The sequence below is a fragment of the Streptomyces sp. AK02-01A genome (assembly GCF_033795305.1).
In the GTDB taxonomy this organism is placed as follows: Bacteria; Actinomycetota; Actinomycetes; order Streptomycetales; family Streptomycetaceae; genus Streptomyces.
The window spans coordinates 1-49,423 of the sequence record NZ_JARBAE010000049.1; the positions used below are offsets into that span (position 1 = coordinate 1).

Genomic DNA, 49,423 nt, shown 5'->3' on the forward strand with positions numbered 1-49,423 from the left:
GACTCGTAGTCGTGCGCCACAAATCACGCTTTACGTCCCGGACACCACCCCTGCACGACCCCCTTCACCCGCCCGCCACCACCAACGCCCCGCCCAACCCCGACTCAGCCGGAGGCGGTCGTGACCGGCAGGACCCACCGGCGGGAGGGGGACGGGGGCACAGGAGGATGGTGACCGGACGTAAAGCGTGATTTGTGGCGCGTAGTCCCGGGTGACTTGGCGGCCGCCCGCACGCGCCGTAAATCATGCAGTCCGGACACCACCTCCGGCGCCCCCGGCACCCGCACCACGAACAACAAACCCGCCGGGACAACGCACCGCCGGAGGCCCCCCGCCCGCACCACCAACCCCCGCCGGACGGCGACCCGTCAGCCCATGAACTTTTTGAACTCGTCCGGCAGCTCGAAGTTCTTGTCCTGCTGCCCGGCCGGCAGCCCGAACGCGTTGCCCGACTGCGCCGCCTCCTCGCGTCGAGCCGCCGCCGCCTGCTCGTCCGCCTTGCGCTTCATCGGGTTGCCCGAGCGCTGCTTGCCCTTCGCCTGCTTCTGCTTCTTCTTCGCGCGGCCGGGGCCTCCGCCCATGCCGGGTACGCCCGGCATTCCCGGCATCCCGCCGCCCTGCGCCATCTTGGACATCATCTTGCGGGCCTCGAAGAAGCGCTCCACGAGGTTCTTCACCGCGCTGACCTCGACACCGGAGCCACGCGCGATACGGGCCCGGCGAGACCCGTTGATGATCGTCGGCTCGTGGCGCTCGCCCGGCGTCATCGACTTGATGATCGCGGCGGTACGGTCCACGTCCCGCTCGTCGATGTTGTTGATCTGGTCCTTGATCTGTCCCATGCCGGGCAGCATGCCGAGCAGCTTGGAGATGGAGCCCATCTTCCTGACCTGCTCCATCTGGGCCAGGAAGTCGTCGAGCGTGAAGTCCTTGCCCTTGCTGCTCGCCAGCTTGGAGGCCATCTTCTCGGCCTCGGCCTGGCTGAACGTCTTCTCCGCCTGCTCGATGAGGGTGAGCAGATCACCCATGTCGAGGATGCGGGACGCCATCCGGTCCGGGTGGAACGCGTCGAACTCGTCCAGCTTCTCGCCGTTCGAGGCGAACATGATCTGCTTGCCGGTGACATGCGCGATGGAGAGGGCCGCGCCACCGCGGGCGTCGCCGTCGAGCTTGGAGAGCACCACGCCGTCGAAGCCGACGCCGTCGCGGAAGGCCTCCGCGGTGTTGACCGCGTCCTGACCGATCATCGCGTCGACGACGAAGAGGACCTCGTCGGGGTTGACCGCGTCGCGGATGTCCGCGGCCTGCTTCATCAGTTCCTGGTCGATGCCGAGGCGGCCCGCGGTGTCGACGACGACCACGTCGTACTGCCGGGCGCGGGCGTACTCGACGGAGTCCTTGGCCACCTTGACCGGGTCGCCCACGCCGTTGCCCGGCTCGGGCGCGTACACGGCGACGCCGGCCCGGTCGGCGACGACGGAGAGCTGGGTGACGGCGTTGGGACGCTGGAGGTCACAGGCGACGAGCAGCGGCGAGTGGCCCTGGCCCTTGAGCCAGAGACCGAGCTTTCCGGCCAGGGTCGTCTTGCCGGCGCCCTGGAGACCCGCGAGCATGATCACGGTCGGCGGCTGCTTGGCGAAGCGCAGCCGCCGGGTCTCGCCGCCGAGGATGCCGATGAGCTCCTCGTTGACGATCTTGATGACCTGCTGTGCCGGGTTCAGCGCCTGGGAGACCTCGGCGCCGGCCGCGCGCTCCTTGACCTTGGCGATGAAGGCCCGGACGACGGGCAGCGCGACGTCCGCTTCGAGCAGGGCGATACGGATCTCGCGGGCCGTGGCGTCGATGTCCTCCGGGCTGAGGCGCCCTTTGCCCCGGAGGCTCTTGAATGTGGCTGCGAGGCGGTCGGAGAGAGTGTCGAACACGGCGGTCGCGGATCCTCAGGTCGGGGGCGGGCGTGGGGGCTGTCCTGCGCGGTGAAGGGCAGACCGTCCCCCAGGGTATCCGGCCGCGCGCGGTGAGGTCCCCCGTGCGGGTGGCTGGACCGTACGGCGGCCTCACCGCAGCGCGGCCTCCACGGTCCGCGCCAGCTCGGCGGCGACCGGCGCCGACAGTGGCCGTCCACGGTCGGACGTCACATAGAAGGCGTCCACCGCGTTGGCTCCCAGGGTCGACACATGCGCGCTCCGTACCCGTACTCCCGCGTCCTCCAGAGCCCGGCCGATGCGGTGCAGCAGCCCCGGTGCGTCCTGGGCCCGGACCTCGATGACCGTCGCGAGCTGTGAGGCGGTCGGCGCGACGGTGACGCGCGGCGGCGGGGCCTGCACGCCACGGCGGCGCGGATACGCCGCCTCGCGCTCGGCGAGCCTGGACCGGATGTCGAGCGAGCCGTCCAGGGCCCGTACGAGATCGGCGCGCAGCCTGGCGGCCTGCGGCAGTGAGCCGTACTCGGCGGCGACCCGCCAGCTCAGCAGCAGCACCTCGCGGCTCTCGCCGAGCTCGGTGGGCAGCTCCACGGCGCGCAGATCGGCCGCCCGCACGGTGAGCCGGTGCAGGGCGAGGACGCCGGCCGCGGCGGGCAGCACGCCCGGCTGGTCGGGCAGCGCGATGAGCAGTTCCACGCCGACCGGCTCCGGTTCGGCGTCCTCCTGCGGCGGCTCGCTCTGGGCGTGCAGGGCGAGCACGGGTCCGCCGGTGCGCAGCGCCTCGACGGCCAGCCGTTCCTGTTCGGCGCTGGGCGCGGCCGGCTCGGGTTCGGCCGCGGCGTCGCCCGCGAGGACGGCGCCGACCCGGCTGACGAGCTCGTCGACGAGCGAGGCCCGCCAGGACGACCAGGCCGCGGGTCCGGTGGCGAGCGCGTCGGCCTCGGTGAGCGCGTGCAGCAGCTCCAGGGTGCCGATCGAGCCGACCCTGGTGGCGACCGAGCTGACCGTGGCGGGGTCGTCCAGGTCGCGCCGGGTCGCGGTGTCGATGAGCAGCAGATGGTGGCGTACGACCGTGGCGATGACGCCCGTGTCCTCGCGGTCGAAGCCGATCCGGGACGCGACGTCGCGCGCGATGACCTCGCCGGCCACGGAGTGGTCACCCGGCCAGCCCTTGCCGATGTCGTGCAGCAGGGCACAGACCAGCAGCAGGTCGGGACGGCCCACGCGGCGGGTCAGCGAGGACGCCTGGACGGCGGTCTCGACGAGATGGCGGTCGACGGTCCAGGTGTGTACGGGGTTGCGCTGCGGCCGGCAGCGGACCCGCTCCCAGTCGGGCAGCAGCCGGGTGATCAGACCTTCGGCTTCGAGGGCCTCCCAGACCGCGACGGTCGACTCGCCGGCGCCGAGCAGGGTGACGAGTTCTTCGCGGGCCTCGGCCGGCCAGGGCACCGGCAGCGGCTTCGACGCCGCGGCGAGGCGCCGGACGGCGTGCAGTGAGATCGGCAGGCCGGCCTGGGCGGCGGCGGCCGCGGCGCGCAGCGGCAGGACGGAGTCGCGTTCCGGGCGGGCGGTGCGGGCCAGCACGACCTCACCGTCCTGTTCGACGACGCCTTCGGCGAGAGGGCTGCGCTCGGGTGCGGGCTTGCTGCCGAGCATGGCCCGCAGCCGTGGGCGTACGGAGCGGGAGCGCAGGACCCGGTTCACCTCGCGCCAGGTGACGTCGGAGGCGTACGAGACGGTGCGCGCCGCCTCGTACACCTGGCGCAGCAGCGCGTCGGCGTCCAGCAGGCCGAGTTCGGCGGCGACCGGGTCCTGTTCCTGGAGTGCGAGCCGGTCGGTGGCGCGTCCGGTCGTGAGATGCAGGGCGTCCCGCGCGTCGAGCAGCACACGGCGGGCGGCGGTGAGCCCTTCGCGGGGCGCGTCCGCGAGCCAGGAGGCCGCGACGGCGCGCAGCGCGGTGGCGTCGCGCAGTCCGCCTCTGGCCTCCTTGAGGTCGGGCTCCAGCAGGAACTGCAGCTCGCCTTGGCGTTCGGCGCGCTCCCGGCAGAGTTCGTCCAGTTCGGGAAGGCGCTTGGCCGCGGTGTTGCGCCAGTCGGCGAGTACGGCGGTCCGCACCCGGGTGACCAGGCCCAGGTCGCCCGCGATGTGCCGGGCGTCGAGGAGTCCGAGCTGGACCTTGAGGTCGTCGGCCGCGGTCTTCCGTACCTCGGCCGGGGTACGGACGGAGTGGTCGAGGGCGAGGCCGAGGTCCCACACCGGATACCAGACGCGGTCGGCGAGTGCGGAGATCGCCGCCGCTCCCGCGGTGCCGTCGTGCAGAAGCACCAGGTCGAGGTCGCTGCGCGGAGAGAGCTCTCCGCGTCCGTAGCCGCCGACGGCGACAAGGGCCGCGCCGCGCACGCCGGCCTCCTGGGCGGCCGTACTGAACAGCGCGTTCAGCCAGTCGTCGGTCAGCCGGGCCAGGGCGGTACGGCGCGGCGGCCCTGACCGCGCCTTCTCCTGGAGGAGGCGCAGCCGGGCCGCCGCATAGCCGCTGGGTCCCGAGTCTGCCTGTTCGGTTGTCTCTTCGAGGCTCGTCACCCAGTTGTCCCTGTCTCTCAGAGGGCGTCCGGACCGCGCTCGCCGGTCCGCACCCGGACCGCCGTCTCGACCGGCACGCTCCATACCTTCCCGTCACCGATCTTGCCGGTCCGGGCGGCCTTCACCACCGCGTCGATGAGCTGTTCGGCGTCGGCGTCCTCGACCAGTACCTCTATGCGGATCTTCGGTACGAGGTCGACGGTGTACTCCGCACCCCGGTAGACCTCGGTGTGGCCGCGCTGCCGGCCGTATCCGCTGGCCTCCGTGACCGTGAGCCCCTGGACTCCGAAGGCCTGCAGGGCCTCCTTGATCTCGTCCAGCCGGTGGGGCTTCACGACTGCGGTGATGAGCTTCATGCGTCCACCTTCTTGTTCGTCGCCACGGCGGCGAGCGCCTCGTCCTGGTTCGCGGCGGGCACGCTACTACGGCCCGACGGGGAACCTCCCACCGCGCTGTAGTCGTAGGCCGACTCCGCGTGGAAGGCCATGTCCACACCGCTGGTCTCGTCGTCCTCGGAGGCCCGGAAGCCGATGGTGGCGTCGACGATCTTGGCGAGGATCCAGGAAACCACGAACGAGTAGGCCATCACCGAGAACGCACCGACGGCCTGCTTGCCGAGCTGCGAGAGACCACCGACGCCGTCGATCGCGAGGAGACCCACGAGCAGGGTGCCGATCACACCGCCGACGAGGTGGACGCCGACCACGTCGAGCGAGTCGTCGTAGCCGAGCTTGAACTTGAGGCTGACGGCCCAGGAGCAGACCGCACCGGCGACGACACCGATGAGCAGAGCGCCGAACGGGTTGACGGACGCGCCGGACGGCGTGATGGCGACCAGGCCGGCGACGGCGCCGGAGGCGGCGCCCAGTGTGGTGAACGCGCCGTGCCGGATGCGCTCGTAGATGAGCCAGCCGAGCATCGCCGCGCCGGTGGCGATCTGTGTGTTGAAGGCCATGAGGGCGGCGGTGCCGTTGGCGGCGAGCGCGGAGCCGGCGTTGAAGCCGAACCAGCCGAACCACAGGAGACCGGCGCCGAGGACGACGAGCGGCAGGTTGTGCGGCCGCATCGGGTCCTTCTTGAATCCGATGCGCTTACCGACGACCAGGACGGCGGCGAGTGCGCCGATACCGGCGTTGATGTGGACCGCCGTACCACCGGCGAAGTCGATCACTCCCAGCTTGAACAGCCAGCCGTCGGACTGCCAGACCCAGTGTGCGATCGGGAAGTACACGACGCTGACCCAGAGAGTGATGAACAGCGCCCAGGCGCTGAACTTCACGCGGTCGGCGAGCGCACCGCTCATCAGTGCCGGAGTGAGGACGGCGAACATGAGCTGGAAGAGAGCGAAGGCGAAGACGGGAATGCCTTCCTTGCCCCCGGTCAGGGTGTCGGCGGTGATGCCCTGGAAACCGACGTGGTCGAAGTTGCCCAGCAGCCCGGCGCCGAGATCATCGCCGAAGGTGAGCGAGTACCCGTAGAGCACCCACAGCACACTGACGATACCGAGCGAGATAAGGGACATCATGAGCATGTTGAGGGCGCTCTTCACCCGCACCATGCCGCCGTAGAAGAATGCCAGGCCGGGCGTCATCAGCATGACGAGCGCGGCACTGATCAATACGAATGCGGTATCTGCGCCATTCAAAGCCAGCGTCCCCTCGTGGGTCGGAACGGCCCGTGCGGATGCTCAAGCAGGTATGGGCCGACTGTGGTGAGGAGAGTCGCGCAGTGCGGTTTCGGCCAGTGCCGCACGATGTTTCGCGGCCGTGACGAACAAGTCCGGCGTGTTACGGACGGATGAACCGACGGATCGCGGCCGGCTGTCACGGATACCCTCTGCGGGCATCGTAAACCGGCCGCGGCCGTCACCCTGCTTACCTGGCGGCGGGGGAGCCGTGTCGGGCTGTACGGGGTGACTGCCGCGGCCGGAGCTCAGGCGGTACGGGACGGACGGATACGCGGGCCCGGGCAGCGGCCGGCTCATACCGCCTCCGCGGACTCGGACGACTGGGTGGTGAGCAGATCGGTGAGTTCGGCGATCCCGGCCACATCGCCGAAGTCCCTGGCGGCGGTGTCGACGGTCTTGCGGAGCCGGTTGCTGACCCGCTCCGAGCGCACCCGGCCCGCCACCCTCAGGGCTTGCCGGGCCAGGACGGCGGAGTGCTCGGGCTCCCGCTTGAGGAGATGGATGGTGGCCATGCCGATCAGATTCAGCGCGTACGACCGCTGGTGCTCGTCGTCCTTGCCGAACAGGTCGACGGCGCGCCGCATGACGGGTTCGGCCAAGGAGGCGTAAGTGGGACTGCGACCGGCGACATAGGCGAGATCGCGGTAGGAGTGGGCGTTCTCGCCGTTGAGCTCGGCCTCCGTGAAGAAGCGGATCCAGTCGGGTTCCGGCTCTCCGTCCAGTCCGGCGTCGGAGAAGGTGTCCTCGGCCATCCGGACGGCCCGCTTGCACTTGCTCGGCTGGCCCATATTGGCGTACGCGCGCGCCTCCATCGCATACAGCATGGCCTGGGTCCGCGCGGTGGCGCACTCCCGGCTGCCGTACTGCGCGAGGTGAATCAGCTCCAGCGCGTCGTCGGGCCGGCCGAGATGGATCATCTGGCGGCTCATGGAGGACAGAATGTACGAGCCGAGCGGTTTGTCCCCGGCTTCCTTGGCCGCGTGCAGGGCGAGAACGAAGTATTTCTGCGCATTCGGCTGGAGGCCGACGTCGTAGCTCATCCAGCCGGCCAGCTCGGACAGCTCGGCGGCGCACCGGAAGAGCCGCCGGGCGGTGGCCTCGGACTGCGACTCCTGCAGCAGATCGGTCACCTCGTGGAGTTGGCCGACGACCGCCTTGCGGCGCAGCCCGCCACCGCACTGCGCGTCCCACTTCCGGAACATCGCGGTGGTGGATTCCAGCAGTTCCAGCTCCGGCTCGGAGAGGCGGGAGGGACGGTGCGAGGCGACGGGTTTGCCGGGCTCCCGCTGTTCTCCCGGCGGCGCGGGCACCAGCCAGCGCTGCATGGGTTCGACAAGGGCGGGTCCCGCGGCCAGCGCCAGCGAGGATCCGAGGAAGCCGCGCCGCGCCAGCATCAGATCGCTGCGGGAGAACTCGCTGATCAGCGCGACGGTCTGCGGGCCGGCCCAGGGCAGATCGACACCGGAGACCGAGGGTGAGCGGTGCGCCGTGCGCAGCCCGAGTTCCTCGATGCCGACGACGGCGCCGAATCGCTCGGAGAACAGCTCGGAGAGAATGCGCGGAATCGGTTCGCGCGGCTGTTCGCCGTCCAGCCAGCGGCGCACACGCGAGGTGTCCGTACTGATGTGGTGCGCGCCCAACTGGCGCGCGCGGCGATTGACCTGCCGCGCCAGCTCGCCCTTCGACCAGCCACTGCGCATGAACCACGAGTCGAGCTGCCCATTCGTGCGCTTGCCGGTAGCCGTACCGCCTGCGCCGCTGCCGCCCACTGGTAACGCCCCCATCCGCTGAAACCCCTGTCGCGCGAACCGTCATCAGAATGCCGTGGGTTGTCGCCTCTTGTCCGGGGACCGCGCCCCCTTCGAAACAGGGAACCGAGTTGCCCGGGGCATACCCACGAGAGCGCTCTTCTCCGAGGTTCGTGCACTGAAAGTAATCCTACGATCACCCCTACAGCGAGGGTGATTCCACAAACGCCACCATTCGCCACCCCATCGAATGAACTCGCCTGCGATGGGGCGCGATTCACTTGACACGCCGAGGTCAGGAGAGGGTGGAGCAGTGTGCGCCGGAGCGCACGGATCGAGGCGCGTCACCCCCAATGCATCTTCGCGCCGCCCAAACCGCCCCGGTGACGACGGAGCGTCACGGGCACACTGCGAGTCGTAACCACCGGCGAGTTCGACCCGTTGGAGGGGGCATGGGCTTCACGATCGGCGGCATCCGGGAGATCAGGTCCGGCTCACGCCGCCGCGGCCGCACCACGGAGTGCACCGCGGTGGCGGAGTACACAGGACTCTGGGGCTGGGACGTCGTCCCGGGCGCACGGGCCGCGGGCAGACGGTGTTCCTGCGGCGACAAGGGCTGCGCGGCGCCGGGCGCGCACCCGCTGGGCCTCGGCCCCGGGGTCCCGGCGGGCGCCACGCTGGACGATGTGACCAAGGTGTGGTCCGAGGCGCCGGGCGCGGCGGTGCTGCTCCCGGTGGGCCGCACCTTCGACGTCATCGACGTCGCGGAACAGGCGGGCAGCCGCGCCATGGTCCGGCTCGAACGGATGGGACTGCCACTGGGTCCCGTCATGGCGACCCCGGCCGGCCGCGCCCACTTCTTCGTCGCGCCGGGCGCCTCGGCCGAGCTGCCCGAGCTGCTCTACCGGATGGGCTGGGACGACGCCGATCTGGATCTGCACTGCCTGGGCCCCGGGGATCACGTCACGGCCCCGCCCTCGGACCTGGCGGGCCTGGGACCGGTGCGCTGGCTGCGTCCGCCGTCCTTGGACACGGCCGCCGATCCGCCGCAGGCAAGGCTGCTGCTCGGCACCCTGGCGTACATCTGCCACCGCTCCGCGGCGGCTTGAGCCATGTCCGGGCCGGTCCGCGCACGCGGCCGTACGGACGCCCGCCCCCGGTTCGTCCGGGGGCGGGCGGTGGAAACCGGCCAGAGGTGTCCGAGCGGCGAACCGGGAATCCGGCTCAGTCGCCGATCAGCGCGTCGACGAACGCCCCGGGCTCGAACGGCGCCAGGTCGTCCGGGCCCTCACCCAGGCCGACCAGCTTGACCGGCACGCCCAGCTCCCGCTGGACGGCGATCACGATGCCGCCCTTGGCCGTGCCGTCCAGCTTGGTGAGCACGATGCCGGTGACATCCACGACCTCCGCGAACACCCTCGCCTGCACCAGGCCGTTCTGCCCGGTCGTGGCGTCCAGGACCAGCAGCACCTCGTCCAGCGGACCGTGCTTCTCGACGACCCGCTTGACCTTGCCCAGCTCGTCCATCAGACCGGTCTTGGTGTGCAGCCGGCCGGCGGTGTCGATGAGGACGACGTCCGCGCCCTCCGCGATGCCCTCCTTGACCGCGTCGAAGGCGACCGACGCCGGGTCGCCGCCCTCGGGCCCGCGTACCGTACGCGCGCCGACGCGCTGGCCCCACGTCTGGAGCTGGTCGGCGGCGGCGGCGCGGAAGGTGTCCGCCGCGCCCAGCACGACCGAGCGGCCGTCCGCGACCAGCACGCGCGCCAGCTTGCCGGTCGTCGTGGTCTTGCCCGTGCCGTTGACTCCCACGACCATCACGACGGCCGGAGTGTCCAGACCGCTCTCGGTCTTCACCGCGCGGTCGAAGTCGGTGCCCAGGAGGTGCACGAGCTCCTCCCGGAGCAGCGCGCGGAGCTCTTCGGGAGTACGCGTGCCGAGCACCCGCACTCGCTCGCGCAGCCGCTCGACCAGTTCCTGGGTCGGCGCGACGCCGACGTCCGCGGTGAGAAGCGTGTCCTCGATCTCCTCCCAGGTCTCCTCGTCGAGATGCTCCCGCGACAACAGCGTGAGCAGGCCCTTGCCCAGTGAGTTCTGCGAGCGGGCGAGCCGGGCGCGCAGCCGGATCAGCCGGCCGGCGGACGGCTCCGGGATCTCGATGGCCGGCGCGGGCGGCTCGGCCACGACCGGGTCCTCGACGGCGACGGGAGTCCCGATCGCCTCGGAGAGATCGACCTCCTCGATCGTCCGGCGTGGCTCGTCACGTGGCGCTTCCGCCTCGTCGCCCACATGCGGCTCGGCGGGTGGGGCTGTGATGGTCGGCGTACTCGACGGTGCCGAGGACGCCAGCCGCTTCTTCTTGCGGCTGCCGACCACGAGCCCGCTGATCGCGCCGACCGCGACCAGGGCGATAACTACAACAAGGATGACGATTTCCATAACGCTCCCAGTATCAGCCACGGCCGGACCCGGCCCTGGCTTCAGAGGATCGCACAAGGATCCATACAGCGATTTACACCTTTTGACGCAGACGTACGGCACTCGGCTTCTGGGTTCGCCCGTCCCGTCCCGGATGCCCCGTACGACGCCTCCGGACCGGTCGGGACTTCCGGAACGCCCCTACCCCATCTCCTCCAGGGTCTTCCCCTTCGTCTCCTTCACGAACAGGAGCACGAAGGGAAGCGAGAGCACGGCGAAGCACGTGTAGATGATGTACGTGCCCGAGAGATTCCAGTCGGCCAGGCTCGGGAAGCTCGCGGTGATGGCCCAGTTGGCGATCCACTGTGCCGAGGCCGCGACACCGAGCGCCGCCGCGCGGATCCTGTTCGGGAACATCTCGCCGAGGAAGACCCAGACGACGACTCCCCAGGACAGCGCGAAGAAGAGCACGAAGACATGGGCCGCGACAAGGGCGACGACGGCCTCGGTGTCCGGCAGCCTGCCGTGGACGAGCTTCGTGGAGAACGCCCACGCCTCGAAGGCCAGAGCGACCGCCATGCCCGTCGAGCCGACGAGCGCGAGCGGCTTGCGGCCGACCCGGTCCACCAGGGCCATCGCGACAACGGTGCCGATGATGTTGACGATCGACGTCGTGAAGGAGTAGAGGAACGAGCTGGACGGATCGATGCCGACCGACTGCCAGAGCGTCGCCGAGTAGTAGAAGGCGACATTGATGCCGACGAGCTGCTGGAAGAGCGACAGCCCGATACCCACCCACACGATGGGCAGGAAGGTGAACCGGCCGGCCAGCAGATCACGGAAGACCGGTTTGTGCTCGCGGCGCATCGCCAGCTCGATCTCGGCGATCCGCGCGTCCAGATCGGCGTCCCCGCCCTCGACCTCGGCGAGCACCGTCCTGGCCCGGTCCGTCCGGCCGACGGAGATCAGGAAGCGCGGCGACTCGGGAATGGCCAGCGTGAGCAGGCCGAAGAGCAGCGCCGGAACGACCATCACCCCGAGCATCCACTGCCAGGCCTCCAGCCCCAGCAGATGCCCGCGCTGGTCGCCGTCCGCGAGCTGGAGGATGCCGAAGTTCACAAGCTGCGAGACGGCGATACCGATCACGATGGCGGCCTGCTGGAAGGAGCCCAGCCGGCCGCGGTAGGCGGCGGGCGAGACCTCCGCGATGTACGCGGGGCCGATCACCGACGCCATGCCGATCGCGAAGCCGCCGATGATCCGCCAGAACGCGAGGTCGTAGATGTCGACGGGCAGCGCGGAGCCGACCGCGCCGGCGGTGAAGAGGACGGCGGCGATACGCATACAGCGGATACGGCCGATCCGGTCGGCGATCCTGCCCGCGGTGGCGGCGCCGATCGCGCAGCCGATGAGCGCGACGGCGATGACCTGGGCGAGGACGGCGGAGCCGATGTCGTACCGGCTCCGGATGGCCTCGACGGCGCCGTTGATCACCGAGCTGTCGTAACCGAACAGGAAACCGCCCATCGCGGCCGAGGCAGCGATGAAGACGACATGGCCGAGATGGTCCGGATGGGCCGCCCGGCCGCCCGGCGGCGGTACCCGCGCTGTGCCGGTCACATGGACTCCAGGAGGTGGGCGGGCCTTCCAGTGGCGCACAACTCGCCGTCAGCCACCACCCGGAGCCGCCCGCGTCCGGCGCCTTCGAGAACGTTTCGAGAACGTGAGGACGCCCCGGGCCCGCGCGATGTGTCAGCGCAGCCGCTGGCTGATGACCTTGGACACTCCGTCGCCCTGCATGGAGACCCCGTACAGCGCGTCCGCGACCTCCATCGTCCGCTTCTGATGCGTGATCACGATGAGCTGGGAGCTCTCCTGGAGCTCCTGCATGATGCGGATCAGCCGCTGGAGGTTGGTGTCGTCGAGCGCCGCCTCGACCTCGTCCATCACATAGAACGGGCTCGGTCTGGCCTTGAAGATCGACACCAGCATCGCCACCGCCGTCAGCGACCGCTCACCGCCGGACAGCAGGGACAGCCGCTTGACCTTCTTGCCCGGCGGCCTCGCCTCGACCTCCACTCCGGTGGTGAGCATGTTCTCGGGATCCGTGAGGAGCAGCCGTCCCTCGCCTCCCGGGAAGAGCCGCGAGAACACACCCTCGAACTCCCGCGCGGTGTCCCGGAACGCGTCGGCGAAGACCTGTTCCACCCGCTCGTCGACCTCCTTCACCACCAGAAGCAGATCGGCCCGGGTCTTCTTGAGGTCTTCGAGCTGCTCGGAGAGGAACTTGTGCCGTTCCTCCAGCGCCGCGAACTCCTCAAGAGCCAGCGGATTCACCTTTCCGAGCTGCTGATAGGCCCGTTCGGCCGACTTGAGCCGCTTCTCCTGATCGGACCTCACATACGGCTTCGGCTGATTGCGCGGATGCTCCGGGTCCTCCGGCAGTTCCTCGCCCTCCGCCGGCGGCGACGGCGGCACAAGCTGGTCGGGACCGTACTCGGCGATCAGTCCCGCCGGCTCCACTCCCATCTCCTCCAGCGCCTTCGCCTCCAACTGCTCGATCCGCAGCCGCTTCTCGGCGCCGAGGACCTCGCCGCGGTGCACGGAGTCGGTGAGCTTGTCCAGCTCGCTCTTGAGCTCGCGGCCCTGATTGCGCTCGGCGACCAGCTCCCTCTCACGTTCCGCCTTGGCGTCCTCGGCCGCCGCGCGTTCGGCGTCCGCCCTCGTGACCGACACCTCCGTATGTGCCAGGAGCTGCCGTGCGCCCGACGCGACGGCCGCGGCGACCTGGGCCTCGTGGCGCAGCCGTGCGCGCCGCTGCTCCGCGCGCGCTCGCGCCTCACGCTCGGCGCGCGCCCCTCTGTCGAGCGCGTCGGCCCGGCCGGCGAGCCCCTTGACCCGCTCCTCATGGGTACGGACCTGGAGCCGGGCCTCCATCTCGGTCTGGCGGGCATTGGCGCCGTCGGCGGCGAGCCGGTCCCGTACGGAGGTGTCCGGCTCCTCCTCCACCGGCGCCTCCTGTGCGACCAGCAGCCGCTCGGCCAGTTCTTCCACCTCGGCGGCGGCGCTTTCCAGGGCGTCCTGGGCCTTGGCCGCGGCGGCCGCCGTCCGCTCGGCCTCGCCCTCGGCGCCCCTGGCCTGCCCGGCGAGCCTGCCCAGCCGTCCCGACACGGCGGACTTCTCCCGGTCGGCGGCCCGGCGCCGCTCACCCAGCTCCTCCACGAGCGCGGCGGACTCGGCCCGCCGCGCGGTGGCACGGCGCTGCGCCTCGGCCAGCTCTCCGCACCGTACGGCCAGCTCCGCCAGGTCCGCGGCGGCCTCGTCGACGGATGCCCGGACCTCCAGCAGACTCGGCGCGCCCGCCGATCCGCCCTGTGCGAAGTGCGCGCCGAGCACATCGCCCTCGGCGGTCACAGCGGTGAGCGCAGGCCACTCGGCGACGAGTTTCTCGGCGTCCTCCAGCGTGCCGACGACCACCATGTCCCGCACCAGCCGGCGCACGGCCGCCATCAGCTCGACCGGCCCTCGGACAAGATCGATGACCTGGGGCACGGCGCCGTTTGCGACGGCGGTGCGCACCGTGCGGGCCGTGGCGGTCCCGTCGCTGTCGGTACCGGTGCCGGTGCCGGTGTCGGCAGCGACGGGACCGCCACGGCCCTGCCCGGCCGGCCCGGGCCGTGCTTCGTCGGTGGCCTGCCCGGGAAGGGCCGGTGTGCGCGGCCCGGCGTCCGCGTCACCGGCCTGCGCGGGTACGCCACCGGCCGCGACCGGTCCACCGAGCAGCAGTACGGCGCGGCCCGCGTCCTGTGCGCGCAGCAGACGGATGGCTGCCGCCGCCGTCGCCGGGTCGGAGACCGCGAGAGCATCGGCGGCCACGCCCAGGGCCGCGGCCACGGCGGTCTCATGGCCGGGAGTGACGGTGAGGAGTTCGGCCGCCGGGCCGAGGAGACCCGCGAGACGGTCGCGGGCGGCCAGCAGCGCGCCTGTGCCGTCCTTGCGGCGCAGGCCCAGCGCCAGCGCGTCGTGGCGGGCGGTGAGGGCCGCGCGTTCACGTTCCGCCGCGGTGGCGGCCTCCCGCGCCGTGGTCAGCGCCGTCTCGGCGTCGGCGAGCGCGCGCCGGGCCGTCTCATAGCGCTCGGCCAGCTCGTGGTCGTCCGCCTCCAGGCCGTCGACCTCGGCCTTGAGCTGTTCGTACTCCTCCCGCGCGGCGACCGCGCGCTCCGCCGCCTCGTCGCGGGCCGCGGCGAGGCGGCCGATCTCGGCCTGCGCCGAGGCGGCCCGGCTGCGGGCCGCGTTGACCTGGCCGGTCAGCCGGGCCAGACCCTCACGCCGGTCCGCGATGGCGCGCGCCGCGTCCTTCAGCCGGCGCTCCTCGGCGGCCAGCGCCCGCTCCAGCTCGGCGCGGTGCGCGACGGTGTCCTCCAGCGCGTGTTCGGCCGCCTCCAGCGCCGCCTCCAGCTCCGCCTCCTGCTCGCGGATCCGGGCGGCCTCGCGCTCCATGTCCTCGGGATCGCGGCCGTGCCGCTCCTCCGTGGTGGACGCGGTCGCGCTCTTCACCCGCGCCTCGGCCAGTGAGATCGTGCCGCGGACCCGCTCGGCGAGCTGGGACAGCTCGTACCAGTTCCGCTGGGCCCGCTGGAGCCGCGGGGCCAGCCGCCGCACCTCGTCCTCCAGCTCCGCCTCCCGGACCAGCGCCGCCTTGAGCCGGCCCTCCGCGTCCTCCTTGCGGCGCTTGAGCGCGGCCTCGTCGGCGATCTCGGTACGGAGCGCCTCGCGCAGCCTCACCAGATCGTCGGCGAGCAGCCGCAGCCGGGAGTCGCGCAGATCGGCCTGGATGACGGCGGCCCGCCGGGCGACCGCGGCCTGCCGCCCGAGCGGCTTGAGCTGACGGCGCAGCTCGTCGGTCAGGTCCTGGACCCGGGCGAGATTCGCCTGCATGGCGTCCAGTTTCCGCAGCGCTTTCTCTTTCCGCTTGCGGTGCTTCAGTACGCCGGCCGCCTCCTCGATGAAGGCTCTGCGCCCCATCGGATCGGCGTGCAGTACGGAGTCGAGGCGGCCCTGGCCGACGATGACATGCATCTCACGGCCGATACCGGAGTCGGACAGCAGTTCCTGGATATCGAGCAGCCGGCAGGTGTCGCCGTTGAGCTGGTATTCGCTGCCGCCGTTACGGAACATGATCCGCGTAATGGTGACTTCGGCGTAGTCGATGGGCAGCGCACCGTCGGAGTTGTCAATGGTGAGAGAGACCTCGGCGCGGCCGAGCGGCGGCCGCCCGGTCGTCCCGGCGAAGATCACGTCCTCCATTTTTCCGCCGCGCAGCGACTTGGCCCCTTGCTCTCCCATGACCCAGGAGAGCGCGTCCACCACATTGGACTTGCCGGAACCGTTCGGGCCCACGACACAGGTGATACCGGGCTCGAAGCGCAGCGTCGTGGCGGAGGCGAAGGATTTGAACCCGCGCAGGGTCATGGCCTTGAGATGCACGCCGCCGGACTCTACCCGCCGTACATAGGCCGCCGGCGGTTTCACCGCTGAACGCGCAGGGCACATCAGACGTTAAGAAAGGCGGCGCGCCGCCAACTGGACTTCGTACAACGCCGGATGGAAAGAAAGAAGGGACGCCGAAGCGTCCCTTGCATATCTCGCGAGAGTGTTTCTCACCTGGCCCCGACGGGGGCTTTCATCAGGTGAGCGCAGGCTCCCCCTGGGGTACGTCAATGTCGATGCCGTCGAGCAGTGAGTCTCCAGGGTGCTGTGCGACGGCGGCGTTGAGCGCGTCGTTCTCGGACTGGATCCGTACAAGTTCGGATTCGAGGTCCTGGACGCGTCGCTGAAGCCGTCGCATCTCGGCGAGGAGTCGCGGGTCGGAACCGCCGACATAACCGAGAAGCGCCTTTGCCATGATGGATGGTCCTCCACACTGAGTGACCGACCGAATGCGGTGTGGGTCGTGAGGGAAATCGCACCCGCGGAGCTTGGCAGTGCTTGTTCGTCCTGCGGTTCTTACTGCCAAACAGCTAAGGTGCGCGGGGATTCCAGACTCTCACCAAAAAGTTTGACGGTCAACACGATCACAGCCCGTACCGACGGGCAGCCCGGGGGCGCACGGCCGCGGAACGCGCGGCGCCGCCTCTCCCGAGGGGCCCCGGGGCCGTCGAGATCATCGTTAACCGGGCAGCCTGGCACGACTGGCCGTTCTTGGCAACCACCAGGTCACCGCAGACGCACGCGCGCGACTCCGGCTTTCCGGCGGCCTCCGGCGGGCTCCGGGACCGCCGGAGATTCAGCGGATCGCGAAAGTCTCGTAACCGCCTCGCGGGGTGTCCCAGATCTCAGTGACTCCGTCGACGTGTCCGGGAGTGTCGCCGGAGCGCAGCCACTCCAGCAGTCGGTGGCAATTCTCACGTGGTCCTTCCGCGACGACCTGCACCCGTCCGTCGTCGAGATTCAGCGCGAACCCGGTGAGACCGCCGATCTCCAGCGCGTTCGCCCTGGTGAACCAGCGAAAGCCCACTCCTTGCACGCGGCCGCGCACCCAGGCCGTAAGTCGAACATGTTCTTCCATGCACGCAAGCTAACCGGCCAATTGCCCGCAGCTCCGGGCGGCCCCACACGCCATGCCGTACAGTCCGGTCGCAATGAAACTCACTCGTACGAGTGAGATGCATTGCTGTCGAGTGTATGAGGAAGGCACATCAGATGGGACGCCATCGACGCTCCGCCGATGTACTGGCCACTGATGACGCCGTGGACGAGGCACTGGGACGGCACCGGAGCGCCCGCCCGAAGCGACGGGTCGTCGCCCCCCTCCGTACCGGACTGCTCGGGGCCTCCGCGGCGATGGCGGTAGGTGCCGTCGCCGTCGCCTCGGGCCTGCTGCCCGGCGGCGATCTCTACACGGTCGGCGACGGTGGCGCGGACGGCGGGCAGATCCGCGCCGAGGGCGCTCCCGAGCTGGCGCAGCAGGGCGGCTCGTCCGCCGGGCCGACGGACACGGTCCCGGCGTCCGAGAGCCGGTCCGGTGCGCCGACGCGGACGCCCGCGGAGTCGGCCTCACCCACTCCGTCCAAGCCGTCCGCCATTCCCTCCCAGCGGTCGAAGCCCACCGCGGCCCCGGCCCGGCCCTCGCGGACCGCGACTCCGGCCCGCGACACTCCGGCACCGGCGCGGACCACGAAGCAGGCGGTTCAGACGCCCGCCGCGCCGAACACCGCCGAGGCGGCCGTGCTCGCCCTGGTCAACGAGGAGCGGGCGAAGGCGGGCTGTGACCCGCTGCGGTCCGACTCCGGGCTCGACTCGCTGGCCCGGGACTTCAGCGACGAGATGGCGGCGCGCGGCTTCTTCGACCACACCGATCCCGACGGCAGGACGCCGTGGGACCGCGCCGACGCGGCGGGGATACAGGGCCTGGGCGGCGAGAACATAGCGCGCGGGCAGGCCACCGCGCAGGCGGTGATGGACTCCTGGATGAACAGCGAGGGCCATCGCGCGAACATCCTGAACTGCGACTACACCAGGCTCGGCGTCGGCGTGCACACCGGCTCCGGCGGCCCGTGGTGGACCCAGGACTTCGGTTTCTGAGCGTTACCGCACGGCGCGTGGCTTACCGCACGGCGCGTGGCGGCCGCTGACAGCGCGGGCAGAAATAGCTGGAGCGGTTCATCCAGGGCCGCCGCCGCATCGGTGTGCCGCACCGGCGGCACGGCTGGTCCTCACGTCCGTACGCGTCCAGCGACCGGTCGAAATAGCCTGACTCGCCGTTCACATTCACATACAGACTGTCGAAGCTGGTGCCGCCCACGGCGAGGGCGGCGTTCAGCACGTCCCGTACATGACCGAGCAGCTCGACCGAGCGCGGCCGGGTGAGACTCGCGGTGGGCCGCTCGTAGTGGAGTCTGCTGCGCCAGAGCGCCTCGTCCGCGTAGATGTTGCCGACGCCGCTGATGAGGGACTGGTCGAGCAGCGCGCGCTTGACCGTCGTACGCCGCAGCCGCAGCGCGGTGTGGAAGGCGGCGTCGTCGAAGGCCGGGTCCAGCGGGTCGCGGGCGATGTGCGCGATGACGTCCGGCAGCCCGTCGGGAGTGTTCTCGTGGAGCGAGAGGCCGCCGAAGGTGCGCTGGTCGACAAAGCGCAGCTCGGTGCCGCCCGCCTCGCCGGAGGCCGGTGTCTCCGTGTCGGTGAAGCGGATACGGATCCGCAGATGCTTCTCGTCGGGTGCGCTCCCGGGCCGGACGAGAAGCTGTCCGCTCATCCCGAGATGCCCGAGGATCGAGACGTCGGTGTCGGCGAGAGGCAGCCACAGGTACTTGCCGCGCCGCCGGGCCGTTCCGATGGTGTGTCCCTTGAGCTGCGCCGCGAAGTCCGCACCGCCGGCGAGATGCCGCCGTACGGCGCGCGGATGCAGGACCTCGGTCTCCGCGACGGTCCGGCCGCTCACCCAGCGCTCCAGTCCACGCCGGACGACTTCCACCTCGGGCAGCTCGGGCACCGGGACTCCTCAGAACAGCACAGCGGGAACGGGAGACGCCCCTCGCGCCGGACGACGCGAGGGGCGCACCAGGAAGGAGAGCACGGACGGTCAGGCGTTGGCCGTGTCCACCGGAGCCGGCTCCGGTGGAACCGAAGACGCCTCGGCGGATCCTGGAACGCCGGCGGCGGACTTCTCCGTCGCCTCCCGTTCGTCCGCGGCGGTCCGGATGGCCCGCCACGCGGACTCCGCCGCCTGCTGCTCCGCTTCCTTCTTGCTGCGGCCGGTGCCGGTGCCGTACGAGACACCACCGACGCGAGCGGCAGCAGTGAAGGTTTTCTCGTGGTCCGGGCCGGTTTCCGTGACGAGATACTCGGGCACGCCGAGACTCTCCGCCGCGGTGAGTTCCTGGAGGCTGGTTTTCCAGTCCAGGCCGGCGCCGAGGTTGGAGGACTTCTCGATCAGCGGGTCGAAGAGCCGGTGCACCAGCTCGGACGCCGTGTCGAGGCCCTGGTCGAGATAGACAGCGCCGATCACCGCTTCAAGGGTGTCGGCGAGAATGGACGCCTTGTCCCGCCCGCCCGTGCCCTCTTCGCCCCGGCCGAGCCGGACGAAGGAGCCGAGTTCGAGGCCGCGTCCCACTTCCGCGAGCGCACGCGAGTTGACCACCGCGGCCCGCAATTTGGCCAGCTGGCCTTCAGGCAGGTCGGGGTGGGTGCGGTACAGCGTGTCCGTGACCACCAGACCGAGCACCGAATCCCCGAGGAATTCGAGCCGCTCGTTGGTGGGCAGACCGCCGTTCTCGTACGCGTACGAACGATGGGTCAGCGCACGCACCAGAAGGGCGGACTCAAGCTGATAGCCGAGCCGCCCTTCCAGAAGCGTGTGGGACGAGGCTGTACTGACATTGTCTGTCTGCTTCTTAGCGTTGGACAGTTCAGACATCGAGCCTCTCACCAGCCGCTCAGACCTCGAGGACCTGGCGCTTGTTATAGGTGCCGCAGCTCGGGCACGCGATGTGCTGCAGCTTCGGCTCCTGGCAGCGCTCGCACGCAACCAGAGTGGGGACCGCAGCCTTCCACTGCGACCGGCGGTGGCGCGTGTTGCTGCGCGACATCTTCCGCTTCGGAACAGCCACGGCTACTTCTCCTGCTTCTCGTCGACGCCCGCTTCGGCGCCGCCCATGTTGTCCTTCTCGCCGTCCTTGACGGTCTCGGCGAGTCCCTGCAGTGCCGCCCAACGGATGTCGACGGCGTCATGGTGGTGGTCCGGGTTCTCGTCCAGCCTGATCCCGCATTCGGAACACAGGCCGGCACAGGTCTCCCGGCACACCGGCTGCATCGGCAGTGCGAGCACCACCGCATCACGCAGCACGGGTTCGAGGTCGAACAGTCCGTCCTCGATGAAGAGCCTGTCCTCGTCCTCGGCGTCGTCGCCCGGCTCCACACGGATGCGGCCCCGGTCATCGGCGTCGTGGTACGAGAACATCTCCTGGAAGTCCGCTGCCACCTCTTGGCGCAACGGCTCCAGACACCTTACGCACTCCCCCTCGGCCGACGCACGGGCGGTGCCCGTCACGAGCACCCCTTCCATGACCGATTCGAGGCGGAGGTTCAGCTCCACGGGCGCGCCCTCGGGCGCTCCGATGACATCCGCGATCCCGAAATCCCTGGGCGCGGGCACCGAGCGGTTCAGCTTCTGGAGCGCACCCGGCCGCCGCCCCAGCTCGTGTGTGTCGAACACGAGGGGGTTGCGATGGTCAAGGCGCGCGTTCAGGGCTTTTCCCGCTTTCAAATCGTGAGAGGGGCCGCCACCGTCGCGGAAGCGAAGCGGGCAGCCAGGACCGCGGACATACACGCGACCGAAGAGCCAGGGTACTGGACCGGCCGCCGTAGGCCCAATCCGGTGCCGCTCAGCGGCCCTGTTCGTACCGGCGGAGCTGATCGAGGTCGATCATGCTGGTGTCGAAGAGGCTGGTCTCTTCGAGGGCGCTCTGCTGCCCGGCGGCGGGCGGCTGGGCGCCCGGCTGCTGCTGCCAGCCGTAGTTCGGGTCGTATCCCTGGCTCTGGCCCTGGTCGTAGCCCTGCTGCTGGTAGCCGTACGGGTCCTGCTGATAGCCGTACGCGTCCTGCTGCTGGTAGCCGGTGTAGCCGGCCTCCGCGGCGGCGTAGGCGGGGTCCGGATAGCCGGTTCCGGTGTAGCCCGCCTCGGTGTAGCCGGTCTCCTGGTAGCCGGCGGCGCCGCCCTGGTAGGCGGGATCGGCGTAGGGCTGCTGGGCCGGCGGCTGTGGCGGCTGTGCCTGAGGCGGCTGCTGCGGCTGCGCCGGGACCGTGGCACGCGGCCGCTCCCGCGGTGTCTCCGCGAGGTCCGCCAGATAGTCCGCGTCGCTGGTGTGTCCCTGCGGGCCCGCCGCGTCCTGGGCGGCCATATGGGCTCCCAGTTCGTCCGAGGCGGTCCGTCCGTGCAGCTTCTGCCGGCCGCGGCCGACCGCCTCCAGGGTCTTGGAAAGGACGGCCTCGAAGGCACCGAGCTTGGCGTCGACATAGTCGTCGGCGCGCCGGATCAGCGTGTCGGGGTCGGCGCTGTACTCGGGAGCGTCGTCGTCCTCGGCGGAGCCGTACTCCTCCTCGCCGCTGCCCGGAGCACGGCCGAGGAGCTTCTCACGGCCGCGGTCGACGGAACCGATGGTCTTGGTGAGGACGACCTCGAAGTTGGCGAGCTTCGAGTCGACATAGTCGTCCGCCTCGGCGCGGATCTCCTCGGCTTCCCGGCGGGCCTCGGTGAGGATGCGGTCGGCCTCCTCCTGGGACTGCCGGGCGATCGCGGTGTCGGAGACGAGCGTGGAGCGCTGGGCATGGGCGCCCGCGATGATCCGCTCGGCCTCCTCGCGCGCCTGCTCGGCGAGCTGCTCACGCCCGCCGAGCAGCTCCTGGGCCTGGGCCAGCGAGCCCGGGAGCGCTTCCCGTACCTCTTCGAGCAGCGCGAGCAGCTCGGCGCGATTCACCACGCAGGACGCCGACATGGGCATGGAGCGGGCGTTTCCCACCGTGTCGACGATCTCGTCGAGCTTCTTCTGCACGTCCACCGTGTGCTCGCCACTCTCTCGGCTGGTTTGGAGACGGACGCAACGACTGTACGGCCCCTTGGAGCCCGTCCGACACCGGGTGACGGGCCCTCAGCCGGTCATCGCTCGCCGAGGCGCCGCAGGAGAGCCGTGTGCACGGCCGGAGGCAGCAGATGAGAGACGTCTCCGCCCCAGGTCGCGACCTCTTTCACCAGGGACGAGGAGAGGAAGCTGTAGGTGGGGTTGGTGGGCACGAACAGTGTCTCGACACCCGAGAGGCCATTGTTCATCTGTGCCATCTGGAGCTCGTAGTCGAAGTCGCTGACGGCACGGAGTCCCTTCACGATGGCCGGGATGTCGCGCTGCTTGCAGAAGTCGACGAGCAGGCCGTGGAAGGACTCGACTTCGACATTGCCGAATTCGGCGGTGACTTCGCGGATCAGCTCCATCCGCTCCTCGATCGTGAACAGTCCCTGTTTGGACTGATTGATCATCACCGCCACATGTACGACGTCGTACAGCTTGGAGGCGCGGGCGATGATGTCGAGATGTCCATTGGTGATGGGGTCGAAGGACCCCGGACAGACGGCGCGGCGCAACTGAATTCCCTCGCTCTCCGGTCCGGTCATGGTGCGTCTTCGCACGTAGAGGCGGCGCGACCGTACCAAAGCGTTCCCTCGCCGTAGCGACGGGACCGCACTGGCACAAAGCCGTCGGGCCAGCCGAACTCTCCGCCCCTGGTGCTGCGTTCCACGGTGGCGACAGCATCGCCGCTGAGCCAGCCCTGGGTGCGGAGTGTGAGCAGGATCTCCCGAAGATCGTCGTCCGTGACGGCGTACGGCGGGTCCAGGAAGACCAGGTCGTACGGGCTCTCCGGGGCCGGGCCCGCGACGATCTGTTCCGCCTTGCCGGTACGGACCTCCGCGCCGGGAAGTCCGAGCGTGCGGACGTTCTCGCGGACGGTACGGGCCGCGCGGCCGTCGGCCTCGACGAGCAGCGCGTGCGCCGCGCCACGGGACAGCGCTTCCAGGCCGACGGCGCCCGAGCCGGCGTACAGATCGGCGATCCGGACGCCGTCCAGGGTGCCGAGCAGCGACTGCCAGGTGGAGAAGAGGCCCTCGCGCGCACGGTCGGAGGTGGGGCGGGTGCCGGTGCCGGGCGGGACGGCGAGACGGCGTCCGCCGGCGGCACCGGCGATCACGCGGGTCATGGGTGTCGGATCCTCGGTTCGTCGGTGGAGCGGCGGATGCCGCACCCACGATATGGCGTATGCCCGCCGCGGGCCCGGCCGGCTCCGGTTCGGACCGTGTCACCGCCCTCCGGTCCGCGGACGTCCTCTCAGCCCTTGTCGAGTCAGCCCTTGTCGAGTCAGCCCTTGTCGAGGTACTGCTCGCGTTCCGTGTCCAGCAGCGCGTCCAGTGCCGTACGCAGCTCCGGCCAACGCTCCAGCTCCGGGTCCTCGCCGACGACCACGACGGCCTCCTCGCGGGCGGCCGCGATGATCTCCTCGTCCTCGATGACCGCCAGCATCCGCAGCGAGGAGCGGACGCCGGACTGGGCCTGGCCCAGGACATCGCCCTCACGGCGCTGTTCGAGGTCGATACGGGACAGCTCGAAGCCGTCGAGGGTGGCGGCGACCGCGCCGAGCCTGGCCCTGGCCGGGCTCGCCTCCGGCATGTCGGTGACCAGCAGACAGAGACCGGGCGCCGAGCCACGGCCGACCCGGCCGCGGAGCTGGTGGAGCTGGGAGACACCGAACCGGTCCGCGTCCATGATCACCATGGCGGTGGCATTGGGAACGTTCACTCCGACCTCGATGACCGTGGTCGCGACGAGCACATCCACCTCGCCGGCGGCGAAGCGGCGCATCACGGCGTCCTTGTCGTCCGGCTGCATACGCCCGTGCAGCACCTCGACGCGCAGCCCGGCCAGCGGGCCTCCGGCAAGCCGCGCCGCGACATCCAGCACGGCGAGCGGCGGGCGCTTCTCCGCTTCCTCGGCCTTCTCGGCCTTCTCGGCGGCCTTCACCGCCGCCTTCTTCTTCGGCTCGTCCTCGTCGTCACCGATGCGTGGACAGACGACATACGCCTGATGGCCCTTGTCGACCTCCTCACGCACCCGCTCCCAGGCACGGGCGAGGAAGTGCGGCTTGTCCTGGGCCGGGACGACATGGCTGGCGATCGGCGAGCGGCCGGCCGGCAACTGGTCCAGGACGGAGGTCTCCAGATCGCCGAAGACGGTCATCGCGACCGTACGGGGAATGGGCGTGGCGGTCATGACCAGCAGATGCGGCGGCTGCTTTCCCTTGGAGCGCAGGGCGTCGCGCTGCTCCACCCCGAAGCGGTGCTGCTCGTCCACGACGACCAGTCCGAGGTCGTGAAACTGCACCTTGTCCTCGATCAGGGCGTGTGTCCCGATCACGATCCCGGCCTCGCCGGTGACCAGATCGAGCAGCGCCCGCCGCCGCGCGGCGGCGCCCATGGAGCCGGTGAGCAGCACGACCTTGGTGGCGTGCTCGGCGCCGCCGAGCATCCCTCCCTGGGCCAGCTCTCCCATCATCTCCGTGACCGAGCGGTGGTGCTGCTGGGCGAGGACCTCGGTGGGCGCCAGCAGCGCGGTCTGGCCGCCCGCGTCGACGACCGTCAGCATCGCCCGCAGCGCGACAAGCGTCTTGCCGGAGCCGACCTCGCCCTGGAGCAGCCGGTGCATGGGATGTTCGGTGGCGAGGTCCGCGAAGATCTCGGCGGTGACCTTCCGCTGGCCGTCGGTCAGTATGAAGGGCAGCTTGGCGTCGAAGGCGTCGAGCAGTCCGTCCGCCACCGGACCGCGGGCCACGGCGGGAAGCTGTCCGTCCGCGTACCGGCGCCGGGCGAGGGCCACCTGGAGGACAAACGCCTCGTCCCACTTCAGCCGGCCGCGAGCGGCTTCGATGTCCGCTCTGGTCTCGGGCCGGTGGACCTTGAGCAGTGCCTCCGGCAGCGGTGTGAATCCACGGCCGTCGCGCAGCGCGGGCGGCAGCGGGTCGACGGCTTCGGCGGCCCTCGGCAGCACCGCGTCCACCGCCTTGGTGATCTTCCAGGACTCCAGCCCCTTGCAGGCCGGATAGATCGGGATCAGCTTGCCCGCGAAGTCGTCCACGGCGTCCTCGCCGCTGTCCGTGCCCAGCGGCACATAAGTGGGATGGGCGAGCTGGAGCTTGCGGTTGAAGACGGACACCTTGCCGGCGAACATCCCGCGGCTGCCCGGCGGCAGCTCCTTGTGCGGCTTGTGGATCCCTCTGCCGAAGAAGACGAGCTGGAGCCGGCCGCTGCCGTCGGTGAGAGTGATCTCCAGACGCTGGCCCCGGCCGTGGTTGAACGTCAGCACCCGGGAGTCGGCGACCTGGGCGACCACGGTCACGTCCTCGTCCAGCGGCAGCTCGGACAGCTTGGTGAGCTGGCCGCGCTCCTCGTACCGCCGCGGGTAGTGGTGCAGCAGATCGCCGACCGTGTGCAGGCCGAGGTGTTCGGCCATCACCTTGGCGGTGGCGGGGCCGAGCGTCTTCTTGAGAGGTTCATCCAGCGCGGACACGTGGTCCATTGCACACCACGCCACCGACAGGCGTCGTGCACCCCTGGATTCGCGCAGGTCAGGGCCGTGCCGTGGGTCGGTGGGCCCGGTGCTACTCCACGCCGACCAGCAGCGGCGCGGACTGCCGGCCGCCCCGGTAGACCACGGTGTCCACGGCCAGATGCCCTTCACGGACATAGAGCTCAAGGCGTTCCGCGAGGCTCTCCGGCACATCCTCGCCGAGCACCAGCGTCACGAGTTCGCCGCCGGCCGCCAGCATCCGGGACAGTACGGCCTCCGCGGTGGCGGTGAGATCGGCGCCGATCACCGCCACGTCTCCGTCGATCAGCCCCAGTACGTCTCCGGCCTGGCAGATGCCCGCCATGGTCCAGGACTGCCGCTCGGCGACGGCCAGTTCGGCGTACCGGGTGGCTCCGGCCGCGGAGGTCATCGCCACCACGTCCTCGTCGAAGCGGCGGTCCGGCTGGTGCACGGCGAGCGCCGCGATGCCCTGGACGGCGGCCCTGGTCGGGATGAGCGCGACGCGTACTCCTTCGGCGCGTGCCTGTTCGGCGGCGGCGGCCGCGATGTGCCGCAGCGCCGCGTCGTTCGGCAGCAGCACCACCTCCCGGGCGTGTGCCCGCCGGATCGCCTCGACGAGTTCACCGCTGGCGGGCGGCTCTCCCGGACGCGCGAGGACGGTCGTCGCGCCGGCCTCCGCGCACAGTCCCGCGAGCCCCTCGCCGGGCACCACCGCGACGACGGCCCGCTGGACCTGCTCCCGGGGCTCTTCGGCGGCGCCGAAGTGGGTGATGCGGATGCGGTGCGGCCGTCCCGCCTCGACACCGGCCTCGACGGCGGCTCCCGCGTCATGGACATGGACGTGTACGTGCCACAGCCCGTCGCCGCCGACCACGACCAGGGACTCTCCCAGCCCGTCCAGCCGCTCCCGCAGCCGTGCCACGGCGCTGTCGTCCGTCTCCAGCAGATAGGTCACCTCAAAGGCGGGCCCGCCTTCCGCCGCCGTCACCGGTCCGGCCGCCGCGGACTCCTCGTACCGGAGCGGGAGCGCCGGCGGGACGGCCACCGGGGCCGCCGGCGGTGCCTCGCCCGTGAGGGACCGCACCAGCGCCCCGAGGACCGTGAGCAGCCCGCGCCCGCCGGCGTCCACGACGCCCGCGCGTCCGAGCACGGCGAGCTGGCCGGTGGTGGCCGCCAGCGCGGCGCGAGCGCCGGTGTACGCCGCACGCGCGGTGGCGGCGTCGTCGGCGCCCGTCCGGTGCGCGCTCACCGTTTCTGTCGCGTTCGTCACGTTCGTGGTGCCCGCCGCGCTCGTCGCGCCGTCCACGGCCTCCGCCGCGTCCGCCGCGGCGGCGGCCACGCTGAGGATCGTGCCCTCGACGGGGTGGGCGACGGCCTCATGGGCCAGCTCGGCGGCCCGTCGCAGCGCCCGGTCCAGCCGGTGTCCGTCACCGGCCGCCTCGTCCGTCAGCACCTCCGCCATCCCGCGCAGAAGCTGCGCCAGGATCGTCCCGGAGTTCCCTCGCGCACCGATCAGCGCGCCGTGCGCCATGGCCCGTACGGCCTCGGCGAAGGCGGGCAGCGAGGCGCCGGTGCCGTGTCCGGCGAAGACCGCCTCCACCGCGTGCACCGCCGACTCCACGGTCAGATAGAGATTGGTGCCTGTGTCACCGTCCGCGACCGGATAGACATTGATCGCGTCGATCTCCTCGCGCTCCCGGCCGAGGGCCTCCAGAGCCAGCGAGCACCAGCTCCGCACCGCTGCGGCGTCCAGGGTCTGCGACACCTGATGGTCCTCCTTGAGCTGCCTGGCCGGGGGCTGCCCGCAGGGTAGCCCCCGGCGGCGTCACTCGTGGTTCACCGGCCGCCGGGACAGCCGACGGGACGCGAGTGTCCGGTCTCCGATTTCTGGCGGTGCGGAGCGCCGTAGTACGCTCGCTCTCTTCCCACCGGGAATCCCTCGGGAAAACGGCGGGGAAGCGGCCTCGACTCGGCCGTCATGAGACCGGAAGGTCACATGAGAAGCCCCCTCGTTCATGAAGGAGCTGAGTCACGGTAGTTTCGTTGTACCGACGCGGCCGTTGTATGCTGCTTCGGTTGCCCGATGAAAGTCGGGCTATTTCCCCGGCAACGCCCACATCAGTCACTGATTCCGGCAAGCCGGATTCCTCTGTAAGTGCATCTGAAGTCTTTGGAGTGACCCGTGGCTGCCAACTGCGACGTCTGCGGCAAGGGGCCGGGCTTCGGCAACAACATTTCGCACTCGCACCGCCGTACGTCCCGTCGCTGGAACCCGAACATCCAGCGCGTGCGTGCCGTGGTCGGTCGGACGCCGAAGCGGCTCAACGTCTGCACCTCGTGCATCAAGGCCGGCAAGGTCTCGCGCTGACGCCTGCGTCGTAGCGCAGCCCCTGCGGTTGCCTTGAAAAGCCGGTCCACCTCGGTGGACCGGCTTTTTGCCGTGTCCGCGTGCGGCCCGGCCGGCCTCCGCGTCATCGTCCGGTCAGCGGAGGTGCCAGGCACCGTCCGGTCAGCGGAAGCGCCAGGCGTGGTCCACCGGGCCGATGCCGCCGCCCAGCGGAAAGCCGTCGCGGATCGCGCCCGTCACGAACTCCTTGGCGGCGACGACGGCCGCCACCACGTCCTGGCCGTTCCCGAGACCGGCGGCGACCGCCGACGCGAGCGTGCAGCCCGTCCCATGGGTGTGCCGGTTGTTGTGGCGCGGCGCGCGCAGCCAGTGTTCCTCGGCGCCGTCGGTGAGCAGATCCACGGCGTCGCCTCGCAGATGCCCGCCCTTGATCAGCGCCCAGCGCGGCCCGAATTCGAGCACGGCGCCCGCCGCGCGCCGCATCCCGGTCTCGTCCTCCACCTTCACTCCGGTGAGCTGGGTCACTTCGTCCAGATTGGGAGTGGCGACGGTCGCGGCCGGCAGCAGTTCGTTCCGTACGACGTCCAGCGCCGAGGCGGCCAGCAGCGGATCGCCGTGTTTGGAGACGCCGACCGGGTCGACGACCACCGGAGCGTCGGTTCCGGCGAGCAGTTCCGCGACGGCCGCCACCAGTTCGGCGGAGGAGAGCATGCCGGTCTTCACGGCCTGGACACCGATGTCGTCGACCACGCTGCGGTACTGGGCCCGTACCGCTTCGACCGGCAGCTCCCAGGCGCCCTGCACTCCGAGGGAGTTCTGGGCCGTGACGGCGGTGAGCACGCTCATGCCGTGCACACCGAAGGCCAGCATGGTCTTCAGATCGGCCTGGATGCCCGCACCGCCGCCGGAGTCCGATCCGGCGACGGTGAGGACGCGGGCGGGTACGCGCGCGGGAGTCGGCATGTACCCGAATCTACTGGGCGTCCTCGATGTCGCCGAAGTGGTCCCAGCCGCCCTTGCTGGTCCAGGGCGCTCCGTCGACCGTCACCTGTGGCAGCGCGGACGGGTTGAGGACCTCGCCGATCACCTTCCAGCGGGCCGGGAGCTTCACATCCGGCGGGAAGGCGGCGACGATCGCGTGGTCCTCTCCGCCGGTCAGGACCCACTGGATCGGATCGACACCGACCGCCTGTCCGATGTCGCTCATCTGCGACGGGATGTCGATCAGTCCGGACCGCAGATCGATCCGGACCTTGCTGGCCTCCGCGATATGACCGAGGTCGGCGACGAGTCCGTCGCTGATGTCGGTCATGGCGGTGGCGCCGAGCCCGGCCGCCGCGGGACCCGCGTGGTACGGCGGTTCCGGCCTGCGATGCGCCTCGACAAACGCGCGCGGCGAGCGGAAACCGCGCGAGAGCACCGCGTGCCCTGCCGCCGACCAGCCCAACCAGCCGGTGTACGCGATGACATCGCCGGGCTGGGCGCCGGACCTCAGCACCGGCTCGTGGTCGCGCAGATCGCCGAGCGCCGTGATGGCGATCGTGATGGTGTCGCCGCGCACGATGTCGCCGCCGACCACGGCCGCGCCCGCGACCTGGCACTCGTCGCGGATGCCGTCCATCAGCTCGGTGGGCCAGGTGACCGGGAGTTCGGCCGGCACGACCAGACCGAGCAGCACCGCGGTCGGTACGGCGCCCATCGCCGCGATGTCCGCGAGGTTCTGCGCGGCCGCCTTGCGGCCGACGTCGTACGCCGTCGACCAGTCGCGGCGGAAGTGCCGTCCCTCCAGCAGCAGGTCCGTACTGGCCACGACCCTGCGGTCGGGCGCGGCCACGACCGCGGCGTCGTCGCCCGGACCGAGCCGGACCGCCGGGGTGGTGGTGAGCCGGGAAGTGAGCTCTCTGATGAGCCCGAACTCCCCCAACTCGCCCACGGTTCCCTTCACCGAGTCTCCCCTCTCATCACCGGGCCGCGCCTGCGCCGCGAACCGTCACTGCTGTAGGTGCCGTCAAAAACATCAAGAACATCAAGAACGCCAACGACGCCAGGAACGCCAGTAACGCCAGTAACGCCAGTAACGCCAGTAACGCCAAGAACATCGAGAAACACGTCAACTTCTGTCTTCGTACGCCTCACCGTTTACGCCACAGACCACCCGGGTCTCCCCGTGGCCCATGGCTACGCGATACCGTGGCGTCCCTTCTCCCCACATGATCCTCGTGGCCGCCCTGGAGGTTCCGTGGTACAGGCGTACATCCTTATTCAGACCGAGGTGGGCAGGGCGACAACCGTCGCCGAGACCATCGCCAAGCTTCCGGGAGTGATCCAGGCCGAGGACGTCACCGGTCCCTACGATGTGATCGTCCGCGCTCAGGCGGACACCGTCGATGAGCTGGGCCGCATGGTGGTTGCCAAAGTCCAGCAAGTGGACGGCATCACCCGCACCCTGACCTGCCCGGTCGTGCATCTGTAGCCCCCGTCTACGCTGGGCCGGTGATGAGTTCACACCGTCCACTCTCCCGCCGCAGGCTATCCGGCCGTCCGCTCGTGTGCCTGACCGCCGTCGCCCTGCTGTCGGCGGCGGTGGGTTGCGACTCCACGGACGGCGCGGCACGGGTCGCGGTACCCAGCCCGCCACGGCAGGAGGCGGCGCTGTGCCGCGCTCTGCACAAGGAGCTGCCGAAGGCCGTGGCGGGCCTCGGCCGCGATGACGCCGAACCGAGTTCGGAGCTGACCGCCGCGTGGGGAGACGCCGCGGTCGTACTGCGCTGCGGCATCCCTCGGCCGGAGGAGCTCAATGATCCGCAGACGCGGGCGGTGGACGTGAACGGCGTCAACTGGATGCTGGAGGAGCGGGACTCCGGGCCGCGCTTTGTCACCACGTACCGCGAGACGTATGTCGAGGTCACGCTGAGCACGCGATTCACTCATGACATCGGGCCGCTCACGGATCTGGCGGGGCCGGTGGCCAGGACCGTCCCGTCCAGCCTGTAGGCCCCGGCGCGCGGGACCGACCGGACAGAGCCCGGCCCGGACCCGCCGGTGCGGCGGGTCCGGGCCGGTGCCCGTGTACGGCGCCTTGGCCGGACCGTCAGCGCAGACCGGTCGGACGGCGCAGCGCGGCCTGGATCAGCAGGTCGACCAGTTCCGCGTAGCCGACGCCGCTCTCCTGCCACATCCGCGGATACATGGAGATCGGTGTGAAGCCCGGCATCGTATTGATCTCGTTGATGACGAACTCGCCGTCCTCGGTGAGGAAGAAGTCCGCCCGGACCAGGCCCTCGCAGGAGGTGGCCTCGAACGCCTCGACCGCGAGCCGGCGTACCTCGGCGGTCTGCTCCTCGGTGAGCGGCGCGGGCACCAGCCCGGCGGCCGAGTCGATGTACTTGGCCTCGAAGTCGTAGAAGTCGTGCGCCGTGACGGGCGGGATCTCGGCGGGCACGCTGGCCCTCGGCCCGTCCTCGAACTCCAGCACACCGCACTCGATCTCGCGGCCCCGCAGAAGCGACTCGACCAGGATCTTGGGGTCGTGGCGCTGGGCCTCGGCGATCGCCTCGTCCAGACCGGAGAGATCGTCGACCTTGGTGATGCCCATGGAGGAACCGGCGCGAGCGGGCTTCACGAAGAGCGGCCAGCCGTGCTCGGCGGCGAAGTCCACGATCTTCTTACGGGCGGCGGCGCCCTTGTCGTCTCCGGTGCCCAGCTCCCATTCACGGGGCCGGATCACCAGATACGGACCCACCGGCAGGCCGAAGGAGGTGAACACCCGCTTCATGTACTCCTTGTCCTGGCCGACGGCGGAGGCGAGGACGCCCGCGCCGACATACGGGACACCGGAGAGCTCCAGCAGGCCCTGGAGCGTGCCGTCCTCGCCGTACGGGCCGTGCAGCACGGGGAAGACGACATCGACCTCGCCCAGCGCCTTGGGCACGGAGCCCGGCTCGCTGTAGACGACCTCGCGGTTGCCCGGGTCCACGGAGAGGACGACGCCGCCGTCCGCGGACTCGGCGATCTGCTCGACGCTCGGCAGGGTGCGGTCGGCGATGGCCATCCGCTCCGGATCGTCGGCGGTGAGCGCCCAGCGGCCGTCGGTGGTGATACCGATGGGCAGAACGTCGTATTTCGTACGGTCGATGGACCGCAGTACGGCGCCGGCCGTGACCACCGAAATGGCATGCTCGGAGCTCCGGCCGCCGAAGACGACGGCCACGCGTGGCTTGCGGAGCTGCTGCTCAGGGCTGTGGGAGGGGTTCTCGCTGCTCATATCGCGATGAGAGTACCTGGTGGTAGCGCCCGAGTCAGCGTCGCTCGGCCTTGGCGCTTCGCGACATCAGTTCCTTGAGCGCGACGAGCGGCGGCTTCCCGGCGTGCACGATGTCCACGACCGTTTCCGTGATCGGCATGTCGACGTCGTGGCGCCGCGCCAGATCCAGCACGGACTCGCAGGACTTGACGCCCTCGGCGGTCTGCTTGGTGACCGCGATGGTCTCCTGGAGGGTCATCCCGCGGCCGAGGTTGGTGCCGAAGGTGTGGTTGCGGGAGAGCGGCGAGGAACAGGTGGCGATCAGGTCGCCCATACCGGCGAGTCCTGAGAAGGTGTGCGGATCGGCGCCCATGGCCACGCCGAGCCGGGTCGTCTCGACGAGGCCGCGGGTCATCAGGGAGGCTTTGGTGTTGTCGCCGAGGCCCATGCCGTCGGCGATTCCGACGGCCAGCCCGATCACGTTCTTGACCGCTCCGCCGAGTTCGCAGCCGACGACATCGGTGTTGGTGTACGGCCGGTAGTACGGGGTGTGGCAGGCGGACTGGAGGCGCTGGGCGACCGCTTCGTCCCGGCAGGCGACCACGGCGGCGGCCGGCATCCGGCCGGCGATCTCCGCCGCGAGGTTGGGACCCGTGATCACGGCGACCCGCTCGGCCGGTGCCTTGGCGACCTCCTCGATCACCTCGCTCATGCGCTTGGCGGTGCCGAGTTCGACGCCTTTCATCAGCGAGACGAGCACGGTGTTCCGGGGCAGCACGGGCGCCCATGCGGCGAGATTGCCGCGCAGCGTCTGCGACGGGACGGTGAGCACGGTGAACTCGGCGCCACGCGCCGCCGCCGCCGGATCGGTCGTGGCCCTTACGCCCGCGGGGAGTTCGACGCCCGGCAGATAGTCGGGGTTGGTGTGGGTGGTGTTGATGATCTCGGCGATCTCCGGACGGCGCGCGCAGAGCGTCACCTCACATCCCGCGTCGGCGAGGACCATGGCGAACGCCGTACCCCACGAACCCGTTCCGAAGACGGCGACGCGCGTCACTTGGACCCCTCTTCCGCGGCCCTGCGCCGCTGTTTCGCCCTGGCTTTGCGATGGTCGTACGGGGCCGCCGGCACCGGCTCGCCGCGTACCTCCGAGAGCAGCTCCGTGATGGCGGCCATGATGACCTCGGTCGCCTCGCGCAGCAGTTCAGGAGTGGGCTCCTCGCCCTCGAACCGGGAGAGGTCGACCGGCGGTCCGGCCAGTACCTTCAGCGTCTTGCGCGGAAAGAACCGAAAGCGGTTCTCCGTGGCGTACGGCGGCATCGCCAGATTGGCGCCCCACTGCGCGACCGGGATCACCGGCGCCTTGGTGAGCAGTGCGACGCGGGCCGCGCCGGTCTTGCCGGCCATCGGCCACATGTCGGGGTCCCGGGTGAGGGTGCCTTCGGGATAGAAGGCGACGCATTCGCCGCGTTCGACGGCGTCGACGGCGGCCCGGAAGGCGTTCAGCGCGTCGGTGGTCTCACGGTAGACGGGAATCTGTCCGGTGCCGCGGAGCATCATGCCGACAAAGGAACTCTTGAAAAGACCGGCCTTGGCGAGGAATCGCGGGACGCGTCCGGTGTTGTACTGAAAGTGGGCGTAGGAGAGAGGATCCAGATAGGAGTTGTGGTTGACCACCGTGATGAATCCACCGTCGGCCGGAACATGCTCCAGACCCTGCCAGTCCCGCTTGAACAGAATGACCAGCGGCGGTTTTGCGATGACGGCCGCCAGGCGGTACCAGAAGCCGATTCTGCGGCGGGACACTCGGACACCTTTCTCTTCGCGCCCGGCTCACTGCCCGGCTGCCGGGGGTCAAGTGTCGCCCCGGGCCCCTGCTCTGTCGAGAACACCGTACGCCCCGGTCCCGCGAGCGGACCTGCGGGCAGCGAGGGCGCCGGGCCACAATAGAGGGCCGCTACACATGGACGGAGAGTTCGCCACGAACACCGACCCGACCGACCGCTGGTCCCTGGTCGTCCCGCTCAAACCGCTGCCACTGGCCAAGACCAGGCTCACCGGGTCCGCGGGCGACGCTCTGCGTCCGCGTCTCGCACTCGCCTTCGCGCAGGACACCGTCGCCGCCGCGCTGGCCTGCCGCGCCGTCCGGGATGTGGCGGTCGTCACGGACGACCCGACGGCGGCGGCGGAACTGGCCGCGCTGGGCGCGCGGATCGTGCCGGACACGCCGGCGGCCGGTCTCAACGCGGCGCTCGCACATGGCGCGCGGGCGGTCAGAGCGGTGCGGCCGGGAGCTCCGGTGGCCGCTCTCAACGCGGATCTCCCGGCGCTGCGACCCGGCGAACTGGCCCGTGTACTGGACGCCGCGACGGAATTTCCTCGCGCATTTCTCGCGGACGCCGCAGAAATCGGTACGACATTGCTGGCGGCCTCCTCGAATTCGGAATTGAGTCCGGCTTTCGGCGGTCCGTCCAGGATCCGGCATTTGTCCTCGGGCGCGGTGGAAATAGTCCTGGCGGAGGTGGATTCCGTACGCCGGGACGTCGACACGGGCGACGATCTGCTGGTGGCCGCGGCGCTGGGTCTCGGCCCGCACACGGCGCGGCGGTACGCGGCGTTCGGACAGCTCCCGGCCGCGCGGCCCGGCCACTGAGCGAGGCGATCGGGCAGGGCCGATACGCTGCCGCCATGCAGGCGACCGCGTACACATACGAATCCGGAACCCGCAGCGGGAGTGTGCTGCTGGACGACGGCACACCGGTGGAGTTCGACGCCGCGGCTTTCGACGCCGGCGGGCTGCGGCTGCTCAGGCCGGGCCAGCGGGTGCGGATCGAGACCGAGGGCGAGGGCGCCGCGCGGCGGATCACGCTGGTGACGCTGTACACGTTCTGAGCGCGCCGGTTTCCCTGGACCAACGCCGCGGGCCGGGCTCCCCGAGGGGAGCCCGGCCCGGCGCGTATGGCCCTGTGCCGCTTACCTGGTGGCGGTCTTCTTCGCGGTGGTCGTGCGCGCGGTGGCCTTCCTCGCCGCCGGGGCCTTCTTGGCCGTCGCCTTCTTCGCCGGCGCTGTCTTCTTGGCCGTGGCGGTGGCCTTCTTGGCCGCCGGGGCCTGCTTGGCCGCGGTCTTCTTCGCCGCGGCGCTGGTCTTCTTCGCCGTGGTCTTGGCGGTCGTGGTCTTCCTGGCGGCCGTCTTCTTCGCCGATGTCGCCTTCTTGGCGGTGGCCTTCTTGGCCGCGGCCTTGGCGGTCGTACGGGTGGAAGATCCGCCGGAGAGGCTGCCCTTGGGGGCCTTCTTGACGGCCACGTCGTTCTTGGGGAGCTTCTTCGAGCCGCTGACCAGGTCCTTGAAGCCCTGACCCGCGCGGAACCGTGGCACCGAGGTCTTCTTGACCCGTACCCGCTCGCCCGTCTGCGGGTTACGCGCGTAACGGGCCGGGCGGTCGACCTTCTCGAAGGAACCGAAGCCGGTGACCGAGACCCGGTCGCCCGCGACCACCGCGCGGACGATCGCGTCGAGTACCGCGTCGACCGCGTCCGCGGCCTGCTGGCGGCCGCCGACCTTGTCCGCAATCGCTTCTACGAGCTGCGCCTTGTTCACGTCTTCCCCTTCGGAGACATTGCCAGAACGAAAGTGTTCAAGCTTTTTCGCACGTTAGGCAGATATATACCGCAAATCAAACACGAAACGGGCTAATCACCCTAGTGCCGCAACGAAGTCGACCTGGCGGAGTTCCGCGGAGGTCAGTCACCTTCTGGAAAACGACCCTCGTCGAGGTCCTTCATCAGACGGTCCAGACGCCTTGCCGCGTCCGGGAGATCGTGCTTCGCCGCGGCCGTGATGACCAGCAGCTTCCGGGAGAGCGCCATCCGTACGCCCTCCGGGACTTGCAGTTCACGCACCTTCGCGTGCGCCAGTTTCAGTTGTCCGGCGACCAACCCGTACAGCTTGAGTTGGCTGTCGCGTTCCATGCACCGATTGTGCCATCTGGGGCGAGTTGTCGCCGGACGGGGGCTCAACAAGCAACTGCACCCCCTGCCGGGAGGCAGGGGGTGCAGTGGGGTAAAAGCGCTGCTCAGACGGTAATTGTGCGTGGTTTGAAGGACGGCCTGGCGGCCTCGTACTCGGCGATCTGCGCCTCGTTCTGGAGGGTGAGGCTGATGTCGTCAAGACCGTTCAGGAGCCGCCAGCGGGCGTTCTCGTCAAGTTCGAAATCAGCCATCAACCGCGCGCCGTCGGAAGCGGACGCCCGGACCTGGCGCTGCTCCAGATCGACGGTGATCTCCGCCCGCGGGTCGCTCTCCACGAGCTCCCAGAGAGCGTCGACGGTCCGCTGCTCCAGAACCACGGTCAGCAGACCGTTCTTGAGCGAGTTGCCGCGGAAGATGTCGGCGAACCTCGATGAGATGACGGCCTTGAAGCCGTAGTTCTGCAGGGCCCAGACGGCGTGTTCCCGGGAGGATCCGGTGCCGAAGTCGGGTCCGGCGACCAGGACCGTGGCCCCGGCGTACTCCGGGCGGTTGAGGACGAACTCGGAGTCCTTGCGCCAGGCCTCGAAGAGTCCGTCCTCGAAACCGTCCCGCGTGACCTTCTTGAGCCAGTGGGCCGGGATGATCTGGTCGGTGTCGACGTTGCCGCGGCGCAGCGGGACGGCCCGGCCGGTGTGAGTGGTGAAGGCTTCCATGGTTATCGCGCTCCAGCGGGCGTACGGGCGCCGGCATCGGCGTCGGACAGATCGGCGGGCGAGGCCAGATGGCCGAGGACGGCGGTGGCGGCGGCGACCTGGGGCGAGACCAGATGCGTGCGGCCGCCCTTGCCCTGCCTGCCCTCGAAGTTGCGGTTGGAGGTGGACGCCGCGCGCTCGCCGGGCGCGAGTTGGTCGGGATTCATGCCCAGACACATCGAGCAGCCCGCGTGCCGCCATTCGGCGCCGAAGGCGGTGAAGACCTTGTCCAGGCCCTCCTCGACGGCCTGCAGCGCGACCCGTACGGAGCCCGGGACCACCAGCATCCTTACGCCGTCGGCGATTTTGCGGCCGTCCAGGACCGAGGCCGCCGAGCGCAGGTCCTCGATACGGCCGTTGGTGCAGGAGCCTACGAAGACCGTGTCGACACTGATGTCACGCAGCGCCTGTCCCGCGGTCAACCCCATGTATTCCAGGGCCTTTTCGGCGGCGTGCCGCTCCGAAGCGTCCTCGTACGAAGCCGGGTCGGGGACGTGTGAGGAGAGCGGCGCGCCCTGGCCCGGGTTGGTGCCCCAGGTGACGAACGGGGCCAGTTCGGCGGCGTCGATGAAGACCTCGGCGTCGAAGACCGCGTCGTCGTCGGTGCGCAGCGTGCGCCAGTACGCGACCGCCGCGTCCCAGTCCGCGCCCTCGGGCGCGTGGTCGCGGCCCTTCAGATAGGCGAAGGTGGTCTCGTCCGGAGCGATCATGCCCGCTCTGGCGCCGGCCTCGATCGACATGTTGCAGATGGTCATCCGGGCCTCCATCGAGAGCTTCTCGATGGCCGAGCCCCGGTATTCGAGGATGTAGCCCTGGCCGCCGCCGGTGCCGATCCTGGCGATGACGGCGAGGATCAGGTCCTTGGCGGTGACGCCGCCGGGCAGTTCGCCCTCGATCGTGATGGCCATGGTCTTGGGACGGGCCAGCGGCAGGGTCTGGGTGGCCAGGACATGCTCGACCTGGCTGGTGCCGATGCCGAACGCCAGCGCGCCGAAGGCGCCGTGCGTGGAGGTGTGGCTGTCACCGCAGACGACGGTGGTGCCGGGCTGGGTCAGACCGAGCTGCGGGCCCACGACATGGACGACGCCCTGCTCGACATCGCCCAGCGGGTGCAGCCGTACGCCGAAGTCCGCGCAGTTCTTGCGCAGGGTCTCCAACTGGACGCGCGAGACCGGGTCCGCGATGGGCTTGTCGATGTCGAGGGTCGGTGTGTTGTGATCCTCGGTCGCGATGGTGAGGTCGAGCCGCCGGACCCGCCGGTCGCTCATACGGAGGCCGTCGAAGGCCTGGGGGCTGGTCACCTCGTGCAGCAGGTGCAGATCGATGAAGAGGAGGTCGGGCTCGCCCTCTGCGCGCCGGACGACATGATCGTCCCAGACCTTCTCCGCGAGTGTCCTACCCATCGCTTTCCCTCCGGCCGGCCTTGTGCGGCGGCGCTTCTAGAGATGTGTGGGCCCGCGTCCGCTCCCCCACGTACGCGGCGCCGGCTGGGGGCCCGTGGTCCGCGAGCCCGTCCTTACAGGTTTGCAAGTTCCCCGGGAAAATGAACTTGCGTTTCACAGAGTGAGACGCGAGTATCGTTTCATGGACAACTCTAGCGGCGTCGGCGTTCTCGACAAGGCTGCTCTGGTACTGAGCGCCCTGGAGTCCGGTCCGGCCACCCTCGCCGGGCTGGTCGCGGCGACCGGGCTCGCACGACCCACGGCCCACCGGCTGGCCGTGGCACTGGAACACCACCGGATAGTGGCCAGGGACATGCAGGGCCGCTTCATTCTCGGCCCGCGGCTGGCGGAGCTGGCCGCCGCGGCCGGCGAGGACCGGCTGCTGGCGACGGCGGGGCCCGTCCTCACACATCTGCGGGACGTGACCGGCGAGAGCGCGCAGCTCTACCGCCGCCAGGGCGACATGCGGATATGCGTGGCGGCGGCGGAGCGGCTGTCGGGCCTGCGGGACACGGTCCCGGTGGGTTCCACACTGACCATGAAGGCGGGCTCCTCGGCCCAGATCCTGATGGCCTGGGAGGAGCCGGAGCGGCTGCACCGCGGTCTGCAGGGCGCCAGGTTCACGGCCACGGCGCTGTCGGGAGTACGCCGCCGGGGCTGGGCCCAGTCGATCGGCGAGCGCGAGCCGGGCGTGGCCTCGGTCTCCGCGCCGGTGCGCGGCCCTTCCAATCGCGTGGTGGCCGCGGTCTCGGTATCAGGACCGATCGAGCGGCTCACCCGGCATCCGGGCCGGATGCACGCCCAGGCCGTGATCGACGCGGCCGGGCGGCTGAGCGAGGCGCTGCGCCGCACCGGCTGAGCCGCCTCGCCTCGGCCGGTACGTCCGTCAGCGCCGGCCCGGCCCGCTCAGGCCACGTCCGGCCGTCGCGTCCCGGCCGCGAGACGGTCGGCCGCACTTTCGCCGCGGCTCCCCACGGGGACGACTCCGGTGGCCCCGCCGAGTCCGAACTCCGGCATGTTGACGTAGACGCTCTCGTACGAGCCCGCCGGGACGACATAGGTCTCGTGCCAGAAACCCACCTCGCCCCGGCCGGCCCGCAGCCGGCGGTTGAAGGCCGCCCAGGCCGGCCGGTGCTCCTGGTCCGGCGCGGAGGCGTACGCCAGCAGCTTCTCCTTCGAGTCCCAGTACTGGACGAGATACACCAGCCGCGGTCCGCCCAGCAGCGTCGTGGCGCCGATCAGCCCGCTGTCCCTGTCCCGCGACAGCTCCTTGAGCATCCGCGGCATCGCCCGCGCCACCGGCCACCAGCTCCGCAGGGCGCGGAACTTGTTGATACGCATCCCGATCAGGAAGACGGTCACCTCTCCGTCGCCCCGTGCGGTCATCCGTCCCTCGATCGTCTTCGTGGTCATGCCCGTCCCCGTTCGCCGGTCACCGCTCAGCCACTGGATAGTGGAACTATCCATGATTAGATAGTTCCACTATCCAGTGAAAGGTGCAACCGGGATGCGCATGGCGGAGCTGAGCGACCGCAGCGGGATCACCACCGCCACGATCAAGTACTACCTGCGCGAGGGACTGCTCCGGCCCGGCCGCCGGATCAGCGCGACCCAGGCCGAGTACGACGAGGACCACCTGCGCCGGCTGCGCCTGGTGCGGGCGCTGATCCAGGTGGGACGGATGCCGGTGGCCACGGCCCGGGAGGTCCTGGTCGCGGTGGAGGACGAGTCGCTCGACCATCACATGCGGCTCGGCGCCGCGGTCTGGGCGCTGCCGCAGGGCTCCACCGACGCCGCCGACGGCCAGGACGAGGCGGCGCGGACCGCGCGCCGGCGGGCGGACGCGCTGCTGGAGGAGCTCGGCTGGACCATGGCGCGCCAGGACGGCGACCGCTCGCCCGCCTACCGGACGCTGGTCGCCGCGATCGCCGGGCTCTCCAGGACGGGATACCCGTGCGACCAAGGCGATCTGCTGGCGTACGGGCGGCTGGCCGGCGAACTCGCCGTCACCGACCTGGACATGATCGAGCGGTACGGGACAGCGTACGAACAGATCGAGGCCGCGGTCGCGCTGACCGTGCTGTACGAGCCGGTGCTGCTGAGCCTGCGCCGGCTGGCCGAGGCCGAGGAGTCCAACAGGCGCTTCGGCGACGGCGGTTGCGACGTATGACGGAAAGCGGGAAGGCCCTCCGCGATGCGGAGGGCCTTCTCGATGTGTACCCCCGACCGGATTCGAACCGGCGCTACTGCCGTGAGAGGGCAGCGTGCTAGGCCGCTACACAACGGGGGCATTGCAGAAACAACTGCGCTGGGCTACCAGGACTCGAACCTAGAACAACGGAACCAGAAACCGTCGTGTTGCCAATTACACCATAGCCCATGGTGATTTAAATCCAGTACCCCCGACCGGATTCGAACCGGCGCTACTGCCGTGAGAGGGCAGCGTGCTAGGCCGCTACACAACGGGGGCCCTAGCGATCCTGCATCGACGCGTCCGGGTGCGACCCGAAAGCATCGGAGAGAAGGATCTGTACCCCCGACCGGATTCGAACCGGCGCTACTGCCGTGAGAGGGCAGCGTGCTAGGCCGCTACACAACGGGGGCGTTGCAGAAACATCTGCGCTGGGCTACCAGGACTCGAACCTAGACTAACGGAACCAGAAACCGTCGTGCTGCCAATTACACCATAGCCCACCAAAACTGAACCCCCAGTTGTGGGGGTTTGTTTGGTCTGCGTTTCCCGGCCGGACCTTTTGGCCTTCCCGGGGTGCGCAGGAAGAACATTACCCGATGCCGGACACCGCTCCAAAACGGGTATGGGCTCGCGGCGGCCCCGGAAGCGGCCCGGATCGGTGATCCGTACCGGGCGGTAGACGGGAGGACGGGCGGCGGCGGTCACCGGGCTCGGTGGCCGCCGCCGCCCGTCCTGGGCGCGTCGGCTACGCCACCGGCTTCGCCTTCGCCAGCGCGGCGTCGATACGCGCCAGCGTGCGCTCACGGCCCAGGATCTCCAGCGACTCGAAGAGCGGCAGGCCCACCGTGCGGCCGGTGACCGCGACCCGGACCGGCGCCTGGGCCTTGCCGAGCTTGAGGCCGTGCTCCTCACCGGCCGCGAGGACCGCGTTCTTGAGGGCCTCCGCGTTCCAGTCCGCCTCGGCGATCTTCGTACGGGCGGTGGCCAGCAGAGCGTCCGCGCCCGGCTTCATGGCCTTGGCCCAGGACGCCTCGTCCCACACCGGCTCGTCGAGGAAGAGGAAGTCGACATTGGCTGTGATGTCCGAGAGGACGGTGACCCGGGTCTGGGCCAGCGGCGCCAGCGCCTCGAAGGCGGCCGTGTCGAAGGACTCCGGCGTCCACGGCGCGTACGGGGCCCTGAGCCAGGGACCGCAGGCCTCGATGAACGTCTTCACATCGAGCTGCCGGATGTGGTCGGCGTTGATCGCCTCGGCCTTCTTCAGGTCGAAGCGGGCCGGGTTGGCGTTGACGTCCGCGATGTCGAAGGCGGCGACCATCTCCTCCATGGAGAAGATGTCGCGGTCGGCGGAGAGGGACCAGCCGAGCAGCGAAAGGTAGTTGAGCAGACCCTGGGGCAGGAACCCGCGCTCGCGGTAGAGGTTGAGGGACGCCTGCGGATCGCGCTTGGAGAGCTTCTTGTTGCCCTCGCCCATGACATAGGGGAGATGCCCGAACGCCGGGATGTCCTTGGCGATGCCCAGCTCGATCAGCGCCCGGTAGAGCGCGACCTGGCGCGGCGTGGAGGAGAGCAGGTCCTCGCCGCGCAGCACATGAGTGATCTCCATCAGCGCGTCGTCGACCGGGTTGACGAGCGTGTAGAGCGGTGCGCCGTTGGCGCGGACGATGCCGTAGTCCGGGACGTTCTCCGGCGTGAAGGTCAGCTCACCGCGGACGAGGTCCGTGAAGGTGATCGGCTCGTCGGGCATCCGGAAGCGGACGATGGAGCTGCGGCCCTCGGCCTCGTACGCCGCCCGCTGCTCGTCGGTCAGATCGCGGCAGTGGCCGTCGTAGCCCGACGGCCGGCCGGCGGCGCGGGCCGCGTCGCGGCGGGCCTCCAGCTCCTCGGCGGTGCAGTAGCAGTGGTACGCGTGACCGGCGGCAAGCAGCTTCTCGGCGGTGTCGCGGTAGATGTCCATCCGCTGCGACTGGCGGTACGGCTCGTGCGGGCCGCCGGCCTCGGGGCCCTCGTCCCAGTCGAGCCCCAGCCATCGCAGCGAGTCGAGGAGCTGGTGGTACGACTCCTCGGAGTCGCGGGCCGCGTCGGTGTCCTCGATCCGCAGGACCAGGGTGCCGCCGGTGTGCCGGGCGAAAGCCCAGTTGAACAGGGCGGTGCGGACCAGACCCACATGAGGGTTTCCGGTCGGCGAGGGACAGAAACGTACCCGGACGTGCTTGTCTGTACCGATATGTGCGCTAGCCACGCTTGATCACCTTGTTGGTGAGAGTGCCGATGCCTTCGATGGTGACGGCGACCTCGTCGCCGACGCTGAGTGGGCCGACCCCCGCGGGGGTGCCCGTGAGGATGACGTCGCCGGGGAGCAGGGTCATGGCCTCGGTGATGTGGACGACCAGGTCCTCGATGGAGCGGATCATCTCGCTCGTACGGCCCAGTTGGCGCTGCTCGCCGTTGACCGTGCACTGGATGGTGACGTCGGACGGGTCGAGATCCGTCTCCACCCAGGGACCGAGCGGGCACGAGGTGTCGAAGCCCTTGGCGCGGGCCCACTGCTTCTCCCGCTTCTGCGTGTCGCGGGCGGTGACGTCATTGGCGCAGGTGTAGCCGAAGATGACGTCCTTGACGCGCTCGCGCGGGACCTCGCGGCACAGCCGGCCGATGACGACGGCCAGTTCGGCCTCGTAGTGGACCTCGCTGGAGAAGGAGGGGTACTCGATCGCGTCGCCGGAGCCGATCACCGAGGTGGTGGGCTTGAAGAAGGCGACGGGCGCCTCGGGGACCTCGTTGCCCAGCTCCGCCGCGTGCTCCGCGTAGTTGCGGCCGATGCCGACGACCTTGTTGGGGAGGACGGGCGGGAGGAGCCGTACCTTGCTCAGCGGGACCTTGGTGCCGGAGAGCTCGAAGTCGGTGTACGGAATGCCCTTGATGATGTCGAGGACGAGGCCGGCGGAGTCGCCGCTGCCTTCGCCCTCGACCGCGCCGAAGGCGACATTGCCGTCGATGGAGAATCTGGCGATGCGCACGGGATGCTGTCGCCCCTCACTTGCTGGCTGGTCTGGAGACTGACGCTCCAGGCTAGGCCATGCACGGCGGATCTTCGCGGGCCCGCGACCCGCCGCCGCCGCGCCTCGCCGCGCCGTCGGGATGACCCGGATACGCCCAGTATGAGGCCGGCGCTCCGCGCGCGTCGCCCGGCGCGGTCCCGTACGGATGCGCACGGACCGATCGGCCGGACCGGGACCGACGGGCGCCGACGGATCAGCCGATCGGCGCCTGCGGGGAACCTACTTCGCCGTGGGCGCGTCCATCAGGATCGTACGGCGGGGATTGGCGGTCCGGGTCGGCAGGACGGCGCGATGCTCCGGACGCTCGGTGGGGACCAGCCCTTCGGCGCCTTTGAGATCCTTGAGGTCCTTGAGGTGCGCCAGCGTGGTGCGCCGGGGGTTGGCGGTGGCGCGGAACATCTTCGTCGTCTTCATCTGTGGCGTCAGACCTTGTCAGATAGAGAGGCGCACGGAGCGCCGGTTGTCGGATTTGCCATCCCTGTAAAGCGCCAGGCTAAACATCCGATTCCCCGCCGGAGCGGGGATCCAACGGCGATCTCCGTGTGAGTTTGCTCACGGCTCCACCGGCATTTCTCTCATTACGGACAGCGATCGGGCATCACTGAAACGGACATTGCATTACTGAACGTTCCATTCCGCTGCTGATCATCAGGTCCTGGACACCCCCCACCCGTAAGCAGATCGTCGGTATACGTCCGGTTTCTCCGTGAACACTTTCTACGGCTTGTGACTCGCCGCTCACGCCCTGTCATCCAGGTCACGGCCCTGCCCTCGGCCCTTGTTGGAGATCCTGCACTGTGCTGGAATTCCCCCCACCGCCGCGGGTTTCAAACCGGCGCGCAGAGGCGCAACGCAGCGCCGAGTGGCGGCGGAGAAGGGGAGCAGCGCCGGTCACTCACGACCACCATGGGGAGCGTTCTGCGCCCCACGACGCCGACACCGTCCCGCCGTTCAGCGGTAGGACGCCTGGTCCAGAGGTTGCGACGCTAGTGCAGGGACGTTACAAGAGGGATAGCAGTGCTGCGGCGGAGCAGGAGCCCCGCGGCGGAACCGACCGCGGCTCCTCGCCCCAGCACACCCAGAACCCGGGCCCGGCCCCCTCCGGCGAGAGCGGCGGCCGCGGCGGACATCCCGGGACGGCGCCGGGTGGCGAAGGCACTTCGGCCGCGCCGAAGCCCACCGCACCACCTGACGCGGGTTCACGAATAGCCCTGCGCAACTGGCGCATCAGCACCCGGCTGGTGGCTCTGCTCACCCTGCCGGTGGTCGCCGCCACCACACTGGGCGGACTCCGGATCGATGAGTCGCTCAATGAAATACAGCAGTTGGAGCACATGCAACTGCTGACCAAGATGACCAAGGAGGCGACCACCCTCGCCGCCGCGCTCCAGGCGGAGCGTGACGACTCGGCAGGTCCCCTCACCAACGGCATGGGCGCCAAGGACTTCAAGGTCCAGGACCGCCGTACCAAGACCGACCGGGCGAAGAAGGCCTTCCTCGACGCCACGGTGGACATCGGGAACACCGATGGCGACGAGGCGCTGGAGAGCATCCGCTCCAACGTCAACCAGATCGCCACCCAGGTCAACCAGATCAATGAGATCCGCAAGGACGCCTACGCCTCGGGTTCGGACTCGCACTCCCTGACGGTGGACGCGTACAGCGGTCTGATCGACTCGCTGCTGAGCCTCTCGCAGGACATGGCCCAGGCCACCAGCAACCCGGACATGATCAAGCGGACCCGCGCGCTGGCCGCGTTCTCGTCCGCCAAGGAGTACGCCTCCATCCAGCGGGCGATCATCGCCGCCGCACTGCCGTCCACCGACAAGACGCGCGGCAAACTCACCGAGAACGACCGCCTCTACGGTCTGGCCGCGGCGACCAAGGAACAGAACGCCCTCACCTCCTTCAGCTCGCTGTACGAGTCCATGGGCGGCGACGCCGAAGAGCTGATGGCTCCGCTCAACGGCCAGGGCAGCTCGGAGATCGACGCCGCCGAGAAGTACGCGGACCGGGTGCTGGACAACTCCGACGGCCTGGCCAAGGCGCCGCCGCGCTCGTATCTGGACTGGACCGACCAGGCCTCCACGCGGATCAACGCGATGAAGACCATCGAGGCCACGCTGCTGGGCGAGATGGAGGGCAAGGCCCGCGAGCTGCGCACCGATTCGCAGCGCGAGGCGCTCATCAACGCCGCGCTGATCCTTGTCGTCCTCGGCGTCTCGCTCGTCGGCGCCTTCGTGGTGGCCCGCTCCATGATCCGCTCGCTGCGCCGGCTCCAGGACACGGCGACCAAGGTCGCCCAGGAACGGCTGCCCGAACTGGTCAAGCAGCTCTCCGAGTCGGACCCACAGGATGTCGACACCTCCGTCGAGTCGGTCGGTGTGCACTCCCGGGACGAGATCGGACAGGTCGCCACGGCCTTCGACGACGTGCACCGCGAGGCGGTCCGGCTCGCCGCCGAGCAGGCCCTGCTGCGAGGCAACGTCAACGCGATGTTCACCAACCTCTCGCGCCGCAGCCAGGGCCTCATCCAGCGCCAGCTCTCGCTGATCTCCGAGCTGGAATCCCGTGAGGCCGACCCGGACCAGCTCTCCTCGCTCTTCAAGCTGGACCACCTCGCGACCCGTATGCGCCGTAACGGCGAGAACCTGCTGGTCCTCGCCGGTGAGGAACCGGGCCGCCGCTGGACCCGGCCCGTCCCGCTGGTCGACGTGCTCCGTGCCGCCGCCTCCGAGGTGGAGCAGTACGAGCGCATCGAACTGGCCTCGGTCCCCGCGACCGAGGTCGCCGGACGCGTCGTCAACGACCTCGTGCACCTGCTCGCCGAGCTGCTGGAGAACGCGACGTCGTTCTCCTCGCCGCAGACGAAGGTCCGGGTCACCGGTCACGCGCTGCCCGACGGACGCGTCCTGGTCGAGATCCACGACACCGGTATCGGTCTCTCTCCGGAGGACCTCGCGGCGATCAACGAGCGGCTCGCCTCGCCGCCCACCGTGGATGTCTCGGTCTCCCGCCGCATGGGTCTGTTCGTGGTCGGCCGGCTGTCCCTGCGGCACGGCATCCGGATCCAGCTCCGGCCCTCCGACTCCGGTGGTACGACCGCGCTGGTCATGCTGCCGGTCGATGTCGCGCACGGCGGCAAGAAGGCCCCGGTGGGCAGGCCGGGCGCCGGTGGCCAGAACGGCGTGGGCCAGGCTCCCGCCGGTGCCGGCGGCCAGTTGCCCGGCGGTCCCGGTGCGGCCGGTGGCGGCCGTCCCGGTCTCGGTGCCGGTTCGCCGCGCGGCCAGGTCGGCGCCGGTACGAGCCCGCGCGCCGCGCTGCCCGCCCGTGACGGGACGCACGGCGGTCCGCAGGCCGATGGCCGACAGGACCCGCCGCGCCAGGACTCCGGTCTGCCCAGTGTCTTCGGCCAGAACGCCTTCGGCGCTCCGAGCCAGGGCGGCCAGAGCCAGAACGGACCAGGCCAGAACGGACCGGGCCAGAACGGCCAGGGCCGCACGGACTATCCCGGCGCGCCTCTCGGCCAGAACGGTCCGAACAGCCAGAACGGTCCGAACCACCAGGCCGGTCAGAACGGCCCCGGTGGCCAGAACGGCTTCAGCGGCCGTGCCCAGAACGCCTTCCAGCAGGGTGGCGCGCCCGACCGCGGCCGGCAGCTCCCGCCGCCCGGCGGACCGCGCGCCGAGCTGCCGGGCGGCAACCCGCAGCCGCAGCGGTCCCAGCGTCCCGAGACCACGAGCTGGGGCGCGGAACAGCAGCAGCGCTCGCCGCTGGACACGCCGCGCGGCCACGAGGAGCACGACTCCACGGGCCAGTACGCGCGGCCGTCTGCCGAGCAGCAGGGTCCCGGTTCCACCGCGGAGTTCCAGCGCCCGGACCTGAACGGGCCCCGGCCCGACGCGAACATCCCGCACCAGGGCGGTCCCGCGGACGCCGCGGCCACGGCCCAGTTCCCGCGTCCGGACTTCAACGCCCCGGCGGCGGGCTACCGCCAGGACTACGCGGCCCCGCAGGACTACGGCACGCAGCAGGACTACAACAACCAGTCCGGCTTCCACGCGCCGTCCGACTACAACGCGCCGCAGCAGGACTACAACGCTCCGCAGGGCTACGGCGCCCAGCAGGACTTCAACGCTCCGCGGCCTCCGGCGCCGGCTCCGGCGCCCGGTTCGGGGGGCGGCTACCGCCAGCAGGGACCGCCGCACCAGCAGCAGCCCGAGGCGCTGCCTCCGGCCGGTCCCGGTGACGGACGTACGCCGCTGTTCGACAATCTGGAGACCAACTGGTTCCACGGCACACAGCAGGGCGGCCAGCAGCAGGCGCCGCACCAGCAGGGCCCGTCCCATCCGGCTCAGCCGCCGCGGCGGGAACCGATGCCGCAGCGCGAGCCCGCCAACCGTCCGGGCAACCATGGCCCGGGCTTGAACGGTCCGGGCGCCAACGGCACCGGTGTCACCTCCTCCTGGCGCACGTCTCCCAACGACGAGCTGGTACGCCAGGCCGAGCGGGTCAAGAAGCCCGCGGCGGGCGGCATCACCACCTCCGGTCTGCCGCGCCGGGTGCCGCGCGCCAATCTGGTGCCCGGCACCGCACAGGAACAGAACAATCAGGCCGGTCCGCAGGTGTCGCGTGCGCCCGCTGACGTACGCGGCCGGCTGACCAATCTCCGTCGGGGTATCCAGCAGGGTCGTCAGGCAGGCAACACCGGCCCGGCGAACAGCGGCTTCAACCTCGGCAACTCTCACCAGCAGGAGCGTTAGTTGAGTCCGATGAGTCAGGCTGCGCAGAATCTGAACTGGTTGATCACCAACTTCGTGGACAACACCCCTGGGGTGTCCCACACAGTGGTGGTCTCCGCAGACGGACTTCTGCTGGCCATGTCCGAGGGCTTCCCCCGCGACCGAGCCGACCAGCTCGCGGCCGTGGCGTCCGGTCTTACCTCGCTGACCGCGGGGGCGTCCCGGATCTTCGAAGGCGGCCCGGTCAACCAGACCGTGGTGGAGATGGAGCGCGGCTTCCTCTTCCTCATGTCCGTCTCCGACGGTTCCTCCCTGGCCGTGCTCGCCCACCCCGAGTGCGACATCGGTCTGGTGGGATACGAGATGGCCCTCCTGGTCGACCGCGCCGGTACGGTCCTCACTCCGGACCTGCGCGCCGAGCTCCAGGGAAGCCTGTTGCACTGAGGTTTCCAGGCACAGCCCCCAGCTCCACCACCGTCAGGCCGCCCATCCGGCCCCCCACCGGCCAAGTCAGACGGCACGCAGACATCTTGCTGTCACGCCCGGAGGATTCATGACCCCGCCACCCGCCTCTCACGATCCGTACGGCGTCTCAGTCGACGCCTCGTACGGTCCTGAAGGCGACCAACCGCTGGTACGTCCGTACGCCATGACCGGCGGCCGGACCCGGCCGCGGTACCAGCTCGCCATCGAGGCACTGGTCAGTACGACGGCAGACCCGGCACATCTCGCCACCCTGCTCCCCGAGCACCAGCGGATCTGCCACCTGTGCCGTGAGGTCAAATCCGTCGCGGAGGTGTCGGCGCTGCTGACGATGCCGCTCGGGGTCGCCCGCATTCTGGTGGCCGACCTGGCGGAGGCGGGCATGGTGGCCATCCACCAGCCAGGCAATGGAGAGGCCGGCGGCACGCCGGATGTGACACTGCTCGAAAGGGTGCTCAGTGGACTTCGCAAGCTCTAGCGGCGGTGCGGCCCGCTCAACCACCAGCGCGAAGATCGTGGTGGCGGGCGGCTTCGGCGTGGGCAAGACCACGTTCGTCGGCGCCGTCTCGGAGATCAACCCGCTGCGTACCGAAGCCGTCATGACCAGCGCATCAGCCGGCATCGACGACCTCACCCACACCGGAGACAAGACCACCACCACCGTGGCCATGGACTTCGGCCGCATCACCCTCGACCAGGACCTCATCCTC

45 protein-coding genes and 5 tRNA genes are annotated in these 49,423 nt (G+C 70.1%); 13 read left to right on the forward strand and 37 right to left on the reverse strand.

The window, feature by feature from the left end; genetic code table 11:
- Positions 1–368: 368 nt before the first annotated feature.
- The 5 genes from ffh to PV679_RS30770 all read right to left on the reverse strand — a co-directional run bounded on the left by ffh (position 369) and on the right by PV679_RS30770 (position 7,958).
- A complete protein-coding gene (gene ffh, locus PV679_RS30750) occupies positions 369–1,922 on the reverse strand; it encodes a signal recognition particle protein (protein WP_319683917.1) in 1,554 nt (517 codons plus the stop codon).
- Positions 1,923–2,054: 132 nt separating this feature from the next.
- A complete protein-coding gene (locus PV679_RS30755; protein ID WP_319683918.1) occupies positions 2,055–4,502 on the reverse strand; it encodes a [protein-PII] uridylyltransferase in 2,448 nt (815 codons plus the stop codon).
- Between the two features lie 17 nt (positions 4,503–4,519).
- The gene (locus PV679_RS30760) at positions 4,520–4,858 is read right to left on the reverse strand and encodes a P-II family nitrogen regulator (protein WP_319683919.1); all 339 of its coding nucleotides are present in this window, start codon (positions 4,856–4,858) and stop codon (positions 4,520–4,522) included.
- Positions 4,855–6,147 carry an ammonium transporter gene (locus tag PV679_RS30765; protein ID WP_319683920.1) on the reverse strand — a complete coding sequence of 431 codons (1,293 nt, stop codon included), beginning with the start codon at positions 6,145–6,147 and terminating at the stop codon, positions 4,855–4,857. Before PV679_RS30765 ends, PV679_RS30760 begins: the two co-directional genes overlap by 4 nt.
- Positions 6,148–6,482: 335 nt before the next feature.
- Positions 6,483–7,958, reverse strand: coding sequence for a hypothetical protein (locus PV679_RS30770; protein ID WP_319683977.1), 1,476 nt, complete (start codon positions 7,956–7,958; stop codon positions 6,483–6,485).
- Between the two features lie 431 nt (positions 7,959–8,389).
- Between PV679_RS30770 and PV679_RS30775 the strand changes: the two genes are divergently transcribed.
- A complete protein-coding gene (locus PV679_RS30775; protein ID WP_319683921.1) occupies positions 8,390–9,046 on the forward strand; it encodes a bifunctional DNA primase/polymerase in 657 nt (218 codons plus the stop codon).
- 115 nt (positions 9,047–9,161) lie between these two features.
- Here PV679_RS30775 and ftsY read toward each other — a convergent pair whose 3' ends face one another.
- The 5 genes from ftsY to PV679_RS30800 all read right to left on the reverse strand — a co-directional run bounded on the left by ftsY (position 9,162) and on the right by PV679_RS30800 (position 16,923).
- The gene (gene ftsY / locus PV679_RS30780; protein ID WP_319683922.1) at positions 9,162–10,376 is read right to left on the reverse strand and encodes a signal recognition particle-docking protein FtsY; all 1,215 of its coding nucleotides are present in this window, start codon (positions 10,374–10,376) and stop codon (positions 9,162–9,164) included.
- 180 nt (positions 10,377–10,556) lie between these two features.
- Positions 10,557–11,975 (reverse strand): sugar porter family MFS transporter, encoded by a 1,419-nt coding sequence (locus tag PV679_RS30785; RefSeq protein WP_319683924.1) that lies wholly within the window; start codon positions 11,973–11,975, stop codon positions 10,557–10,559.
- Between the two features lie 132 nt (positions 11,976–12,107).
- Entirely contained in the window at positions 12,108–15,842 is a 3,735-nt protein-coding gene (locus tag PV679_RS30790; RefSeq protein ID WP_319683926.1) for a chromosome segregation SMC family protein, read from the reverse strand.
- A 199-nt stretch (positions 15,843–16,041) separates the two neighbouring features.
- Complete coding sequence (locus PV679_RS30795; protein ID WP_319683927.1) at positions 16,042–16,260, reverse strand: hypothetical protein; 219 nt, start codon at positions 16,258–16,260, stop codon at positions 16,042–16,044.
- Positions 16,261–16,641: 381 nt separating this feature from the next.
- Entirely contained in the window at positions 16,642–16,923 is a 282-nt protein-coding gene (locus tag PV679_RS30800) for an acylphosphatase (RefSeq protein ID WP_319683928.1), read from the reverse strand.
- A 134-nt stretch (positions 16,924–17,057) separates the two neighbouring features.
- On the opposite strand from PV679_RS30800, the gene PV679_RS30805 reads away from it, so the two are divergent.
- Positions 17,058–17,939, forward strand: coding sequence for a CAP domain-containing protein (locus PV679_RS30805; protein ID WP_319683929.1), 882 nt, complete (start codon positions 17,058–17,060; stop codon positions 17,937–17,939).
- Between the two features lie 22 nt (positions 17,940–17,961).
- Here the strand turns inward: PV679_RS30805 and mutM are convergent, their stop codons facing one another.
- The 9 genes from mutM to PV679_RS30850 all read right to left on the reverse strand — a co-directional run bounded on the left by mutM (position 17,962) and on the right by PV679_RS30850 (position 27,245).
- Positions 17,962–18,846: a bifunctional DNA-formamidopyrimidine glycosylase/DNA-(apurinic or apyrimidinic site) lyase gene (gene mutM / locus PV679_RS30810; RefSeq protein ID WP_319683930.1), complete on the reverse strand. Its 885-nt coding sequence runs from the start codon at positions 18,844–18,846 to the stop codon at positions 17,962–17,964.
- Between the two features lie 90 nt (positions 18,847–18,936).
- Positions 18,937–19,770, reverse strand: a complete 834-nt coding sequence (rnc, locus tag PV679_RS30815; RefSeq protein WP_319683931.1) for a ribonuclease III — start codon at positions 19,768–19,770, stop codon at positions 18,937–18,939.
- A 19-nt stretch (positions 19,771–19,789) separates the two neighbouring features.
- Positions 19,790–19,963 carry a 50S ribosomal protein L32 gene (gene rpmF / locus PV679_RS30820; RefSeq protein WP_030753522.1) on the reverse strand — a complete coding sequence of 58 codons (174 nt, stop codon included), beginning with the start codon at positions 19,961–19,963 and terminating at the stop codon, positions 19,790–19,792.
- Between the two features lie 2 nt (positions 19,964–19,965).
- Positions 19,966–20,619 carry a DUF177 domain-containing protein gene (locus PV679_RS30825; RefSeq protein ID WP_319683932.1) on the reverse strand — a complete coding sequence of 218 codons (654 nt, stop codon included), beginning with the start codon at positions 20,617–20,619 and terminating at the stop codon, positions 19,966–19,968.
- A 118-nt stretch (positions 20,620–20,737) separates the two neighbouring features.
- Positions 20,738–21,910 (reverse strand): ATP synthase F0 subunit B, encoded by a 1,173-nt coding sequence (locus PV679_RS30830; RefSeq protein WP_319683933.1) that lies wholly within the window; start codon positions 21,908–21,910, stop codon positions 20,738–20,740.
- Positions 21,911–22,008: 98 nt separating this feature from the next.
- Positions 22,009–22,488 (reverse strand): pantetheine-phosphate adenylyltransferase, encoded by a 480-nt coding sequence (coaD, locus tag PV679_RS30835; RefSeq protein WP_319683978.1) that lies wholly within the window; start codon positions 22,486–22,488, stop codon positions 22,009–22,011.
- A gap of 26 nt (positions 22,489–22,514) precedes the next feature.
- Positions 22,515–23,099, reverse strand: a complete 585-nt coding sequence (gene rsmD, locus PV679_RS30840) for a 16S rRNA (guanine(966)-N(2))-methyltransferase RsmD (RefSeq protein WP_319683934.1) — start codon at positions 23,097–23,099, stop codon at positions 22,515–22,517.
- A 158-nt stretch (positions 23,100–23,257) separates the two neighbouring features.
- Positions 23,258–25,468 (reverse strand): ATP-dependent DNA helicase RecG, encoded by a 2,211-nt coding sequence (gene recG, locus PV679_RS30845; protein ID WP_319683935.1) that lies wholly within the window; start codon positions 25,466–25,468, stop codon positions 23,258–23,260.
- An 82-nt stretch (positions 25,469–25,550) separates the two neighbouring features.
- Entirely contained in the window at positions 25,551–27,245 is a 1,695-nt protein-coding gene (locus PV679_RS30850) for a DAK2 domain-containing protein (RefSeq protein WP_319683936.1), read from the reverse strand.
- A gap of 417 nt (positions 27,246–27,662) precedes the next feature.
- Between PV679_RS30850 and rpmB the strand changes: the two genes are divergently transcribed.
- Complete coding sequence (gene rpmB / locus PV679_RS30855; protein WP_003957616.1) at positions 27,663–27,848, forward strand: 50S ribosomal protein L28; 186 nt, start codon at positions 27,663–27,665, stop codon at positions 27,846–27,848.
- Positions 27,849–27,989: 141 nt separating this feature from the next.
- On the opposite strand, the gene thiD is transcribed toward rpmB, so the two are convergent.
- Together thiD and PV679_RS30865 are read right to left on the reverse strand one after the other, a co-directional pair.
- A complete protein-coding gene (gene thiD / locus PV679_RS30860) occupies positions 27,990–28,790 on the reverse strand; it encodes a bifunctional hydroxymethylpyrimidine kinase/phosphomethylpyrimidine kinase (RefSeq protein ID WP_319683949.1) in 801 nt (266 codons plus the stop codon).
- 10 nt (positions 28,791–28,800) lie between these two features.
- Complete coding sequence (locus PV679_RS30865) at positions 28,801–29,772, reverse strand: thiamine-phosphate kinase (protein WP_319683950.1); 972 nt, start codon at positions 29,770–29,772, stop codon at positions 28,801–28,803.
- A 294-nt stretch (positions 29,773–30,066) separates the two neighbouring features.
- Between PV679_RS30865 and PV679_RS30870 the strand changes: the two genes are divergently transcribed.
- The gene (locus tag PV679_RS30870) at positions 30,067–30,300 is read left to right on the forward strand and encodes an Lrp/AsnC family transcriptional regulator (protein ID WP_319683951.1); all 234 of its coding nucleotides are present in this window, start codon (positions 30,067–30,069) and stop codon (positions 30,298–30,300) included.
- Positions 30,301–30,323: 23 nt separating this feature from the next.
- Positions 30,324–30,821: a DUF3515 domain-containing protein gene (locus tag PV679_RS30875; RefSeq protein ID WP_319683952.1), complete on the forward strand. Its 498-nt coding sequence runs from the start codon at positions 30,324–30,326 to the stop codon at positions 30,819–30,821.
- Positions 30,822–30,918: 97 nt separating this feature from the next.
- Here PV679_RS30875 and PV679_RS30880 read toward each other — a convergent pair whose 3' ends face one another.
- Genes PV679_RS30880 through PV679_RS30890 form a run of 3 tightly spaced genes read right to left on the reverse strand, consistent with a single transcriptional unit; the run spans position 30,919 to position 33,876 of the window.
- The gene (locus PV679_RS30880; protein ID WP_319683954.1) at positions 30,919–32,091 is read right to left on the reverse strand and encodes a D-alanine--D-alanine ligase family protein; all 1,173 of its coding nucleotides are present in this window, start codon (positions 32,089–32,091) and stop codon (positions 30,919–30,921) included.
- Between the two features lie 34 nt (positions 32,092–32,125).
- Positions 32,126–33,127 (reverse strand): NAD(P)H-dependent glycerol-3-phosphate dehydrogenase, encoded by a 1,002-nt coding sequence (locus PV679_RS30885; protein WP_319683955.1) that lies wholly within the window; start codon positions 33,125–33,127, stop codon positions 32,126–32,128.
- Complete coding sequence (locus tag PV679_RS30890; protein WP_319683956.1) at positions 33,124–33,876, reverse strand: lysophospholipid acyltransferase family protein; 753 nt, start codon at positions 33,874–33,876, stop codon at positions 33,124–33,126. Before PV679_RS30890 ends, PV679_RS30885 begins: the two co-directional genes overlap by 4 nt.
- A gap of 157 nt (positions 33,877–34,033) precedes the next feature.
- On the opposite strand from PV679_RS30890, the gene cofC reads away from it, so the two are divergent.
- Together cofC and PV679_RS30900 are read left to right on the forward strand one after the other, a co-directional pair.
- Positions 34,034–34,723 carry a 2-phospho-L-lactate guanylyltransferase gene (gene cofC / locus PV679_RS30895; protein ID WP_319683957.1) on the forward strand — a complete coding sequence of 230 codons (690 nt, stop codon included), beginning with the start codon at positions 34,034–34,036 and terminating at the stop codon, positions 34,721–34,723.
- A gap of 35 nt (positions 34,724–34,758) precedes the next feature.
- Positions 34,759–34,962, forward strand: coding sequence for a hypothetical protein (locus PV679_RS30900; protein ID WP_319683958.1), 204 nt, complete (start codon positions 34,759–34,761; stop codon positions 34,960–34,962).
- 81 nt (positions 34,963–35,043) lie between these two features.
- Here PV679_RS30900 and PV679_RS30905 read toward each other — a convergent pair whose 3' ends face one another.
- The 4 genes from PV679_RS30905 to leuC form a co-directional block, all read right to left on the reverse strand.
- Positions 35,044–35,667, reverse strand: a complete 624-nt coding sequence (locus PV679_RS30905) for an HU family DNA-binding protein (protein WP_319683959.1) — start codon at positions 35,665–35,667, stop codon at positions 35,044–35,046.
- Between the two features lie 143 nt (positions 35,668–35,810).
- On the reverse strand, positions 35,811–36,038 hold the full coding sequence (locus PV679_RS30910) for a hypothetical protein (RefSeq protein WP_319683961.1): 228 nt from the start codon (positions 36,036–36,038) through the stop codon (positions 35,811–35,813).
- Positions 36,039–36,142: 104 nt separating this feature from the next.
- Entirely contained in the window at positions 36,143–36,751 is a 609-nt protein-coding gene (gene leuD / locus PV679_RS30915) for a 3-isopropylmalate dehydratase small subunit (protein WP_319683962.1), read from the reverse strand.
- 2 nt (positions 36,752–36,753) lie between these two features.
- The gene (leuC, locus tag PV679_RS30920; RefSeq protein WP_319683964.1) at positions 36,754–38,193 is read right to left on the reverse strand and encodes a 3-isopropylmalate dehydratase large subunit; all 1,440 of its coding nucleotides are present in this window, start codon (positions 38,191–38,193) and stop codon (positions 36,754–36,756) included.
- A 181-nt stretch (positions 38,194–38,374) separates the two neighbouring features.
- On the opposite strand from leuC, the gene ndgR reads away from it, so the two are divergent.
- Complete coding sequence (gene ndgR, locus PV679_RS30925) at positions 38,375–39,091, forward strand: IclR family transcriptional regulator NdgR (protein ID WP_319683966.1); 717 nt, start codon at positions 38,375–38,377, stop codon at positions 39,089–39,091.
- Between the two features lie 47 nt (positions 39,092–39,138).
- Here the strand turns inward: ndgR and PV679_RS30930 are convergent, their stop codons facing one another.
- Positions 39,139–39,645, reverse strand: coding sequence for a DUF4188 domain-containing protein (locus PV679_RS30930; protein WP_319683979.1), 507 nt, complete (start codon positions 39,643–39,645; stop codon positions 39,139–39,141).
- Positions 39,646–39,739: 94 nt separating this feature from the next.
- Between PV679_RS30930 and PV679_RS30935 the strand changes: the two genes are divergently transcribed.
- A complete protein-coding gene (locus PV679_RS30935) occupies positions 39,740–40,402 on the forward strand; it encodes a MerR family transcriptional regulator (RefSeq protein ID WP_319683968.1) in 663 nt (220 codons plus the stop codon).
- A gap of 47 nt (positions 40,403–40,449) precedes the next feature.
- On the opposite strand, the gene PV679_RS30940 is transcribed toward PV679_RS30935, so the two are convergent.
- From PV679_RS30940 to PV679_RS30975, 8 genes are all read right to left on the reverse strand, one after another.
- Positions 40,450–40,522: transfer RNA gene (locus tag PV679_RS30940), tRNA-Glu, on the reverse strand.
- An 18-nt stretch (positions 40,523–40,540) separates the two neighbouring features.
- Positions 40,541–40,612, reverse strand: a tRNA-Gln gene (locus PV679_RS30945).
- 17 nt (positions 40,613–40,629) lie between these two features.
- Positions 40,630–40,702: transfer RNA gene (locus PV679_RS30950), tRNA-Glu, on the reverse strand.
- A 61-nt stretch (positions 40,703–40,763) separates the two neighbouring features.
- Positions 40,764–40,836 (reverse strand) — tRNA-Glu (locus tag PV679_RS30955).
- A gap of 18 nt (positions 40,837–40,854) precedes the next feature.
- Positions 40,855–40,926: transfer RNA gene (locus PV679_RS30960), tRNA-Gln, on the reverse strand.
- A gap of 245 nt (positions 40,927–41,171) precedes the next feature.
- Positions 41,172–42,668: a glutamate--tRNA ligase gene (gene gltX / locus PV679_RS30965; RefSeq protein WP_319683969.1), complete on the reverse strand. Its 1,497-nt coding sequence runs from the start codon at positions 42,666–42,668 to the stop codon at positions 41,172–41,174.
- Positions 42,661–43,446, reverse strand: a complete 786-nt coding sequence (locus tag PV679_RS30970; RefSeq protein WP_319683971.1) for a fumarylacetoacetate hydrolase family protein — start codon at positions 43,444–43,446, stop codon at positions 42,661–42,663. Before PV679_RS30970 ends, gltX begins: the two co-directional genes overlap by 8 nt.
- Positions 43,447–43,707: 261 nt before the next feature.
- Positions 43,708–43,902 carry a hypothetical protein gene (locus PV679_RS30975; protein ID WP_319683973.1) on the reverse strand — a complete coding sequence of 65 codons (195 nt, stop codon included), beginning with the start codon at positions 43,900–43,902 and terminating at the stop codon, positions 43,708–43,710.
- A 575-nt stretch (positions 43,903–44,477) separates the two neighbouring features.
- Between PV679_RS30975 and PV679_RS30980 the strand changes: the two genes are divergently transcribed.
- The 4 genes from PV679_RS30980 to PV679_RS30995 form a co-directional block, all read left to right on the forward strand.
- Positions 44,478–48,251 carry a nitrate- and nitrite sensing domain-containing protein gene (locus PV679_RS30980; protein ID WP_319683974.1) on the forward strand — a complete coding sequence of 1,258 codons (3,774 nt, stop codon included), beginning with the start codon at positions 44,478–44,480 and terminating at the stop codon, positions 48,249–48,251.
- 9 nt (positions 48,252–48,260) lie between these two features.
- Positions 48,261–48,674 (forward strand): roadblock/LC7 domain-containing protein, encoded by a 414-nt coding sequence (locus PV679_RS30985; protein ID WP_030351794.1) that lies wholly within the window; start codon positions 48,261–48,263, stop codon positions 48,672–48,674.
- A 109-nt stretch (positions 48,675–48,783) separates the two neighbouring features.
- On the forward strand, positions 48,784–49,191 hold the full coding sequence (locus PV679_RS30990) for a DUF742 domain-containing protein (RefSeq protein WP_319683976.1): 408 nt from the start codon (positions 48,784–48,786) through the stop codon (positions 49,189–49,191).
- Positions 49,172–49,423 (forward strand): ATP/GTP-binding protein (locus tag PV679_RS30995; RefSeq protein WP_176712835.1); only part of this gene is annotated, 252 nt, incomplete at its 3' end. The genes PV679_RS30990 and PV679_RS30995, both read left to right, overlap by 20 nt.

What these genes read in the sequence shown, in the direction of transcription:
- PV679_RS30975 (WP_319683973.1), bottom strand. Translation starts at nt 43,902, where the DNA reads ATGAAGACGACGAAGATGTTCCGCGCCACCGCCAACCCCCGGCGCACC.
- PV679_RS30900 (WP_319683958.1), top strand. Translation starts at nt 34,759, where the DNA reads ATGCAGGCGACCGCGTACACATACGAATCCGGAACCCGCAGCGGGAGT.
- leuC (WP_319683964.1), bottom strand. Translation starts at nt 38,193, where the DNA reads ATGGGTAGGACACTCGCGGAGAAGGTCTGGGACGATCATGTCGTCCGG.
- PV679_RS30760 (WP_319683919.1), bottom strand. Translation starts at nt 4,858, where the DNA reads ATGAAGCTCATCACCGCAGTCGTGAAGCCCCACCGGCTGGACGAGATC.
- PV679_RS30910 (WP_319683961.1), bottom strand. Translation starts at nt 36,038, where the DNA reads ATGGAACGCGACAGCCAACTCAAGCTGTACGGGTTGGTCGCCGGACAA.
- recG (WP_319683935.1), bottom strand. Translation starts at nt 25,468, where the DNA reads ATGGACCACGTGTCCGCGCTGGATGAACCTCTCAAGAAGACGCTCGGC.
- cofC (WP_319683957.1), top strand. Translation starts at nt 34,034, where the DNA reads ATGGACGGAGAGTTCGCCACGAACACCGACCCGACCGACCGCTGGTCC.
- ndgR (WP_319683966.1), top strand. Translation starts at nt 38,375, where the DNA reads ATGGACAACTCTAGCGGCGTCGGCGTTCTCGACAAGGCTGCTCTGGTA.
- PV679_RS30930 (WP_319683979.1), bottom strand. Translation starts at nt 39,645, where the DNA reads ATGACCACGAAGACGATCGAGGGACGGATGACCGCACGGGGCGACGGA.
- PV679_RS30880 (WP_319683954.1), bottom strand. Translation starts at nt 32,091, where the DNA reads ATGAGCAGCGAGAACCCCTCCCACAGCCCTGAGCAGCAGCTCCGCAAG.
- leuD (WP_319683962.1), bottom strand. Translation starts at nt 36,751, where the DNA reads ATGGAAGCCTTCACCACTCACACCGGCCGGGCCGTCCCGCTGCGCCGC.
- PV679_RS30875 (WP_319683952.1), top strand. Translation starts at nt 30,324, where the DNA reads ATGAGTTCACACCGTCCACTCTCCCGCCGCAGGCTATCCGGCCGTCCG.
- PV679_RS30935 (WP_319683968.1), top strand. Translation starts at nt 39,740, where the DNA reads ATGCGCATGGCGGAGCTGAGCGACCGCAGCGGGATCACCACCGCCACG.
- ftsY (WP_319683922.1), bottom strand. Translation starts at nt 10,376, where the DNA reads ATGGAAATCGTCATCCTTGTTGTAGTTATCGCCCTGGTCGCGGTCGGC.
- PV679_RS30775 (WP_319683921.1), top strand. Translation starts at nt 8,390, where the DNA reads ATGGGCTTCACGATCGGCGGCATCCGGGAGATCAGGTCCGGCTCACGC.
- thiD (WP_319683949.1), bottom strand. Translation starts at nt 28,790, where the DNA reads ATGCCGACTCCCGCGCGCGTACCCGCCCGCGTCCTCACCGTCGCCGGA.
- PV679_RS30990 (WP_319683976.1), top strand. Translation starts at nt 48,784, where the DNA reads ATGACCCCGCCACCCGCCTCTCACGATCCGTACGGCGTCTCAGTCGAC.
- PV679_RS30805 (WP_319683929.1), top strand. Translation starts at nt 17,058, where the DNA reads ATGGGACGCCATCGACGCTCCGCCGATGTACTGGCCACTGATGACGCC.
- PV679_RS30985 (WP_030351794.1), top strand. Translation starts at nt 48,261, where the DNA reads ATGAGTCAGGCTGCGCAGAATCTGAACTGGTTGATCACCAACTTCGTG.
- PV679_RS30795 (WP_319683927.1), bottom strand. Translation starts at nt 16,260, where the DNA reads ATGGCAAAGGCGCTTCTCGGTTATGTCGGCGGTTCCGACCCGCGACTC.
- PV679_RS30800 (WP_319683928.1), bottom strand. Translation starts at nt 16,923, where the DNA reads ATGGAAGAACATGTTCGACTTACGGCCTGGGTGCGCGGCCGCGTGCAA.
- rsmD (WP_319683934.1), bottom strand. Translation starts at nt 23,099, where the DNA reads ATGACCCGCGTGATCGCCGGTGCCGCCGGCGGACGCCGTCTCGCCGTC.
- rnc (WP_319683931.1), bottom strand. Translation starts at nt 19,770, where the DNA reads ATGTCTGAACTGTCCAACGCTAAGAAGCAGACAGACAATGTCAGTACA.